Genomic DNA, 56,491 nt, shown 5'->3' with positions numbered 1-56,491 from the left:
CCGGGTCAGGTGGTGATTGCCGGCAATAAAGAAGCCGTTGAGCGTGCCGGTGCCGCCTGTAAGGCTGCCGGCGCCAAACGTGCACTGCCGCTGCCGGTTAGCGTGCCGTCACACTGTGCGCTGATGAAACCCGCCGCCGACAAACTGGCGGAGGCGCTGCTGCAGCTGACCTTTAACGCGCCGCAGTTCCCGGTCGTCAACAACGTTGACGTACAGTGCGAAACCTCTGGCGAGGCGATTCGCAGCGCGCTGGTGCGTCAGCTGTACAGCCCGGTGCGCTGGACGGAGTGCGTAGAATTTATGGCCCGGCAGGGCGTGACATCGCTGCTGGAAGCGGGTCCGGGCAAGGTGTTGACCGGTCTGACAAAACGTATTGTTGACACACTGACGGCGGCGGCGGTAAACGATCCGGCCAGCCTGTCTGCAGCGCTTGAGCAATAAACGAGGAATAACATGAATTTCGAAGGTAAAATTGCGCTGGTAACCGGCGCAAGTCGCGGCATTGGCCGTGCTATCGCGGAAACGCTGGTCGCTAAAGGTGCCAAAGTTGTCGGCACCGCCACCAGCCAGAGCGGCGCTGATGCCATCAGCGAGTATCTGGGTGACAACGGCAAAGGGCTGTTGCTCAACGTCACTGACGCGGCTTCGATTGACAGCGTCTTAGAAAATATTCGCAGCACATTTGGCGAAGTGGATATTTTAGTCAATAATGCAGGCATCACGCGTGACAATCTTCTGATGCGCATGAAAGATGATGAGTGGCAGGATATCCTGGACACCAATCTGACTTCCGTATTCCGTCTGTCAAAAGCGGTAATGCGTGCGATGATGAAGAAACGCGCGGGCCGGATTATTACCATTGGCTCCGTCGTTGGAACAATGGGTAATGCGGGCCAGGCAAACTACGCGGCAGCAAAAGCGGGTTTGATTGGCTTTAGCAAGTCACTGGCGCGTGAAATCGCGTCACGTGGCATTACCGTTAACGTTGTGGCACCTGGTTTCATTGAAACCGACATGACGCGTGCGTTGAGCGAAGATCAGCGTGCGGGCATTCTGGCGGAAGTGCCTGCGGGTCGCCTTGGCGATGCGCAGGAAATCGCCAATGCTGTAGCATTTTTAGCCTCTGACGAGGCGGCGTACATCACAGGTGAGACGCTGCACGTCAATGGCGGAATGTACATGGTTTAATAATCACGAAAATCATTTGCGTTATTTGCGGCAATGGCCGCAAAATAGCGTAAAATCGTGGTTGGAACAGCCGGGATTTAGTTGCATCTTTTTCAACATTTTATACACTACGAAAACCATCGCGAAAGCGAGTTTTGATAGGAAATTTAATAGTATGAGCACTATCGAAGAACGCGTTAAGAAAATCATTGGCGAGCAGCTGGGCGTTAAGCAGGAAGAAGTTGTGAACACTGCCTCTTTTGTTGAAGATCTGGGCGCTGATTCTCTTGATACCGTTGAGCTGGTAATGGCTCTGGAAGAAGAGTTCGATACCGAGATTCCGGACGAAGAAGCTGAGAAAATCACTACTGTTCAGGCTGCTATTGATTACATCAATGGTCACCAGGCATAAGTGAACATCTCCAGGCGGTCATTCGACCGCCTGAGTTTTATCTGAACATCCCACATCCTGTCCTTTTTTCCCTCCCTGGAGGACGAACGTGTCTAAGCGTCGTGTAGTTGTGACCGGTCTTGGCATGTTGTCTCCTGTCGGCAATACCGTAGAGTCCACCTGGAATGCTCTTGTTGCCGGTCAGAGTGGCATCAGCCCGATCGACCATTTTGATACCAGTGCCTATGCAACCCGTTTTGCCGGTCTGGTAAAGGATTTTAACTGTGACGATTTCATCTCGCGTAAAGATCAGCGCAAGATGGACGCCTTTATTCAATATGGCGTCGTTGCAGGCATTCAGGCCATGCAGGATTCCGGCCTGGTCATTACTGACGAGAACGCCGAACGTGTGGGTGCTGCTATTGGCTCCGGAATTGGCGGCCTGGGTCTGATTGAAGAGAATCACGCGTCACTGGTTAACGGTGGCCCGCGTAAAATCAGCCCGTTCTTTGTTCCCTCAACCATCGTTAATATGGTTGCCGGACACCTGACCATCATGTTTGGCATGAAAGGTCCCAGTATTTCTATCGCTACCGCCTGTACGTCTGGCGTGCATAACATCGGCCACGCTGCGCGTATTATCGCCTACAACGATGCCGATGTGATGCTGGCCGGCGGAGCGGAAAAAGCCAGTACGCCGCTTGGCGTGGGTGGCTTTGGCGCGGCGCGCGCACTGTCGACCAATAACGATAATCCGCAGGCGGCCAGCCGCCCGTGGGACAAAGATCGTGACGGCTTCGTGCTGGGTGACGGAGCGGGTCTGCTGGTACTGGAAGAGTACGAGCACGCCAAACAGCGCGGCGCGAAAATCTATGCCGAAATCGTCGGCTTTGGTATGAGCAGCGATTCCTACCATATGACCTCACCGCCTGAAAATGGCGCCGGTGCGGCACTGGCGATGGTCAACGCGCTGAAAGATGCGCAGCTGAAACCTGAACAGATCGGTTATATCAACGCGCACGGTACCTCAACCCCGGCCGGTGATAAAGCGGAAACGCAGGCGGTTAAGTCGGTGTTTGGTGAGTCAGCCAGCACGGTGCTGGTCAGCTCAACCAAGTCGATGACCGGCCACCTGTTAGGGGCGGCGGGCGCGGTAGAGTCGATTTTTACCATTCTGGCCCTGCGCGACCAGATCGTTCCGCCGACCATCAATCTGGACAATCCGGACGAAGGCTGTGACCTCGACTTTGTGCCGCACACCGCGCGTAAAGTTGAAAACATGGAATATGCCCTGTGCAACTCCTTTGGTTTCGGCGGCACTAACGGCTCGCTGATTTTCCGTAAGATTTGATGCTGAAGCAGTAACAACAGTGAGGCCCGCTTTCTAGCGGGCCTTTTTTTTAGCGCAGGCGCACCGGCCGCCCCCTCAGGCAGTTTCAGATGATTCTGTCGGCATTGGCAGGTAATCTGGCTGACATTCGGATAGCGGGAAGCAGGCATAATGTGGATTAACGGTATACGGCAGCAGACGATCGAGGCCAGCGATCGGGCGGTACAGTTTGGCGACGGCTGTTTCACCACCGCGCGCGTCAGGCAGGGGCAGGTAGAGTGGCTGGAGGCGCATCTGCAGCGGCTGCAGCAGGGCTGTGAACGGCTGCTGATCGCCGATGTCGACTGGGCGGCGCTGCGGTCTGAAATGATCGCCGCCAGCGCCACGCTGGCAGACGGCGTGCTAAAGGCAATCGTCACCCGCGGAAGCGGTGGCCGCGGCTACAGCGCCAGCGGCTGCGGCAGCCCGACGCGAATTATTTCGCTGGCCGCCTACCCGGCGCACTACGACGCTTTACGCCACAGCGGTGCCCGGCTGGCGCTCAGCCCGGTGCGGCTGGCGCAAAACCCGCTGCTGGCCGGTATTAAACACCTCAACCGGCTTGAGCAGGTGCTGATCCGCACACGGCTTGAACAGACGGGGGCCGACGAGGCACTGGTGCTTGACACTGATGCTATGCTGGTGGAATGCTGTGCGGCGAATTTATTCTGGCGCACCGGGGATCGGGTCTTTACCCCGGACTTAAGCGAATCAGGGGTCAACGGCATCCAGCGACAGCGGGTGATGCAGCAGATTGTCGCCCATGGCCTGTCACTCAGTGAGGTGCGCGTGGGAATTGATGCGCTGGCCGCTGCCGATGAGGTTTTCATCACCAATGCGCTGATGCCGGTGCTGCCTGTGCGTCAGGTCGAGTCATGGCACTATCCTTCGCGCCAGCTGTTTTCTCTGCTTTGCCCCCATTAGATAACGTGGAATTTTTATGACTACAACACGCAAAATCGTCGTCGGGGTGGTTGCGGCAGCACTGTTAGCCGCCGCATACGGTTACTGGCAGACGCGTCAGTTTGCCGATTCTCCCCTGACCATTAACCAGGAAACGATCTTTACCTTGCCCGCCGGCTCCGGCCGCGTGGTGCTGGAAGCCCAGCTGGAGTCAAAGCACATTATCAAACCCGGCCCGTGGTTTGGACTGTTGTTGAAGCTGGAGCCGGAGCTGGCGGAGTTCAAGGCCGGCACCTATCGCTTCGATGAAAAGATGACCGTGCGCCAGATGCTGGCGCTGCTGGCCTCCGGTCGCGAAGCGCAGTTCCCGCTGCGCTTTGTGGAAGGAACGCGCCTGCAGGAGTGGCTCAGTCAGCTGCGCAGCGCCCCCTATCTGAAACATCAGCTGGCAGACGACCAGCTGACGACCGTTGCCGCCGCGCTGCAGCTGCAGGGTGAAGAGCAGGGTGCCGAAGGCTGGTTCTATCCGGATACCTACCACTACACCGCCAATACCAGCGATGTCGCGCTGCTGAAACGCGCCCATCAGCGGATGGAAAAAGAGGTGGATGAGGCCTGGCAGGGACGGGAAGATAACCTGCCGTATAAATCGAAACTCGAGCTGCTGACCATGGCGTCGATCGTTGAGAAAGAGACGGCGGTCAGCGACGAGCGCGCTAAGGTGGCGTCGGTGTTTATTAACCGCCTGCGCACCGGCATGCGTCTGCAGACCGACCCCACGGTGATTTATGGCCTTGGCAGCGACTACAGCGGCACCCTTACGCGTAAGGATCTGGACACGCCCACGGCGTATAATACCTACACCATTAACGGCCTGCCGCCGGGGCCGATTGCCATGCCGGGCAGCGCCTCGCTGCAGGCTGCCGCCCATCCGCTGAAAACCAGCTATCTCTATTTTGTCGCTGACGGTAAGGGCGGGCACACCTTTACCACCAATCTGGCCAGCCACAATAAAGCCGTTCAGGTCTACCGGCTGGCGATGAAGGAAAAAAATGAACAGTAAATTTATCGTTATTGAGGGCCTGGAAGGGGCGGGTAAAACCACGGCACGGGATGCGGTGGTCGCTGAACTGCAGCGGCACGGAATTAACGATATTGTCTTTACCCGCGAGCCGGGCGGTACGCCTCTGGCGGAAAAGCTGCGCGAGCTGATCAAGCAGGGCATCGAGGGGGAGCGCGTCACCGACCAGGCAGAGCTGCTGATGCTCTATGCCGCCCGCGTACAGCTGGTCGAAAACGTGATTAAGCCGGCGCTGGCACGCGGTGCCTGGGTGGTTGGCGATCGTCACGATCTCTCATCGCAGGCTTACCAGGGCGGCGGCCGCGGCATGGACAGCGCGCTGATGCGCACGCTAAAGCAGGCGGTGCTGGGCGACTTTGCCCCCGATCTGACCCTGTACCTCGACGTGACGCCGGAAATTGGCCTGCAGCGGGCGCGGGCGCGTGGCGAGCTGGATCGGATCGAACAGGAGTCGCTGAACTTCTTTATCCGCACCCGTGACCGCTATCTGGCGCTGGCCGCCGCAGACCCACGCATCCTCACCATCGACGCCACCCGTCCGCTGGCGCAGGTCAGCCAGGATCTGCAGCAAACGCTGGCCGGCTGGTTACAGGACGTCCGATGAACTGGTATCCGTGGCTGAATCCGGCTTACCGACAGATCCTCGGCCTGCATCAGGCCGGGCGCGGGCACCATGCGCTGCTAATCCAGGCGCTGCCGGGCATGGGGGACGATGCGCTGGTATGGGGCATCGGTCGCTGGCTGATGTGCCGCCAGCCTGAAGGTCTGAAAAGCTGCGGTCACTGCCACGCCTGCCAGCTGATGCAGGCGGGTACCCACCCGGACTGGTACCGGCTGGAAGCTGAGAAAGGTAAAACCACGCTGGGCATCGACGCCGTCCGCAACGTGACAGAAAAACTCTACCATCATGCCCAGCAGGGTGGGGCCAAGGTGGTCTGGCTGCCGGATGCCGCCCAGCTGAGCGAGGCGGCGGCTAACGCCCTGCTGAAAACGCTGGAAGAGCCGCCGAAAAACACCTGGTTTATGCTCAGCTGCGAAGAGCCCGCGCGGCTGCTGGCCACGCTGCGCAGCCGCTGCCTGCTGTGGCATCTTCAGGTGCCGGACGAAGCGCAGAGCCTGAACTGGCTGCAGAAACAGTCGACGGCCAGCGCAGAGGAGCGCATGGCGGCGCTGCGGCTGGCGGCCGGGGCACCGGCCGCCGCGCTGGCGCTGCTGGAGCCAAAGGTGTGGCAGCAGCGTCAGGCGTTGTGTCAGGCGCTGCCTGCAGCGCTGCAGGGTGATATGCTGACGTTGCTGCCGGTGCTCAACCATGAGCAGGCGGCGCAGCGTATTGGCTGGCTCTGTTCGCTGCTGATTGACGCTGCCAAATGGCAGCACGGTGCCGGGGCGTACATCACTAACCCTGACCAGCAGGCGGCGGTCAACGGGCTGGCCAGCCTGCTGCCGGCGGCGGCGATCGATCGCAGCCTGCGTCACTGGATGGCCTGCCGCGATCGCCTGCTGCACGTGGTGGCGGTCAATCGCGAATTACTGCTTACCGACCAGCTGTTAGGCTGGGAAGAGACGATCAAACCGGCGGCTGCCGGTATCCACCTTTAAGAGTAGCGAACATGTTTTTAGTTGATTCTCACTGCCATCTGGATGGCCTGAACTACGAAACCCTGCACAAGGATGTGGCCGACGTGGCCGCCAAGGCCGCGGCGCGCGACGTAAAATTTATGCTGGCGGTGGCCACCACGCTGCCGGGCTATAAAGCGATGACCGCGCTGATTGGCGATCGTCCCGATGTGGCTTACTCCTGCGGCGTGCACCCATTGAATCAGGAAGAGGAGTACGACTTCGCTGAACTACGCGCGCTGGCCGCCGAACCACGGGTGGTGGCGATGGGCGAGACCGGGCTGGACTATTTCTATCAGAAAGAGACCAAAGCACGTCAGCAGGCTTCCTTCCGGGAGCATATTCGCGTGGGGTGCGATCTGAACAAACCGGTGATTGTCCACACGCGTGACGCGCGCGAAGACACGCTGGCTATTTTGAAGGAAGAGCAGGCCGATCGCTGCGGGGGCGTGCTCCACTGCTTTACTGAAGATCGGGAAACGGCGGAAAAACTGTTGGATATGGGTTTCTACATCTCTTTCTCCGGCATTGCCACCTTCCGCAATGCTGAGCAGATCCGCATCGCGGCGCGCTATGTGCCGCTGGACCGCATGCTGGTGGAGACGGATTCGCCGTATCTGGCCCCGGTGCCGCACCGTGGTAAAGAGAATCAGCCGGCCTGGACCCGTGATGTGGCGGAGTATATGGCGGTGGTGAAGGGCGTCAGCATTGAAGAGATGGCTCGCGCCACCACGGAAAACTTCTCGCGCCTGTTCCACGTGCCGATGTCGCGCCTGGGCGGTTGAATCCACTGGCTGATTTGTTTTATGCCTCGTAATTAATAGCGAAAAGTCGTAAAGTGCAGCGCCGAAAATTGGCGGCTGCACTTTTTTTTAGCGCAAAATTTAGCGGATTTTGACGATTTTTCCTGGTTATCAGCGGATGGGCAGCGCGAAACGTGATAGCCATCAAACAAATTTTTACCAATTTATTTTACTCTTCGTAATAAATACCGAGAGCGTTAAGACTCTCTGAAAAAAGCAATGGATCCTCCCTCCTTTGCACCGCGTACCACGCGAACGAAAAGCACTCATACTCAGGAGCTTTACACTATGTTCAAAAATGCATTTGCGAACCTGCAAAAGGTCGGTAAATCGCTGATGTTACCCGTTTCGGTGCTGCCGATAGCGGGTATTCTGCTGGGCGTTGGTTCTGCCAACTTCAGCTGGTTACCGCTGGTCGTCTCACAGGTGATGGCGGAAGCCGGTGGTTCAGTCTTTGCCAATATGCCGCTGATTTTTGCCATCGGCGTGGCGCTGGGCTTCACGAATAACGATGGCGTTTCTGCCCTTGCGGCGGTGGTAGCTTACGGCATCATGGTGAAAACCATGGCCGTGGTCGCGCCGCTGGTGCTGCACCTGCCGGCGGAAGAGATCGCCAGCAAGCACCTGGCCGATACCGGCGTGCTCGGCGGGATTATCGCCGGCTCCATCGCCGCGTATATGTTTAACCGCTTCTACCGCATCAGGCTGCCAGAGTATCTTGGCTTCTTCGCCGGTAAGCGCTTTGTACCGATTATCTCCGGCCTGACGGCGATCTTCCTCGGCGTGGTGCTCTCCTTCATCTGGCCACCGATTGGTACGGCTATCCAGACCTTCTCCCAGTGGGCGGCGTACCAGAACCCGGTGGTGGCATTTGGCATCTACGGCGTGGTTGAGCGTTCTCTGGTGCCGTTTGGCCTGCACCATATCTGGAACGTACCGTTCCAGATGCAGATCGGCGAATTCACCAACGCGGCAGGCCAGGTATTCCACGGCGATATCCCGCGCTATATGGCGGGTGACCCGACCGCAGGTAAACTGTCCGGCGGCTTCCTGTTCAAAATGTACGGCCTGCCTGCCGCAGCGATTGCCATCTGGCACTCCGCGAAGCCGGAAAACCGTGCCAAAGTGGGCGGTATCATGATCTCCGCCGCGCTGACCTCGTTCCTGACCGGTATCACCGAACCGATTGAATTTGCCTTTATGTTCGTTGCGCCGATCCTGTATGTGATCCACGCAATTCTGGCCGGTCTGGCGTTCCCAATCGCTATTCTGCTGGGCATGCGCGACGGTACCAGCTTCTCGCACGGCCTGATCGACTTCATCGTGCTGAGCGGTAACGGTAGCAAACTCTGGCTGTTCCCGATTGTCGGTATCATCTACGGCATCATCTACTACACTATCTTCCGTGTACTGATTGCCAAACTGGACCTGAAAACCCCAGGCCGTGAAGAGAGCACCAGCGAGCAGAACAGCGCCTCGGCCAACGAAATGGCGGCCAACCTGGTTGCTGCATTTGGCGGTAAAGAGAACATTACTAACCTCGACGCCTGTATTACCCGTCTGCGCGTCAGCGTGGCGGACGTGGCGAAAGTCGACCAGCCAGGGCTGAAGAAGCTTGGTGCTGCCGGCGTAGTAGTGGCAGGTTCCGGCGTTCAGGCGATTTTCGGCACCAAGTCCGATAACCTGAAAACCGACATGGACGACTACATGCGTAACGCGTAAGCGCTAAGCATCAGTAAAATGAAAAGGGAGCGCAGGCTCCCTTTTTTACGTCTTAAGCAATAGTGTATGATCCTGCCCGCAGGTGAAGAAAAGAAAAACGGCGTTGAAAGTTGATAAAAAACGATTTTCTCGCTCATACTGCGATAATTGAACAGATGCTAAGGATATGCACCATGGCCGAAGAAACCATTTTCAGTAAAATCATCCGCCGCGAAATTCCGGCTGACATCGTCTATCAGGACGAACTGGTCACCGCCTTTCGCGATATCTCTCCGCAGGCACCCACCCATATTCTGGTGATCCCCAACCTGCTGATCCCAACGGCCAACGACGTGCAGGCGGCGCATGAGGCGGCGCTGGGTCGGATGATGACCGTGGCGGCGAAAATTGCCAAAGAAGAGGGCATTGCCGAAGACGGCTATCGTCTGATTATGAACTGCAATAAGCACGGCGGGCAGGAGGTGTACCACATCCACCTGCACCTGGTGGGCGGCCGCCCTCTCGGGCCGATGCTGGTCTCCTGACCCTGAACGGCTACGGAAGTCACCCGATGCGGATCATCATTATCAGCGCGCTGATGCTGCTGGCACTCAGCGGCTGTTCCAGCGACCGCACCGCAATCAACACCGCGCAAACGCTGGTGATGGAGTCGTCGGTGCTGTCGGCCGGCATCACCACCGATGAGCCGACGATCCGCGAGGTCAACGGCCAGCAGCGTGCCTCAACCACCCTGTTTAACCAGCAGGACAAACCGGTCAGCGTCAACTGGCGATTCTACTGGTACGATGAAAAAGGGCTGGAGATCCTGCCTTTTGAACGCCCACAAACCGTGGTCGTTCCTGCCAACGGCAAGGCCGAAGTGGCCTCGCAAAACGGCAACCTGTCGGCGGGCAAAGTTCGTCTCTACCTGTATCTGTGAGGAGTGATAGCGTGCAACATAAATTTAAGCTGGCGGGCGTACTGGCGCTGGCCCTGTTACTGACGGGCTGTATTACCGGTGAACAGCAGCAGGGGCAGCAGCCTGCGCCGGTGGAACCGGTACAGCCGCAGCCGCAACCTGAGCCACAACCGGTACCAGCACAGCCTGCGCCGGTAGAGAACGTGCCGCAACCGCCGAAGATGCAATCCATCAACTGGCAGGCCAGCGTTTCTCCGCTGGTGGCGCAGATGCTGAAGGCGGATGGCGTCACCGCCGGCAGCGTGCTGCTGGTCGACAGCGTGAAAAACAGCACTAACGGCAGCCTGCAGAGCGCTAAGGCGACCGCGGCGCTGCAGGGTGCGCTGGCCAATAACAGCCAGTTTACGCTGGTCAGCCCGCAGCAGCTGGGCGTGGCTAAGCAGACGCTGGGCCTGTCGGCGGAAGACAGCCTGGTCTCGCGCAGTAAAGCGATCGGTCTTGCCCGCTACGTTGGCGCACAGTATGTGCTGTACAGCAATGCCGAAGGCGACATCAAATCGCCGACGCTGCAGATGCAGCTGATGCTGGTGCAGACCGGTGAAATTATCTGGTCAGGCAGCGGTGCCGTTCAGCACTGATCCGGCACTCGGTCAGCTAATCAGGCAGCACTTTCCGGCGGCAGACATTGCCGCCGGATGCTTTACGGCGCAAAGCGGCCTGAGCGGTGGCAGCGTGCGCATCGCGCTGCCGGACGTTACGCTGCTGGCGCGACGGGCGGACGTTACCCCGCTGATGCCTGGCGTCTGCCGCCGTCGTGAGTACCGCATTTTACGCAAGCTGGCCGCCAGCGGTGTGGCACCGCAGGCGGTAGGGCGCAACCCGCACTGGCTGCTGCTGGGCTGGCAGGTGGGGCAGGTGCTGCACCCCGACGCGCTGAATGACTGGCTGGAGCCGCTGGCCGCCACCGTGGCGCGACTGCACCAGCAGCCGCCGTGCGGTTACCGCTTAACCCTGCTGCCGCTGTTGCAATGTTACTGGCAGCGCAGCCAGCCTGCACGGCGCACGCTGACGTGGCTGCGGGCGTTACGGCGGTTAGCGCGTCAGGGTGAGCCGCGTCCGCTGCGGCTGGCACCGCTGCATATGGATATCCACAGCGGCAATCTGATTAACGCCGGCGGCAGGCTCAGGCTGATCGACTGGGAATATGCCAGCGATGGCGATGTGGCGCTGGAACTGGCCGCAATCATTAGCGGTAACGGGCTGGATATCGGGCAGCAGCAGCGGCTGATTACGGCTTACGCCGGACAGCAGCAGCTGCAGCCTGACGCCCTGAGCCAGCAGATTCACCGCTGGCTACCGTGGCTGACGCTGCTTGCCAGCTGCTGGTATGAACTGCGCTGGCAGCAGAGTGGCGAGACGAATTTTCTGGCGCTGGCCGAACAGGGCTGGCGGCAGGTTAAACACAATGTAGCCTGAATCATTCAGGTTGCCTGAAGCAGATGCCTGTGCGACCTGATGAATGACGGATATAGCCTGTAACAGCAGGATAAGAGGTGAACTGTGGGACCCGTAATGTTAGACGTGCACGGCTACGAACTGGATGCCGAAGAGCGCGAAATTTTACAGCATCCGCTGGTGGGCGGGCTTATTCTGTTCACCCGCAACTACCACGATCCGGCGCAGCTGGCCGAACTGGTACGGCAGATCCGCGCCGCCTCACGCCAGCGGCTAGTGATCGCGGTCGACCAGGAAGGCGGACGCGTGCAGCGCTTTCGCGACGGCTTTACCCGGCTGCCCGCGATGCAGGCGTTTGCCGCACTGAATGACGCGGCGGCGGGGGAACAGCTGGCGCAGCAGGCGGGCTGGCTGATGGCCGCCGAGATGATCGCCATGGATATCGACATCAGCTTTGCGCCGGTGCTGGACATTGGCCACGGCAGCGCGGCAATTGGCGAGCGCTCATTCCATCAGGACCCGGCGATCGCGCTGGCGATGGCGCGGCAGTTTATCCGCGGTATGCACGATGCCGGGATGAAGACCACCGGCAAACACTTCCCGGGGCACGGTGCGGTCAGCGCCGACTCGCACAAAGAGACGCCGCGCGATAACCGCAGCGAAGCGGAGATCCGCCAGCAGGATATGCCGATTTTCAAACAGCTGATTGCCGAAGGCGCGCTGGATGCGATCATGCCAGCGCACGTGATCTATACCGAGGTCGACCCTAACCCGGCCAGCGGCTCATCGCACTGGCTGCAGACGGTGCTGCGCAGTGAGCTGGGCTTTAACGGCGTGATCTTCTCTGACGATCTGTCGATGGAAGGGGCGGCGGTAATGGGTAACTATGCCCAGCGTGGGCAGGCGGCGCTGAACGCCGGCTGCGACATGATTCTGGTCTGCAACCACCGTGCAGGCGCGGTGAGCGTGCTGGATAATCTGCCGCCGACCCGCAGCGAACGGGTCAGCCAGCTGTACCACCGTGGTCATTTCAGCCGGCAGCAGCTTATCGACTCGCCGCGCTGGAAAGAGAGCCATAACGCGCTGGAAAAACTGCAGGATCGCTGGCTGACGCAGAAGGCGAATTCTGCCCGCTAATTCAAATCTCCACGTTGTTTTTTATATAAAAATTAACCCGCCAGCCGGCGGGTTAAATACCCCTGTTATTCGTAGTATTCCGCCTTTTATTAATAAAATTGACCAGGATCAATTTTCGTAGAACAGATGAATTCCCCCGTGTTATTCTGCCCTCAGCTCGCGAATTAACATCGCCAACCCTATGTTTGCTAAGGTTATTATTTAACTTTTAGTTAACGATTGGTTCACTTTTATGAGGGTCGTCAGACTGTATCTATGAAGAAAATTGTTATTATCGGCGGAGGCGCCGGAGGACTCGAACTGGCTACTCAGCTGGGCCACAAGCTGGGGCGCAAAAAGAAAGCGCAAATTACGCTGGTGGATCGTAACCAGACTCACCTGTGGAAACCGCTGCTGCATGAAGTGGCCACCGGATCGCTGGATGAGGGCATTGACGGGCTGAGCTACCTGGCTCACGCCCACAAGCACGGCTTTGAGTTTCAGCTCGGTACCCTGACCACCCTGAACCGTGACGATAAGCGCGTGCACCTTGCGGAAATTCGCGATGAAAAGGGCGCTCTGCTGGTTGCAGAACGCGAACTGGAGTACGACACGCTGGTGATGGCGCTGGGAAGTACCTCTAATGATTTCGGTACCCCGGGCGTTAAGGATAACTGCATCTTCCTCGACAACCCGCATCAGGCGCGTCGTTTCCATAATGCGATGCTGAACCTGTTCCTCAAGTTCTCTGCCAGCAACGGTGCCACCGAGAAGGTCAATATCGCCATTGTGGGTGCAGGGGCTACCGGGGTGGAACTCTCAGCCGAGCTGCATAACGCGGTGAAAGAGCTGCACAGCTACGGCGTTAAGGGGCTGAACAGCGAAGCGCTGAACGTCACGCTGGTGGAAGCCGGCGAGCGTATTCTGCCGGCCTTGCCGCCGCGCATCTCCGCCGCGGCTCATCAGGAGCTGAGCAAGCTGGGCGTGCGCGTTCTGACCCAGACCATGGTCACCAGCGCCGATGAGAAGGGCCTGAACACTAAGTCCGGCGAGTTTATTGACGCCGACCTGATGGTGTGGGCCGCAGGTATCAAGGCACCGGACTTTATGAAAGAGATCGGCGGCCTCGAAACCAACCGCATCAACCAGCTGGTGGTGGAGCCGACGCTGCAGACCAGCCGCGACCCGAACATTTACGCGATCGGCGACTGCGCGTCCTGCGCGCTGCCGGCGGGGGGCTTCGTGCCGCCGCGTGCGCAGTCCGCTCACCAGATGGCATCACGCGTGCTGGCGAATATCCTGGCAGAGATTAAAGGGCAGCCGCAGAAGCCTTACGTCTACAAAGACAACGGCTCGCTGGTTTCGCTCTCACGCTTCAGCACCGTCGGCAGCCTGATGGGCAACCTGATGCACGGTTCGATGATGATCGAAGGCCGCATCGCACGTATCGTCTACATCTCGCTGTACCGCATGCATCAGATTGCCCTGCACGGCTACTTCAAAACCGGGCTGATGATGCTGGTGGGCAGTATTAACCGGGTGATCCGCCCGCGTCTGAAGCTGCACTAAGCCGCGCGGTAGTCCGCGTCTGAACCGGTCCTGCATCCTGTTCAGACCCTGAAAGGCCGGGAAGGGCGTCGCGAATGCGGCCCTGACCTGGCCTTTTTTTCTGCTGCAGGTGGGGGCATTACCGGTGCTCGGAACACTCCTAAAACCCCGTATCTTCGGTGCTTTCGCACGTTTTCTTCCCCTATTCTTATTGTCACATTCCCCGTCAGATTGCAAAATTCAGCTCATTACCCTGGTGCGTCGCGCACGCCGGGTAGGCCGTACCTGCCACGGATGTTGCAGCAGGCCAGTATGCGCGGTAACTGTCAGGAGGATTTCCTGTGAATAAATCAATGTTAGCGGGAATTGGAATCGGTGTGGCTGCCGCGCTGGGCGTAGCTGCCGTGGCCAGCATGAACGTGTTTGACCGTGGTCCGCAGTTTGCCCAGGTGCTCTCCGCCACGCCGATTAAACAGACGGTAAAAAACCCGCGTCAGGAGTGCCGTAACGTCACTCTGACCCACCGCCGCCCGGTGCAGGATGAAAACCGCATCGCCGGCTCGGTATTAGGTGCGGTAGCCGGTGGCGTGCTTGGCCACCAGTTCGGCGGCGGACGTGGGCGCGATGTCGCCACGGTCGCGGGTGCGCTGGCCGGCGGCTACGGCGGTAATCAGGTACAGGGAGCGCTGCAGGATCGTGACACCTACACCACTACCGAGCAGCGCTGCAAAACGGTCTATGACAAGCAGGATAAAATGCTGGGTTACGACGTCACCTATAAAATTGGCGACCAGCAGGGTAAAGTCCGCATGGATAACGACCCGGGTACCCGCATTCCGCTGGACAGCAACGGCCAGCTGATGCTGAATAATAAAGCCTGAGCCTGAGCCTGAGCCTGAGCCTGGGCCTGAAAAACGTTGACCGTTGACAGCCGCAAAGCTGTCGACAGTCAACGCGTTAATGATGGCACATCCGTATTACTTCCACTTCAGTCATGACGCCCAACTCAACCGCCTCAGTAAAATTCACGCTGCTGAGTGCCGTTAAACCCGTAATATAGCGGGCATAATTCTGCAACCCTGCAACCCTGCAACCCTGCAACACTCAGACACTGCAGGACATGCCTGCGTAGCGATGGATTATTTCGCCACCAGCTGAAACTGCTTGCCTATCGCGCCGGCCATCGCCAGCAGCGCATCGAGGGTGAATTTTTCGGTTTTCTGATTCACCACGTCAGAGACGCGCGGGCGGGTAACGTGCATGATCTGCGCGGCCTGGTGCTGCTTAATATTGCCCGCTTTGATCCAGTCAGCGATCTCCGCCATCACCTGTTTTTTCATCGCCTGCAGGCGACGGATCTCCTCGTCAGAGTCGCGCAGCAGCGCTGCCGCCTGGGCATCATCAAACCCGAGGTCGCTAAAGATATTATCCTCCGCCCGGGTCAGATGGCGGCTGGCAGTGTCAATTTTATCGCTCATACTTTGCTCCTGGTCCTTTCCGCAATCACTTCGCGATAGCGGGTTTTGATGATAACAACATCTTCGTTACGCGTTTTCTGCGATTTTTTAATAAAGCTGTGCAGCACGTAAAGTCGTTCGGCAAACTTTGCCACATACACCACCCGGCCAGAGTGATGTTCGTCGTTCAACCGGATCTCCACCACTCCCGCCCCCCAGTCTGCAATCACTTTAAAGTCGGCGGGGTCTTCACCAAACTGAACCTTACGCAACTCCCTGCCTGCCAGCGCCCGCAGCGTCAGCGGCAGCTGTTTCAGATCGTCCAGTGAGCTGCCGCGCCAGTCGATCGTCTTCGGTCGCAGGTGTTGTTCCGTTGTGTGCGTCATTAAGCCTCCCTGAGTGTATAAGTTTTTGTACAACACGCAAGTGGGGCCAGCACGTTAAGTTCATTCGTGATGGCCGGCTCCGGCGGTTGACCGAGTGCACAGGGTAAGCCCTGAGCGGATGGCGGTCATCATCGTGGCGCAGGCGCGTGTCAGATCCTGATAGCGTTACGTAAAATTAGCGGGGAAGGGGCACGAAATGAGAATTCTGGCCCCTGCCGCATAAGAATTATCGCGGCAGGGGCCGGGGTGAAAGAACCGGCTGCGCTGAAAGGCGCAGGCCCGGCGGAGCTCAGGCATCAGGTCAGACCGCGTGCTCCTGAAGCTGCTGCATAAACGTCTGTACCCATTTTACGCGCAGCTTGCGCTCGTCAAGATCGCGCATAAACTTCAGGCGGGTCGGGCCGTCCAGCCGCCAGTGCTGCGGCTCCTTCTGCAGCAGACCGATCAGCCACATCGGGTCAACCTTATTCTTCTCGGCGAATTCGATATAGCCGCCTTTCTCGCTGGCCTCCAGCTTGCGAATACCCAACGCTCTGGCGGCCAGCCGCAGCCCGGCGATATCCAGCAGATTGCGGGCGGCATCCGGCAGCAGGCCAAACCGGTCGATCAGCTCCACTTTCAGGTCGTCCAGCTCGCCGGCCTGCTGGGCGCTGGCAATACGCTTATAGAACGACAGTCGGGTGTTGACGTCAGGAATAAAATCATCCGGCAGCAGCGACGGCATCCGCAGCTCAATCTCCGTCTGGTTGCTGGTCAGATCCTCCAGCGACGGCTCGCGCCCCTCTTTCAGCGCATCCACCGCGTTCTCCAGCAGCTCCATATACAGCGAGAAGCCGATGGTTTCCATCTGGCCGCTCTGGCCTTCGCCGAGCAGTTCGCCAGCGCCGCGGATCTCCAGATCGTGGGTGGCCAGCGCGAAACCGGCCCCCAGATCTTCCAGCGAAGCGATGGCCTCAAGGCGCTTATGCGCATCGGTGGTCATCGCTTTCGGGTGGGGCGTCAGCAGCCAGGCGTACGCCTGATGGTGCGAACGACCCACGCGACCGCGCAGCTGGTGCAGCTGTGCCAGGCCGAAGTGATCGGCGCGCTCGATGATAATGGTATTGGCGGTGGGGATATCGATGCCGGTCTCAATGATGGTGGTACACACCAGCACGTTAAAGCGCTGGTGGTGAAAATCGTTCATCACCCGTTCCAGCTCGCGTTCGCGCATCTGACCGTGGCCGATGGCCACCCGGGCCTCCGGCACCAGATCGCTGATGCGCTTCGCCGCTTTCTCGATATTTTCCACATCGTTGTACAGATAATAGACCTGGCCGCCGCGCAGCACTTCGCGCAGCAGCGCTTCGCGCACCACCAGCTCGTCGTACTCGCGGACGAAGGTTTTTACCGCCAGGCGGCGGGCCGGTGGCGTGGCGATAATCGACAGATCGCGCATGCCGCTCATCGCCATATTCAGGGTGCGCGGGATCGGGGTGGCGGTCAGCGTCAGAATATCGACGTCCGAGCGCATCGCCTTGATGCGCTCTTTATGGCGCACGCCAAATCGGTGCTCTTCATCGACGATCAGCAGCCCCAGGTCGCGCCATTTGATCTCGCTCTGCAGCAGTTTATGGGTGCCGATCAGAATATCGACCTTGCCTTCCCGCGCCTCTTCCAGCACCTGCGCCTGCTCCTTTGCGGTACGGAAGCGGGACAGCACCTCGATGCGCACCGGCCAGTTGGCAAAGCGATCGCGGAAGTTGTCGTAGTGCTGCTGCGCCAGCAGGGTGGTCGGTACCAGCACCGCCACCTGCTTGTGGTTCTCTACCGCCAGGAAGGCGGCACGCATCGCCACTTCCGTTTTACCAAAGCCGACGTCACCACATACCAGCCTGTCCATCGCCAGCGGCTGACACATATCGCTGAGCACGGCGTTAATCGCCTGCGCCTGGTCCGGGGTGGTTTCAAACGGGAAGCTTTCACAGAACAGCTGGTACTGCTGCTTATCATGCTTAAAGGCAAAGCCGGTCTTCGCCGCGCGCTGGGCATAAATATCCAGCAGTTCGGCGGCGACGTCGCGCACTTTCTCTGCTGCTTTTTGTCGGGCGCGTGACCAGGCGTCGCTGCCCAGCTTGTGCAGCGGGGCGCTCTCATCGGCACCACCGGCATAGCGGCTAATCAGGTGTAGCGAGGAGACCGGCACGTAGAGTTTGGCGTCGCCGGCGTAGGCCAGCATCAGGTATTCGGCCTTGATACCGCCGGTTTCCAGGGTGGTCAGGCCAATATAGCGCCCGACGCCGTGCTCCAGATGCACCACCGGCTGCCCCGGATGCAGCTCGGCGAGGTTGCGGATCAGTACGTCGGGGTTGATGGTACGGCGACTGTCCTGGCGACGACGGCTGACCCGCTCGCCCAGCAGGTCGCTCTCGCAGATCAGCGCACGGTGGCGCAGGCCGTCGATAAAGCCGTGCTCGCTGGCGCCGATCAGCAGGTAGTGACCCGGTTGGCGGGCATCATGCAGCGCGTCGATCGGCTGCGGTTTCAGCTTAATCCGCGCCAGCAGCTCCTGCAGCGTTTCGCGGCGGCCTTCACTCTCTACCGAGAACACCACCGGGCCGTCAAACTCTTCAAGGAAGCGGCGCAGCGCGTCCAGCGGCGCTTTCGCCTGGGCCTGCACCGCCAGGTCCGGCAGCGGCTGGTACTGCAGGTTACGGTTAGCGGCTTTATCGGCCAGCTGCTCCGTTGCCAGCTGTATCCGCGGCCACTGCTTCAGTTCGCCAAACAGCTCGTCCGCGCGCAGCCACAGTGAAGGGGGCGGCAGTAACGGGCGCATCGGGTCAACGCGGCGATTCTCATAGCGGGCATTGACGTCCTGCCAGAAACGTTCGCTGCTGGCCTCAAGGTCGCCGGTGCTGACCAGCAGAGTTGAGGCGGGCAGATAGCTGAACAACGTCGGCAGTGGGCCGTCAAAAAACAGCGGCTGCCAGTACTCGATACCGGCAGGCAGGGTGCCCTTGCTCACCTGCTGGTAGATGTGTTCCGGTTCGCGCCTGACGTCGAACCGCTCACGCCACTGGCTGCGAAACAGTTCGATCGCATTTTTATCGGTAGGGAACTCATGGGCCGGCAGCAGATTGATCGCCGTCACCTCTTCCAGCGTGCGCTGGCTGTCGGTGTCGAACAGGCGCAGGCTGTCAATTTCATCATCGAAAAAGTCGATGCGGTACGGGCGGTCGCTGCCCATCGGGTAGAGGTCCAGCAGGGCTCCGCGGGTAGCGAATTCACCGTGGGCCATCACCTGATCGACGCTGCGGTAACCCGCCTGCTCCAGCTGGCTGCGCAGCGCGTCTCGCGACAGCTGCTGCCCTTTGCGCATCACCAGCGCATGGCCGTGCAGATAGCCGTGCGGGCAGACGCGCTGCATCAGCGTGTTCACCGGCAGGATCAGCAGGCCGCGGGTCATCGTTGGCAGCTGGTACAGCGTGGAAAGCCGCGAGGAGATAATCTCCTGGTGCGGGGAGAAGCTGTCGTAGGGCAGCGTCTCCCAGTCGGCCAGCGCGATCACCGGGCAGTCGGTAAACTGGCGTATCTCATCCTGCAGGCGCAGGGCATTTTGCATATCCGGCGCGATCAACATCACCGGACCGGCGTGGCGTTCAACAATTTCGGCACACTCTACGGCGCAGGCTGCACCGGTTAACTGCCCCAGTTGGCGCAGGTCGCCCGCCTTTGCCGGCAGGTCATAACGGTAATGTTCAGGCATAATCAGTTCGGCGTTCTCATATCTCAAAGGAGAGCGGGAACCCGGCGGCCGGCCTGCCAGTTGACGGCTCTGTTGCCGCAGGGCTTTCCCATTTCAGCCCGGCGAGTATAACTCTAAATGGTTGAAGTTGCAGTGGCCAGGCGGATTATCCTGGCGTTAAACGCGCGCGGTTGCGCACTCAGACGACGCCGCTATTATCCTCCTCGACCGCCTGCTGGATGCGCTGCAAAATATCCGGGAATGCCGACTGGACACGGCTCCAGCTGGGGATAAAGGGTTTTTCATTAGGGCGCTCGATAAACGACTGACCGGCTTCCAGAATCGACTGGGTGAACATCTCCACCGCCGCCTCCTCAACGTGCTGATCAAATCTCAGGCCGTTCATCATCGCGTCATGGCTGTAAATTTCCATCACGTCCAGCGCGTAGCGGTAGTAGGTGGCTTTCAGCACGCGGAACGAATCGCTGGTGATGTTCACCCCCATGGTGGCCATTTTACGCAGCAGCGACTGTACGATATCGTTGCTCATGCGGCGCAGGCCGCCGCTGCCATCCTCTTCCGACAGCGGCTGGTGTTTATGATCGTAGTTGTCGGCGATCTCCACCTGGCAGCTCTGCCGGGTGGTGTAGTTGCGGTAAATCTCCGACAGGACGCCGATCTCCAGCCCCCAGTCGCCGGGAATTTTGATGCCGTTGAGCACCTGGGTGCGCATGGCAAACTCGCCGGAGAGCGGGTAACGAAAGCTGGCAAGATAGTCGAGGTACTCGGAGTGGCCGTAAACCTTCTGCAGCGCCCGCAGCAGCGGGCCGACCAGCAGGCGGCCCACGCGGCCGTTCAGCTTGCCGTCCGCCACCCGGGCGTAAAAGCCTTTGCAGAATTCGTACTCGAAATTTGGATTAGCCAGCGGATAGAGCAGACGCGCCAGCATGCCGCGCTCATAGGTAACGATATCGCAGTCGTGCAGCGCCACGCAGTGTGAGCGGTCAGAGGCGAGGGTGTAGCCGGTGCAGAACCAGACGTTGCGCCCTTTTCCGGGTTGCGAAGGCGACAGTCCCTCCTTATCCAGCTCGGCGTCCAGCGCTTTCAGCCGCGGCCCGTCGTTCCACAAAATGCGGTGACGCTGTGGCAGGCGGGAGAAGAACTCCCGCGCGTGCAGAAACTGGTCGCGGTCAGCGCGGTCCAGGCCGATCACAATCTCGGCCAGATAAGGCACTTTCGCCAGTTCTTCGACGATATTTCCCAGCGCCGGGCCTTCAAGTTCTGAAAACAGCGAAGGCAGGATCAGCCCCATCTTACGTTTGCGTGAAAAGCGTACCAGATCCTTTTCCAGCTCTTTAAGCGGGCGCTCAGTCAGATTGTGGAAATTGGTAATCACCCCGTTCTGGTAAAAATCGCTCATCGCATTCCCCTGTCAGACTCGTGAACACTCAGGTTTGAGTGATAAAAAAATCCAGCCCTTCGCTCCAGCCCTGCGGGCCGGCGTGCGCGGTGCGATACACCGCCGGATTTGCTGCGCGCTGCAGCAGCAGCGGGTTTTTACTGAAACCTTTAATCACCACGGCAAAATCGACGCTGTCCAGCATCGGGGCATCGTTAGGGCTGTCACCCAGGCCAATGGTCAGCGGGGCCGCAGCGCCAAACGGCGTCTCCTGCAGCAGCCAGCGCAGCGCGCTGCCCTTGTCCCAGCCCTGCGGCATCACGTGCCAGAAACGTCCTCCCTGCACCAGCGCCAGCCCTTCCTCCGCCAGACGTTGCCCGAATAGCGCGAAGCGCGCGTGGTCATCGCGCCAGATCAGGCTTTCTGACGCCTCGCGCATTTTAGCCAGCGCGGCGTCGCCCGGCGACAGGCCGGTCCAGTCGGCGATCTCTTTTTCGGTGACGTCAGAAAAACCGGTGAACTTAAACCCCTCACGCTGCCTGAGCCGCAGCAGGGTATGACACAGGCTGGCGTAATCCGGGCCGGGATGATGACGCAGCGGGCCGCCCGGCGCACCGTCCCACTGCACCAGCGCACCGTTCTCGCTGATAAACGGCGCGCTGCCAAGCCCCAGCGCCCGCTGCAGCGGCACAATCTCAGTGGCGGTTTTACTGGAGCAGATGACGATCGGGATCCGCGCTTCCTGCAGGCGGTCCAGCCAGGCCTGTGCAGGTTGCCAGCTGTAGGTGTGATGATCGAGCAGTGAGCCGTCGAGATCGGTGACGATCGTCAGTGGATCCTGCAGAGTCGGCATAGATACCCCCCGGTTATCAAATCAGCAGGCAGCAGCAGTGCTGCGAAGGTGATGGCGAACGTGTTGCTGGTATTAAGGTAAACATAGCGCGGCAGCTCAGGCGCCGTTAGCAAGTATAGACGCTGTGACAGAAGGGGAATCGCGGGTAAAAAAAAGCCCGCGCTGCGCGGGCAAAATCCTTGTTACTTTTTAGGTTGACCGCACCTTTAGGGGTGATGCAGTGGGAACATTCTACGTTTTTCTGCGGACAGAAGTCTCATCACCAATTGTTAAGAAAACGAAAAAGTCAGCAATTACGCAGCTTTACCCGTCTTTACCGGCAGAACAGGCGATAGTGTCTATACTGGAACAGGTGCTGAGCACAGATAACACTGATAACGGAGAGAATATGGATTTTATTCGAATTGTGATTGCGATTCTTTTACCACCACTGGGCGTCTTTATGCAGGTCGGCTTTGCCGGTGCGTTCTGGCTTAACATCCTGTTGACGCTGTGCGGCTATATTCCGGGTATCGTGCATGCGGTGTGGATCATAGCGCGGCGATAATCTCGCTTATTCGTAAGAAAACCCACGTTAACGCGTGGGTTTTTTTATGGTCAGTAATAAAATCCAGGCAGAGAATTATCAGGTTAAGGGTTAGAAAGCCGTCAATAATTAGCCTTAAAACTATTTTTTTAAGCCGGTATCGTGGAAACACCACCGGGGTTTAAACTGAATTCAGTTCATCATCGTCGGAAACTATCAGATCATAATTATCTTTGTGCCGGAATAAATATCCGTGCCTGACGAGATCCGATCGTTTAAATGAAGCGATTGCGCAAAAAAAAACGGGCGCTCGTCTGCACGAGGCCCGTCAGGGTAATACTTTTTACTTATGACGTTCGTGAATCAGAACGTCTCCCAGTTATCCCCGTCAGCCAGCGCCGGCTTTGCCGTTACCGGCAGCGCTTTTTTACCGCTGACGCTGGCGGTGCGCAGCGGGGCAGCGGCGTAGGTGTTCAGCTTGAAGGTGGCAACCGCCTGGGTCAGGCGGGCCGCCTGTTCTTCCAGTGAGGCGGCGGCGGCAGAGGCTTCCTCCACCAGCGAGGCGTTCTGCTGGGTGACGTTGTCCATCTCGGTTACCGCCTGGCTGACCTGTTCAATGCCCCGGCTCTGCTCGTCTGAGGCGGCAGCGATCTCCGCCATAATATCGGTGACGCGGCGCACCGCGTCGACGATGCCGCTCATGGTATCGCCGGCGTGTGCCACTTCGCTGGAGCCTTTGCCGATCAGATCCACCGACTCGGCAATCAGGCCTTCAATCTCTTTTGCGGCACCGGCGCTGCGCTGCGCCAGGTTACGCACTTCGCTGGCCACTACCGCAAAACCACGGCCCTGCTCGCCGGCGCGCGCCGCTTCCACCGCGGCGTTCAGCGCCAGGATATTGGTCTGGAAGGCGATGCTGTTGATCACCGTGGTGATCTCAGCAATTTTCTTCGAGCTGGCGGAGATGTTGTTCATGGTGGTCACCACGCCGTTGACGATAGCCCCACCGTCGCGCGCGCGGCCGGAGGCTTCTGCCGCCAGCTGGCTGGCATGGTGCGCGTTCTCGGCGTTCTGTTTCACCGTCGAGGTCAGCTGCTCCATGCTGGCGGCCGTCTGCTCCAGCGCGGCAGCCTGCTGTTCGGTACGTGAGGAGAGATCGGTGTTACCCGCGGAGATCTCACCTGACCCCTGGTAAATCGCCACCGCACCTTCACGTACGGTACCCACGGTGGTGACCAGCGACTGCTGCATCAGCTGCAGATGGTGGCCCAGCGTGCCAATTTCACTGCGTCCCCACTGCTGCTGCGGTGCGGTCAGATCGCCGGCGGAAATCTGCTCAATGCGTTCCACCGCGTGGCGCATCGGTGCAATCACCACGCGCTTAAGGAAGATAAAGGTCGCCAGCGTCAGCAACAGCGCCAGTGCAAAGGCCGCAGCCATCATGATAAAGCCAAGGCGGGTTTGCGCGGCCGCTTCAGCATTCATGCTTTCGGCGCGCTCGGTGCGGATCTTCACCGCTTTGAGCAGCACGGCGTTATAGGCGTCATCAAATTTACGGGTGTAGTCGGTTTCCTGGGCAATCACCCCTTCAAAGCTGCCGTCGTTGGCGCTTTTCAACATCGGCAGCAGGCCCTTCTCAAGGTACTCACCGAAGCGGGTCTTCAGCTCGGCGTCCAGCGCGGTGTCGGCCGGCGTTTTCACCCGGCGCTGCTCGTAGCGGGCAAAGCTGTCGCGCGCCTGCTGGATGCGCTTTTCTGTGGTGTCGAGATTGGCCTTAAACTCCTCCATTTCTCCGATGCGCGCCGAAGCACCCGCGTGGATCACCGTCAGGCGTGCCGTACGCAGATTATTAGAGCTGTTCGACAATGCCATACGCACCTGGATCTCTTCGGTGACGTCATTAAGCGACTGATTACTATGGATAAGAAAGTAACTGGCGAGGCCGATACACAAGGCGAAAAGTAACAGAATGCCACCCAGAATGGTGGCAAACAGCGGGACCAGGCGGAGATGCTGCCAAAAACTAACGGTCTGCTGCGCGTCATTTTGTTGTAGTTTCATATCCTATGCTCTCTGATGGGGACGAAGATACGCTCCGGTCGTCCTGTTAACATCGGCATTGGAAAGGAAACGCTTAGCGGGGAAGTGGGAGGTGCTTCACAAAATTGACATTGAGTGCTGAAGCATTCAGACGGGACGTCTCCCGTCTGCGCCGGCGTTATCTCAGATTGACATAGATACCGCTGGTCACATTGTCTGCCAGCCGGACAACATGATAAATAACCTGCTTTTTGTGGGTTTTAATTTTGCGTTTTATATTTCCTTTGTGTGAGGAAACCGTTTTTGCTTTGATTTGCAGTTTGTCAGATATCTGAATCGTATCATGGCCTGACATCCACATTCTCAGCATGCAGGATTCCGTCCTGCTCAGCGTCAGCGGGTGAACGTCTGAACCCGACAGGTAGCGCGAGGCGTGGCCACAGCGCTGCTGGATGTAGGTGCTGAGCAGTTCGTCGAGGGTGCCGGGTTTGATCGACTTAGAGGTAATAATCAGGTTTTTTCGGACATATAAATACTCTTCAAAATGAATGTTCGAGATCGCCATAAATATAAAAAATAACGTATCCGGATGCTGCAGGATGATGTTTCTCAGTAACTGACTGGCATCGGCTTCGTGAATAAAAGAGTCTTCATTGATAAAAACTACGCCTGGCCTGTACTTTTTACAGTAACTTTGTAACTGACTGGTTTCCGTTACCGTAATAATGTTCTTTTTTCTCAGCCCTTTCCCGAGTAGGTAATCATTCAGTCCCAGCCGCGTATAGTTACATGAATCCATAATCATTGTTGGCATAATAGCGACCCTTAGAGAAATGAAGGCACGACCTGAGGGATATTCCTCAAAAGAGATGCAATTTCCGGACCTGTTATTGGGGTAAAACTCAGCCCATCACAGGGCGCGGAACCTAAGTAAAATGCTGGTGTTGGCGAAAAAATAAAATTTAAAACATTGCGATAAGAGGCATCCCTGAGCAGGTTTTTTCAGACATGTCTTAGCGTTTCCATGATTAAAATACGCTAACTGCTCATTAATAAAAATATTTTTCACTGTTAATTTACACTTATCAGAATTTCCTTATGGAAAAGTGTAAAGCTTTGAACCTATTACTGACGTAATACATTTGAATGACTTAAGTTTCCGAAGGGTTAGTCTGACGTTTATCTAGCGTGCCGGCATTTCATTCAGCAACGTTGATAACAGGTCGAAGATCTCGCTAAACAGATGTTCGCAGAACGGCGCCAGCAGCGGCATCATCAGAATGATAAACACCATCCCCAGGGTTAGCGTGATGGGGAAGCCGATAGCAAATACCGAGAGCTGGGGGGCCACACGGTTGAGCAGGCCCAGAGAGAGGTTAAGCGTCAGCAGCAGGGTGATCAGCGGCAGCGCCAGCTTCAGACCGTTAAGGAAAATCAGGCCGGCCGCGTTGGTAAGCGCAAAAAAAGCATGACTGTTCAGGGGTTCACCGCCTACCGGCAGGGTGTGGAAACTGTCGGCAAGCAGCGAAATCAGCCACAGGTGGCCGTTAAAGGTCAGAAACAGCAGCATGGCCAGCATATCGAGAAAACGGGCCAGCACCGGCATATTCAGGCGGCTGCCGGGGTCAAAGAAGGTGGCGAAAGAGAGCCCCATCTGCAGGCCGATTACTTCACCGGCGGTACGCACGGCGGCAAACGCCAGCTGCAGCGTAAACCCGGTGGCTACGCCAATCAGGATCTGCTGGATCAGCAGCCAGAAACCGCCGACGGAGAACAGGGTGACGTTGGTCGGTGGTAAAGAGGGGATCAGCACCCAGGTGATCATCACGCCAAGGCCGAGTTTGACCTTGCGGCTGATCGACTTCTCGCTCAGCAGCGGGGCGGTCATGATCAGCGCCAGCACGCGCGCCAGCGGCCAGAAAAACTGACTGATCCAGAACAGAAGCTGGCTGCTGTCGAACTGAATCATCAGCCGATCATATAAGGCAAATTGCTGAACAGGGTGCGCATATAATCCAGCACCAGGCTCAGCATCCACGGCCCGGCGATCACAATAGTGGCGACCACGGCGAGGATTTTCGGGATAAATGACAGCGTCTGTTCATTGATCTGGGTAGCGGCCTGCAGCAGGCTGATAATCAGCCCGCTGAGCAGGGCGGCCAGCAGCAGCGGAGCGGCCAGCGCCAGCGCCACCTTCAGGGCGTCATGGCCAAGCTGCATTACCGATTCGGGTGTCATGCGTTGCTCCGGTTAGGAATAAAAACTCTGCGCCAGCGAACCCACCAGCAACTGCCAGCCGTCGACCAGCACAAACAGCATCAGCTTGAACGGTAGCGAGATGGTTGCGGGGGGCACCATCATCATCCCCAGCGCCATCAGCACGCTGGCCACCACCAGGTCGATAATCAGGAACGGAATAAATACGGTGAAGCCAATCTGGAACGCGGTTTTCAGCTCGCTGGTGACGTACGCGGGCACCAGAATCCGCATCGGTACCGCTTCCGGCCCGGCCAGCGGCGGCGTGTTGGCCAGCCGGGCGAACAGCGCCAGGTCAGCTTCACGCGTCTGGCGCAGCATAAATTCGCGCAGCGGCTGGGCGCCTTTATCCATCGCTTCCTGCATGCTGATTTTGTCTTCGCTGAACGGCAGATAGGCGTCGGAATAGATCCTGTCGAATACCGGGCCCATAATAAAGAAGGTCAGAAACAGCGCCAGACCGAGCAGCACCTGGTTCGGCGGTGCCGACGGCGTACCGAGGGCGTTGCGCAGCAGGCCAAACACGATAATGATGCGGGTGAAGCTGGTCATCATCAGCAGGATCGCCGGCAGGAAGGTCAGCGAGGTGATAAACACCAGCGTCTGCACCGGCAGCGACCAGCTCTGGCCGCCCCCGGCGAGCGGTTTGCTGATAAGCCCCGGTAACTGGGCATAGACGTTGGGTGCCAGCATCAGCAGCGACAGCACCAGCAGCGGCAGTATGCGTTTCATTTTTGCTTTTGGCCTTTAAGAAGCGACTGGAGGAGCTGACGGAAATCGGCCGGCGCCTGTGGCGGTGTGGATGAGGTCGGTTCAGGGGCCGGGGGCAGGGTGTGCAGATGGGTAATCTGCTGGGCGGTAACGCCCAGCACCAGCCGGGCGCCCTCAACATCCACTACCACGACGCGTTCGCGCTGCCCCAGCTGGCAGCTGGCGCTGACGTTCAGCGTTGCGCCCCGGCCACGTTTCGGTGTCAGGCCCACTCGCTTCGCCAGCCAGGCACAGGCAAGGATCAGCAGAATAATGGCGGCCAGCACGCCGCTGACCTGGGTAAGCACCGATGCGGAAGAGACCGCGGGCTGGCCGACCACCGGCTGTGACGGCTGGGTAGTGTTCACTTAGCGGCTCAGGCGGCGCATGCGTTCGGACGGGGTAATGATGTCGGTAATGCGCACGCCGTACTTATCGGCGACCACCACCACTTCCCCCTGGGCAATCAGATAGCCGTTGATCAGGATATCCAGCGGTTCACCCGCCAGGCCATCCAGCGCCACCACCGAGCCCTGCGTCAGGCGCAGCAGCTCCTTAATGGTCATCTTGGTGCGGCCCAGTTCCACGGTCAGTTTGACCGGAATGTCCATAATCAGGTCGATATCCTGCAGCGATCCGCTGACGTCACCGGCTTCCAGTGATTTGAAAATCCCCGCCGTTGAGGCAGAGGTGGTGCTCGCCTGCTCATTCATCGCATCAGCCCACAGGTCGTCCGCGGAGATGTCGTTGTCGGACGGCTTATTGATGTCACTCATGGGGCTGTTCCTCATTCATCGAGTTCAAAATCGGGTTAATCAGGTGTTCCACGCGCAGCGCATACTGCTTATTCAGCGTGCCGTACTGGCTGGTCAACACCGGTACGCCATCCACATGGGCGATAATGCGGTCCGGTTTTTCAATCGGCAGCACGTCGCCAGGTTTCAGCGCCAGCAGGCGGGAGATACGCATCGAAATGTCGGCGAAGTTAGCCACCAGCTCCAGTTCGGAGTGTTGCACCTGTTTCACCAGCGTATCGCGCCAGTTCTCATCTTCGCGCCGCGAGTTCTCCAGCGGCGGGTTGACCAGCGTTTCACGCAGCGGTTCGATCATGCTGAACGGGATGCAGATGGTGAACTCACCGGTCAGGTTACCCACCTCAACCTGGAACGGCGTGGTGACCACGATATCGTTCGGTGACGTGGTAATGTTGGTGAACTTGACCTGCATTTCGGAACGCACATACTCCACGTCCAGCGGATAGATCGGCTTCCAGGCATCGCTGTAGCCATCCAGCGCCAGCTTCAGCATGCGCTGAATCACGCGCTGTTCGGTATGGGTGAACTCGCGCCCCTCAACCTTAGTCGGGAAGCGGCCGTCGCCGCCGAACAGGTTATCTACCGCGATAAACACCAGACCAGGCGAAAACACCACCAGCGCCGTTCCGCGCAGCGGCTTAAGGTGGATCAGATTGAGGTTAGTCGGTACCGGCAGATTACGGGCAAACTCGTGGTAGGGCTGGATCTTGATCGCCCCCACGGTAATATCCGGACTGCGGCGCAGCAGATTAAACAGCGCCATACGATAAGAACGTGCAAAACGCTCGTTAATAATCTCCAGCGCCTGCAGGCGTTCACGCACCACGCGGCGCTGGGTATTGGGATCGTAAGGGCGAATGCCGTTATCGCTACCCTGACTAACCTGATCGTCTGCTGCGCTGTCGCTGTCGCCATTAAGCAGCGCGTCAATTTCTGCCTGAGAAAGAATGCTATCGCCCATAAATTTACATCACCGCAGTATGAAGGCCGTAAACAGTACGTCGGTCACGACCTGCTGGGGTTGTCCTTGCACCAGCGGAGGTGCCAGTACCTGTTTGATCTGTGTTACTAATTCCTGCTTACCCTGCTCATTGGCTAACGTAGCAGCGTTTTGACGCGATAACAGCAGCAGCAGTCGGCTGCGTACTTCCGGTAAATAATCATTCAGACGACGACGGGTATCTTCATCCGGCAAACGCAGGGTAAAGCCTACGTAGAGCACGCGATCCGGATCGTTGTCAGGATTGATCAAATTGACCGTAAAAGTGTCCAGAGCAAAAAACACCGGCGCCGGCGGTGGTTCCGGCTTAGCAGCCGCAGTGGCGTTAGCCGGAGAGTTCATCGAGCGCCAGACTGTATAGCCCGCCACGCTGCAAGCGACCAGAGTTACTACCAGCAACACCGGTATCAGGAGCTTACGTTTGCCGCTTTTGGCTTTAGCGTTATCAGTCATATTAGCTGTAACTTCCTGTGATTATTTTCGGGGGCGGTGCCACCTAATCCGCTAACCCACGGCGTTGCGGGCAAATTATCCCGCGTCCTGAGCCAAACAATAGGCTGAAAAGACGCGGATAATGCCGTCAGCTTACGCGTTTGTAGCCGTCAGGCGAAAATATCGACAGCGCTGGACCCTGCGGCGCGCGCCTGCAGGGCGGCAGGTACGGCAAGAGGCGTCACATCACTGCTATTTTCCGAAGCAAGACTAAACTGGCTTCCGCTGTTATTACGCTGCTGCTCCTGCTGCCCGGCGAAGGACTGGTTCTGCGGGAACGCATCGCTACTTACATTACTTTGACCCAGGTTGATGCCACTCTCAGCCAGGGCACTGCGCAGCTGTGGAAGCGCGGCTTCCAGCGCGGCACGTACCTGACTGTGGTTCGACACCAGACTCAACTGTGCCTGATCATTATCCAGCTTCAGGCTGATCTGGATACTGCCCAGGTCCTGCGGGTGCAGACGTAGTTCGGCGGTCTGCTGCCCGTTACGGCTGAACATCAGGATCTGCTGTCCCAGTGCCTGCTGCCACTCCGTGCTGCCGAGCTGAGAATTAAGCTGCGGCGTGGCCGTTGCGGTGACCAGCGAGCTACCCGCTGGCGTCAGCGGAGCGGTTGCGGCACTGATGGCATTTGTAGTTATCGTCGCATTAGTAGCAGAACTTGAATTTTCTTTATCGATATCTTTACCAATAGTGCTCATAACCTGCTGAAAAGCCGGGCCAGATGCCGATTCTGCCGCGTCTGTAGCCTGATTACCAGCATCGTTGTGGGCGCTCAGCAGGGGCTGGCCGCTGCTGCGTGGCGTGCCGCTGGTGGTGGTGCTGGTCAGCAGGCCGGCTGCGCGCCCGTTTCCGGCATCGGCTTCATCGGTGGCGAGGCCTTCACCTTTACCTGCGGTCTGCGTCGTGCGCGGCACCAGCGTACTGGCCGGCAGCATCGCCTGCAGGGCTTGCAGGGCCTGTAAATCCATGTCGCTGAGCGCGATCGCCGGTTTGAGCTGGCTGTCGTCGTCGCCGATGGCGGCAGGCAGCGTGCCGCTGGTCTGCGGCTGCAGCAGCGCGTTCAGCGCATCCGGTTTGTCCAGCGCGGAGAGCAGATCGCTGAGACGTGACTTCGCCGCGCTCTTGTCAGAGGCGCTCTGTTCCGTGCTGACGTCAGGCAGGGTAGGTTTACCGGTGCCGCTCTGCTGTGCCAGTGAGAGCAGACGGTTGCCCAGCAGGGTCAAAAATTCTGGCTGCGCGCCGTCGCCAGCGGTGGCGGCATCGGTGGATGCGTTGGTATCCGTCGCGAAGGTGCCGGAACGGCTGCTGGTAATCGGCGTGGCTGTCGCTGTCGTCGTGGACGTAGTAACCGGTGTTGGCAAAGGGATCATTCGCCTTTCCTCAATAGTGCCCGTTGGGCAAATTCATCCATCCGTTTCTGATCGAGACGGTTTTCTTGTAATAACGCGTTCGCGGCCGCGCGGGCCTGCAGCGTCTCATAGGCATGCAGCCGCTGCTGTTTGTCGCGCCACAGGTTAAGTGCGCCTTCAACCCGTTGATTCCACTGCGTCAGCTGCTGGCGATGCTGCTGAATGGCCTTCTCCAGCGTCTCAATAAACTGGTGATAGTTGTACCAGCGGGTGCTGGCAATCCCCTGAGTCATGGTGTTATTGAGATTACTGCGGTACTCATCCTGGTAGTTGAGCAGCATGTTCAGCTGCTCATCTGCCTGTTTCTGTGCGCGCCGCATATCGCCTAACTGGATAGCGGCTTTCTCGACATCTTTCAGCGCCAGGTCGCGCAGGGTGTCAATTGCTGAGGCCTGTTTAGCCATAAACCCTCCGGCGGCGAGCTACCCTGTGCTCAGGGCGCTAGCCGAAAATCGCCTGCAGATGCAGGCAGGCATCATCGAAACTGCTGCGCTCAAACATCCCCTGCTGCAGGAAGGCCTCCAGTTCGGGGTAAAGTCTGATCGCTTTGTCGAGCGTCGGGTCGGTGCCGGCGGCGTAGGCGCCGACGCTGACCAGATCGCGGTTACGCTGGAAGCTGGACAGCAGCTGTTTAAACTGGCGCACCCGCGCGTAATGGGTGTCGTCGATCAGGTGCGCCATCACGCGGCTGATCGAGGCTTCAATATCAATGGCCGGATAGTGGCCGGACTCGGCTAAGCGGCGGGATAACACGATATGGCCATCCAGAATCGCACGCGCCGAATCGGCGATCGGGTCCTGCTGGTCATCGCCTTCGGTTAAAACGGTGTAGAAGGCGGTGATTGAACCGCCGCCGTCAATGCCGTTACCGGCGCGTTCCACCAGCGCCGGCAGTTTGGCAAACACGGAAGGCGGGTAGCCTTTGGTTGCCGGTGGCTCACCGATTGCCAGCGCGATTTCGCGCTGTGCCATGGCGTAGCGGGTCAGCGAGTCCATAATCAGCAGCACGTGCTGGCCGCGATCGCGAAAATCTTCCGCAATCCGCGTGGCGTAAGAGGCACCCTGCATGCGCAGCAGCGGGGAAACGTCCGCCGGCGCGGCGATCACCACCGAGCGCGCGCGGCCCTCGATGCCGAGAATATTTTCAATAAAGTCTTTTACTTCGCGGCCGCGCTCGCCGATTAAGCCCACCACGATCACGTCGGCTTTGGTGTAGCGCGCCATCATCCCCAGCAGCACGCTTTTGCCGACGCCGGAGCCGGCAAACAGCCCCATACGCTGGCCGCGGCCGACGGTGAGCAGGGCGTTGATCGCCCGCACGCCGGTATCCAGTACGTCGGTGATCGGCGTGCGCTGCAGCGGGTTAAACGGCGGCGTGGCCAGCGCGGCACGGTAGCCGGTTTCCGGTGCGGGCAGGCCGTCCAGCGGGCGACCGCTGCCGTCCAGCACCCGGCCAAGCAGCTCCGGCCCGAGCATCATCTGCTTGCCGTTATGACTGCCGTCGCCGCTGACGCGGGCGTAAACGCGCGCGCCGGGCAGAATGCCTTCCACCTCTTCCAGCGGCATCATCAGCAGGCGCTGGCCGTTAAAGCCGACAACTTCGCTCTCCACCTCGCTGATGCCCTGGCCATCGTGACGTTCAATAACGCAGGTGGCACCGAGCGGCAGCTGCAGGCCGGTTGCTTCCAGCACCAGGCCGGTAGCACGGGTCAGGCGGCCGTAACGACGCACCTCCGGCACCGACGCCATGCGCTTTTCAAAATTATCCAGCGTGCCGAGCCAGCGTGACAGTCGCGTGGTCATTACAGCTCTCCCGGCGCGGCCAGGCGGCACAGCTCATGCCAGCGGGTGGCAACGCTGGCGTCGAGATCGCCATCTTCCGCGCTGACCTTGCAGCCGCCGGGATGAATGCCCGGATCGGCCAGCAGCCGCCAGTCGTGCAGATTCAGGGTCGCCCCAAGGCTCTGCTCGATGCGCGGCAGGTCTTCCGGGCTGACCCGCAGCGTCGGCTTGCCGCTGAACATCGGCTCCTGCTGCAGCATGGTCTGGATCTGCCGCAGCAGGGCGGTACCGTCCACCTGCGGTGCCTGGCCAATCACCTGGCGCGCCGCTTCCAGCGCCAGCTGCATCAGCCGGGCGGCGATCACGCTGTCCAGCGCTTCCAGAGTATGGTGAAACTCTGATACCAGCTGCTGCATCCGCGCCTGCAGCGGGGCCTGCTGCTGCTGTGCCTCGCTGAGGCCCTGCTGCATGCCGCTGTCATAACCGGCCTTTTGCCCCTCGGCAAAGCCGCGCTGCTGGCCTTCCGCGTAGCCCTGGGCACGTGCGTCTTCCCGCTCGCGCGTCAGCCATTGCTCATGTTCGAGCTGCTGCTGGTCAACGGCGGGGGCTTCTTCGCCGAACTCCGGTAGCTGCGGGTCATCACTCAGCGTCAGCGGTGGAATAGCCGGCCGCTCGCGCGCCATCAGATCGTCCGGTACCCAGCGCTGCCAGGGCAGGGAAACGTTATCAGACATAGGTCTCTTCGCCCCCGCCAATCACCATCTCGCCGCTTTCGGCCAGACGACGTACGATCAGCAGAATCGCTTTCTGCTCGCCCTCGACGGCAGACATACGCATCGGGCCGCGGTTGGCCAGGTCGTCGCGCAGGATATCGGCCGCACGCTGCGACATATTGCGCAGGAACTTCTCGCGCAGCGGCTGTTCGGAGCCTTTCAGTGCCACCAGCAGCGATTCGGATTCCACTTCCTGCAGCAGGCGCTGAATGCTGCGATCGTCGACCTCGATAAGGTTTTCGAACAGGAACATCTCGTCGACGATTTTCTGTGCCAGCTCGCCATCGAATTCGCGTACCGCGTCGATAACCGCCTCTTCCTGTTGAGACTTCATCAGGTTGATAATCTCGGCCGCCGTGCGCACGCCGCCCATCTTCGCCCGCTTGAGGTTCTGACCATCCAGCAGGCCGTTGAGCACTTCGGTCAGCTCGGCCAGCGCCACCGGCTGTACGCCGCCAAAGGTAGCGATACGCAGCATCACATCGTGGCGTAAACGTTCGTCGAACTGTGCCAGGATATCGGCCGCCTGGCCACGTTTGAGGTGCACCATAATGGTGGCAATAATCTGCGGGTGTTCGTCGCGGATCAGATCTGCAGCCGCCTGCGGCTCCATAAAGTTGAGCGTTTCCATCCCGGTGGCGGTGCCGCGGGTTTCCAGAATATCTTCCAGCAGGCTGGAGGCGCGCTCTTCGCCGAGCGCCTTCACCAGCACGCTGCGCAGGTAGTCATTGGAGTTGATGCTCAGCGCCGCGAACTGTTCGGCGTCGATCTCAAACTCGCGCAGCACGTCGGTCAGCTGCTTGTGCGAGACCTGGCGCATGCTGGCAATCGCCGAGCTCAGATGCTGGACTTCGCGGGTGTCGAGGTGCTTGAACACCTCGGCCGCGCGGTCTTCACCGACCGTCATCATCAGAATGGCGCTTTTTTCAGTTCCGGTGAGACTCATAGCTCGTCCTTCATCCACTGGCGAATAACCAGAGCCACCACCCGTGGGTCATTTTCTGACATCTCACGGATACGCTGGCTCATCACCTCAGCGCTTACGCGGTGCTGAGATTTACGTTCCTGATCGAGCTCATCTTTCGACAGCTTGACCGACACACCTTCATCATCATTACCGCGTGACGTTGCTGCCACTGCGGCCGCTTCGGCGATCGCCTTATCCTGCGCGGCTTTACGCAGCAGCTGTGGGCGAACCAGTTTGCGGTAGAGGATCCAGGCGACAATCAGCACCAGCAGCCAGCGTCCGGCTTCCAGCATCTGATCGATAAAGCGCTGCTGCTTCCAGAACGGCAGGGCATCGCCCAGGTCATCGCTGGCGGTAAACTGCGAATTAACCACGTTCAGGCTGTCGCCGCGCTGGCTGGAGAACCCCATCGCTTCGCGGGTCAAATCTTCAATCTGCTTCAGCTGCGCTTCATTCAGCGCCACCGGCTTACCGGCGGCATCGCTGCGGTAGTTCACGACGACCGCCACCGACAGCCGCTGCACTTCACCGACGTTCATTTTGGTGTGCAGAATGGTGCGGTTGACTTCGTAGTTGGTGGTGTCGTCGTTACGGGTATTGGAGGGCACGGTGCTGGCCGCCGTGCTGGTGGCCGCGTTAGCCGTCGCGTTGTTCGCGGTCGGGTTAGCCCCGGCGGCGTTAGCGTTCGGGGTGGTAATTGGCCCGGAATTGGCCGGCGCTGGCTGGTTGGAGAGGGCGCCTGGCACGCCGCCAGGATACTGCCCGCCCAACTGCTGACTGTTGCTGCTCTGACGCGAACGAACGGCCTGCTGGTCCGGGCTGCTGTTCGGCTTGTACTGCTCATCGGTCTGTTCACGCTTGTTGAAGTCGACCTGCGCGGTCACCTGCGCGTGCACGTTGCCGTTGCCGACAATCGGGCCGAGGATCGCTTCGATGCGCTGCTGATAACGGCTCTCAACGTCGCTGGTGTATTTCAGCTGGGTATCATTCAGATCGCGTCCGCTGGTATCCGACTGGGTCAGCAGGCGTCCACCCTGATCGACTACGGTGACGTTGCCCGGCGGCATGCCGGCGACGCTGCTGGAGACCATATGCACCACGGCATTGATCTGACCTTCATCCAGCGCGCGGCCCGCCTGCAGCGCCAGCGTTACCGACGCGGACGGGGCCTTCTGCTCGCGCACGAACAGCGACGGTTTTGGCATCGCCAGGTGGACGCGCGCGCCTTTCACCGGGCCGAGGGTTTCAATGGTTCGCGCCAGTTCGCCTTCCAGCGCGCGCTGGTAGTTAACCTGTTCGCTGAACTGGCTGATGCCGAACTTCTCTTTATCCAGCAGCTCAAAGCCAACGGAGCCGCCTTTTGGCAGCCCCTGGGACGCCAGACGCAGGCGCAGCTCATGCACTTTATCGGCCGGCACCATCAGTGCCCCGCCCTTATCATCAAACTGATAGGGGATGTTCATCTGGGTCAGCTGGGTGACGATAGCACCGCCGTCTTCATTGCTCAGGTTGCTGTACAGGACGCTGTAGTTCGGCTGTTTTGCCCACAGCACCATGGCCATCACCACGGCGATTAGCGCAGCTACGGCGACGATAATGGGAATACGGGGGTTGGCGCGTAGGCGGGCGAACAGGTCGTTAAGACCCTTCTTTTCTGAGTTAGCCTGCGTGACAGTTGAATTCATGACCCTTTCCTGCCTGATCGTTGACCGGAACTTGTGCTGTTATTGTTATGTGGTAACAAAACTGACTCCCTGATGCGCTGGCTTAAAAAAAAATCCACCTCGATGGACTGCCATTATTTTCTGAAATGAGAAATTTAATGGGTGGATAAGCCGGGTTTTTTGCAGCTATTTAGCGGCTTTGTCTTATTGACACTGTGCTAACTTTGTTCACAACAGCAAAAACCAGGGTGCAGGACAGGGGAAATCATGGCGATTCAGGGTATTGAAAGTGTGGTGCAGGCGCTGCAGTCCACCGCGTTACAGGCCGGCGGTAAGAGCGCTGAGACTGGCAGTCAGGCGGATTTTGGCGCTGAGCTGAAGGCGGCGTTAAATCGCATCAGCGAAACGCAAACCGCGTCGCGTCAGCAGGCGCAGGATTTTGAACTGGGCAAAGAGGGCATCTCGCTGAATGACGTGATGGTGGACATGCAGAAATCGAGCGTGTCGATGCAGATGGGCATTCAGGTGCGTAACAAGCTGGTCAGTGCGTACACAGAAATCATGAATATGACGGTGTAAGTAATTGTTTTAAGGCGATAAAGAAGGCGTTCTTTATCGCCAGTGGGGCGGCAGCGTAACGGGGCAGAGAGCGATCAGATTGTGTCATCCGGCGTACGTTGTACCACCAGCTCCAGCGCATTGCGGTAGATATCCAACTGCACGACGTCGTTTTCCGATTCCAGCTTCTGCAGCAGATAAAAAATCACATCCTTGTTAGTGACAAAGCCTTTTTGCGCGGTGATCTGGGCCATGGCCAGCCGCACGACTTCCGCTTCACTCAGATGAAGGTCGTCTGACATTTTGAAATATTCAGAAATTTGCGACTCGGTTGAAATTTCCTGCTGCATGGTCGTATCTCCAAAAGCTTCCCGTTTACCGCCCGGACAGGGGCAGGCAAAAACGGAGAAGCATGCTAAAATAGGAAGCGATCGTTAAAAAATTACCTCTGCAAGTAGAAATCCGATTACCTGCAGAGGCGATGCAAAGCATCATTCGTTACGCGAAGCCTTCTGGCTTCCCGTTAAATCTATACAATGATCGTAAGCTTGTACAACTTTACCGTAAAATATTTTACTGGTCAGATCTGTTGGCTGAAGTATAGTCCACTATCGCTGACTCATTTCACCCTTTCTGCTGAATATTTCCCCGTTGCTGCCGATAACTGCTGATAGCGCCTGCTGTCACGGCCCCTGTCAATTACAGCCCGAGGATGAAATGGATAATTTCCAGAAAGAGATCGACGAGAGAGCGAACCTCGCCTTATCAAACAAGTTCGAACTGCTGCTGTTCCGCCTCGGGTGTGCTGAAGGGCAGGAAAAACCTGAACTGTTTGGCATCAACGTTTTCAAACTGCGCGAAATCGTGCCGATGACCGCCATCACCCGCGCGGCGGGCATGCACTCTCCGCTGCTCGGCATGGCTAACATTCGCGGCCAGCTGATCCCGGTGATTGACCTGCCGGCGGTGGCGGGCTGTATCCCGGCCACCGGATTAAATCTCCTGCTGGTTACCGAGTATGCCCGCAGTACCCAGGCTTTTGCCGTTGAGTCGGTGGAAGACATCGTGCGGCTCAACTGGAACCAGGTCCACGCCGCCGAGTCAGGCGTCAGCACCCACAACATCACCAGCATTGCCTGCCTGGATGATGCCAACACCATGGCGATGGTGCTGGACGTTGAACAGATCCTGCATGACGTGATCCCCTCCGTGCGTGAAGTGAAAGAGAACGACATCCAGCTGAAAAACTTCAAAATGAAGCCGGGCGCGGTGGCGATCGTCGCGGAAGACTCAAAGGTGGCGCGCTCGATGATCGAGCAGGGGCTGAAGGTAATGGGGATTCCGGCGCTGTCATTTACCACCGGGCTGGAAGCCTGGACGCAGATCAAGATGATGGTGGCAGACGCGCAAAAGGAAGGAGTATCGATTCACGACAAGATTGGCCTGGTGCTGACCGACCTGGAGATGCCGGAAATGGACGGCTTCACCCTGACGCGCAATATCAAAACCGATCTCGGCCTGCAGCAAATTCCGGTGGTGATCCACTCCTCGCTCTCCGGCAGCGCCAATGAAGATCACGTGCGCAAGGTCGGGGCCAACGGTTATGTGGCAAAATTTGAGATTGGCCAGCTCTCCGCGGTGATCCACCAGGTGCTGGAGGACGCGGCGCGCTAAGCCGCGTGGCCAGCCCACGCAGGCGGGGCTGTAACGCTGACTCCGGTCTGGAGGAGGAACTCCGCGCCTACAATACAAACTCCGGACGTACCTGATTACGTCCGCTGTGTTTGGCGATATACAGTTGCTGGTCGGCCTGGTCGATGGCCGCATCCAGACTCTGTACGTGATCGATATCCAGCGCGCTCAGACCGATACTGACGGTAACGCTCAGATTGTTACCGTTGAGCAGAATTTCATTTTTTTCAATGCGGTGGCGCAGCCGGTTGGCCAGCAGGAACGCCCTCGCCGGGTTAATACCCTCAATCAGTACCAGAAATTCTTCGCCACCCATGCGGCAGATAATCGCCGACGGTTGCAGCGACTGACGGATGCACTCCGCGGTGCGGGCAAGTACGTGGTCGCCCGAGGCGTGGCCCCAGGTATCATTAATATTTTTAAAGCGGTCGATGTCCACCAGGAACGCCGCGCCGGTAAAGTTGCGCGTTTTCCCACGCGGCTTCATCAATGTTTCCAGCCGTGAGGAGAGCCCGCTGCGGGTCAACGCGCCGGTCAGCAGATCGAAGTCGGCACGCTGGGTCACCCGCGCTACCAGCTTTTTATTGGCGGTGGTGCTCAGGGCGACGATCAGCGGGCCAATCAGCATGGCCGCCACGCCCACCCGGGCTGACGACAGGCTGTCGATGCGAAACAGGTCATCTTTGCCCTGGATATTCAGCACGTTACTGGCCACGAGGATAATCTCGCTGATGCCGGTGATAAAGGTCAGGCAGCAGGTGACAAACAGCGGATAGCTGATGGCGCACCACAGCAGGGCGGGTAGCGGGAACAGCAGGCTGGCGCCGCCGCCGACCCAGATGCCGGCCACGGTGGTGATAACCAGCGTTACTACCGGCAGCAGCGAACTTTCCTGCCTGACCTTCTTCATCTCTTTCAGCTCATCGCGGCGCGGCAGGCTGATCACCAGCGGCAGCAGCAGTAATGAGGTGGAGAGCTGTTCGGAGAACCATGAAAACAGCGCCTTAAACAGCTCATCGTGGAAGTAACGCTCGCTGACGATAGCACCCAACACTGCACATGCGGCGGCGCCGATCATCGACGCCGGGAACACCCTGACCAGCGCCTGCAGGCGGCGCGGCTGGGCGCCGGTGAAGCGATCGGTCAGCAGCACCCAGCGGGCGCAGGCCACAAAAGCCATATTGGCGATATTCAGGCCGACGGAAATCAGCAGCGGCGTGCCCCACAGCAGGTCCACCGTCAGCATCCCGCAGAACATGATCAGCAGCGTTACCGGATGATCCAGCCGTGGAAAACGTATCAGCAGCCCGACCAGCAGGGCGTTGCCGGGCCAGAAGATCGACAGGGATTCGAAGCTGCGCAGGCTTAACCCGGTCAGGGAGAGCACCATGGCAAGCGAAAAGAGCAAAGCAAGCTGTTTCAGGCTGAATGGTTGATATTGCATGGCTTAGCTCAGGGCAGTTGTTATGGCCGCTCATGCGATCGGTGCGTTAAGCTTTGCCCTGCGGCGAACAACAGACCTGATTCGAATGGGTGAGTTAAAATTACGCGCCCACACGATACGTGACAAGCCGGATTAACGCAATTTATTAAACTATCCTCATGAAAGGGATTAAAAAAACGGCATGGATTACGTTTTTTTGCGCTATCCGTGCCGGGACATTGTCCGAATGTTTCAGACATTGACAAAACAATCAGCGCTTCATGGGCTTAGTGGTTCCATAACGCCGTGCTAACCTTTATCATCCCCGCTATTCAACGCTGCCGTTGCGGCCACCTTAAAGACGGATTTTATGTATCGACCTGTCGCCCTGTTTATTGGTCTGCGCTACATGCGCGGACGTGCTTCTGACCGCTTCGGGCGGTTTGTCTCCTGGCTGTCGGCCATCGGCATTACGCTTGGCGTGATGGCGCTGGTCACCGTACTGTCGGTGATGAACGGCCTTGAGCACGAGCTGGAGAAAAACACCCTCGGGCTGATGCCGCAGGCGGTGCTCTCAGGCACGTCCGGCTCCATCAACCCACAGCAGATCCCAGCCAGCCAGCTGCACCTGCGTGGCGTCGATCGGATAACGCCGCTGACCACCGGTGAGGTGGTGATGCAGAGCGCCGCCAGCGTCGGCGTTGGTGTGATGCTCGGCGTCAACCCTGACGAAGCCGATCCGCTGACCCCCTACCTGATTAACGTGCAGCAGCAACAGCTGCAGCCGGGCCAGTATCACCTGATCCTTGGCGAGCAGCTGGCGACCCAGCTGGGCGTCAAGCGCGGCGACAGCCTGCGGCTGATGGTGCCGTCTGCCAGCCAGTTCACGCCGATGGGGCGCATCCCCAGCCAGCGTCTGTTTACGGTGATCGGTACCTTTGCTTCTAACAGCGACGTCGACGGCTATCAGATTATGGTTAACCAGCAGGACGCCTCGCGCCTGATGCGCTACCCGGCGGGCAACATTACCGGCTGGCGTCTGTGGCTGGACAAACCGCTACAGGTGGACAGCCTCAGCCAGCAGGCGCTGCCGGCCGGGCTGGTGTGGAGCGACTGGCGCGATCGCAAAGGCGAGCTGTTCCAGGCGGTGAAGATGGAGAAAAATATGATGGGGCTGCTGCTCAGCCTGATCGTCGCCGTTGCCGCCTTTAACATCATCACTTCTCTTGGCCTGCTGATTATGGAAAAGCAGGGTGAAGTGGCGATCCTGCAAACCCAGGGGCTGACCCGCCGCCAGGTGGTGGCGGTGTTTATGGTGCAGGGCGCCACCGCCGGCATCGTCGGCGCGCTGTTCGGTGCGCTGCTGGGCGTGCTGCTGGCCAGCCAGCTGAACAATTTAATGCCGGTGATTGGCGCGTTCCTCGACGGCGCGGCGCTGCCGGTCGAGATTTCCATGACCCAGGTGGCCACCATTACCCTAACGGCGATGGTGGTGGCGCTGTTGTCCACGCTCTACCCTTCCTGGCGCGCCGCCGCCGTTCAACCCGCTGAGGCTTTACGTTATGAGTAACACCATCCTGTTGCAGTGCGACAACCTGTGCAAACGCTATCAGGAGGGCAGCGTGCAGACCGATGTCCTGCGCAACGTCTCCTTCAGCATGGGCAGCGGCGAGATGACGGCGATTGTCGGCAGCTCCGGTTCCGGTAAAAGTACCCTGATGCACCTGCTCGGTGGGCTGGATACGCCGACCTCCGGCGAAGTGGTGTTTGACGGCCGATCGCTGAACGGCATGTCTTCCGCCGCCAAGGCCGAGCTGCGCAACCGCGAGCTGGGTTTTATCTATCAGTTCCACCACCTGCTGCCGGACTTCAGCGCGCTGGAGAACGTGGCGATGCCGCTGCTGATCGGCAAAACCAGCAAAGCGGAGGCGCAGAGCCGTGCGCTGGCGATGCTCAAAGCGGTGGGGCTGGAGCACCGCGCCGCACACCGCCCGGCGGAGCTCTCCGGCGGTGAGCGCCAGCGCGTGGCGATCGCCCGTGCGCTGGTCAATAAACCGCGGCTGGTGCTGGCCGATGAACCGACCGGTAACCTGGACGCGCGCAACACCGATGCCATCTTTGGCCTGCTCGGTGAACTGAACCGCAGCCAGGGTACCGCCTTCCTGGTGGTCACCCACGATCTGCAGCTGGCGAAACGCATGGGCCGCCAGATGGAGATGCGTGACGGGCAGCTCAGCGAACAGCCGACGCTGACGGGTAGCCTGTGATGGGGCAGCTCTCTCTTCTGCTGGCGCTGCGCTTCAGCCGCGGCCGTCGTCGGGGCGGCATGGTGTCGCTGATCTCGGTGATCTCCACCGTCGGCATTGCGCTGGGGGTGATGGTACTGATTATCGGCCTCAGCGCGATGAACGGCTTCGAACGCGAGCTGAACAACCGCATTCTGGCGGTGGTGCCGCACGGCGAGATCGAAGCGGTTAACCAGCCGTTTACCGGCTGGCAGAGCCTGCTGCCAAAAATCGAACAGGTGCCCGGCGTGGCCGCCGCCGCCCCCTACATTAACTTCACCGGCCTGATCGAGAGCGGCAGCAAGCTGCAGGCGGTGCAGGTGAAGGGCGTGGATCCGGCGCAGGAAGGGCGCCTGAGCGCGCTGCCGTCCTACGTACAGAACGGTGCCTGGCAGAGCTTTGCCGCCGGCAGGCAGCAGATCCTGCTGGGGCAGGGGGTGGCCAACAGCCTGAAGCTGAAGCAGGGCGACTGGCTGACCATCATGATCCCCAACAGCGATCCTGAACATAAGCTGCTGCAGCCGAAGCGGGTGCGCCTGCAGGTCAGCGGCATCCTGAAGCTCAGCGGCATGCTCGATCACAGCCTGGCGCTGGTGCCGCTGGCCGACGCGCAAAGCCTGCTGGGCATGGGCGACAACGTCACCGGCATCGCGCTGAAGGCGAAAGATCCGTTTGACGCGCAGAAGCTGGTGCGCGCCGCCGGGGAAGTGACCCACAGCTACGTCTATATCCGCAGCTGGATTGGCACCTACGGCTATATGTACCGCGATATCCAGATGATCCGCGCCATTATGTACCTGGCGATGGTGCTGGTGATCGGCGTGGCCTGCTTCAACATCGTCTCCACGCTGGTGATGGCGGTAAAGGACAAGAGCGGGGATATCGCCGTGCTGCGTACCCTCGGCGCGAAAGACGGCCTGATCCGGGCGATCTTCGTCTGGTACGGCCTGCTGGCCGGGCTGGTGGGCAGCGTTAGCGGCGTGGTGCTGGGGGTGCTGGCCGCGCTGAACCTGACGCCGATCGTTCACGCGCTTGAAACCTTGACCGGCTACCATTTCCTGTCCGGCGATATCTACTTTATTGATTTCCTGCCGACCGAGCTGCACTGGCGGGATGTGATCACGGTGCTCGCCACCTCGCTGCTGTTAAGCCTGATCGCCAGCTGGTATCCGGCGCGGCGCGCCAGCCGCATCGATCCGGCGCGGGTGCTGAGTGGGCAGTAAGGTCGGGAGACGCGATGTACTACGGATTTGACGTCGGCGGCAGCAAAATTGCCCTCGGCGTGTATAACGAGCAACGCCAGCAAGTATGGAGCCGGCGCGTGCCGACCCCGGCAGATGACTATGCGCAACTGCTGGATACGCTGTGTGAACTGACCGCTGAAGCGGATGCGCACTGCGGTCAGCGGGGTAGCGTTGGCATCGGCGTGCCCGGCCTGCCGGTGCCGGACGACGGCACGCTGTTTACCGCCAATATCCCGGCGGCGCGCGGCCGCACGCTGCAGGCAGATCTCAGCCAGCGCCTCGGGCGCGCGGTGCGCATCGATAACGATGCCAACTGTTTTGCCCTGTCGGAAGCCTGGGACGATGAGTTTCAGGCCTACCCGGTGGTGCTGGGGATCATTCTCGGCACCGGCGTCGGCGGCGGGCTGATCGTCGAGGGTAAACCGGTCACCGGCCGCAACTACGTGGTCGGCGAGCTGGGGCATATGCGGCTGCCGGTGGATGCGCTGGAGATCCTCGGGCGCGACGTGCCGCTGCTGCCCTGCGGCTGTGGCAAACGCGGCTGTATTGAGGGCTATCTCTCAGGAAACGGTTTTGCCTGGCTGTGGCAGCACGTTTATAAGCAGAGTCTCAGTGCACCGGAGATAATCACCCGGTATTATCAGGGAGATGCTGACGCACGGCAGCACACCGAGCGCTACCGTGACCTGCTGGCGGTGTGCCTCGGTAACTGGCTGACGCTGCTCGACCCGCACCTGGTGGTGTTCGGCGGCGGATTATCCAATTTTGACGCGCTGTATGAGGGGCTGGCGGAGCGGGTGGCACCTTTGCTGCTACCGGTGGCCCGGCCACCGCGGTTTGCCAAAGCCCGTCATGGAGACGCAGGCGGAATGCGCGGTGCCGCATTTCTGCATATTAAAAGCCTGTCCCGGTAAAATAACCTGATGGGATGGCTCAAAGGATTAAGGAGAGGTTATGATGCGTACACCCCGCCGCCGTCTGCGGCTGGCCCGCGACAAGAAGAACCGCCGCAAGGTTCAGCAGCGTTTTCGTCAGCGCATCTTCGAGCGCGACCGTAACCTTGAAATCGCCATGCATCCGCTGCCGCGCGTGGTGGTGCTGACCGGGGCCGGTATCTCCGCCGAGTCCGGCATCCAGACCTTTCGCGCCGCCGACGGCCTGTGGGAATCCCACCGCGTTGAGGACGTTGCCACGCCGGAAGGCTTTCAGCGTAACCCGGAACGGGTGCAGGAATTCTACAACGCCCGCCGCCAGCAGCTGCAACAGCCTGAGATCCAGCCTAACGCCGCGCACCTGGCGCTGGCCGAACTGGAGTCCGCACTGGGCGACCGTCTCCTGCTGGTGACGCAGAATATCGACAACCTGCACGAACGTGCCGGCAACCGCAACGTGATCCACATGCACGGTGAACTGCTCAAGGTGCGCTGCGTCTCCAGCGGCCAGGTGCTGCACTGGAACGACGACGTGAAACCGGACGACCGCTGCCACTGCTGCCAGTTCCCGTCGCGGCTGCGCCCGCACGTGGTGTGGTTTGGCGAAATGCCGTTGCATATGGAGGAGATCTACCAGGCGCTGGCCGAGGCCGATTACTTTGTGGCGATCGGCACCTCAGGCCACGTCTATCCGGCGGCCGGGTTCGTCAGCGAAGCTAAACTGCAGGGCGCGCACACGCTGGAGCTGAACCTGGAACCAAGCCAGGTCGGCAGCGAATTCGCCGAAGCGCAGTACGGCCTCGCCAGCGAAGTGGTCCCGGCCTGGGTGCGCGGACTGCTGGACGGGCTGAAGCGCTAAGCGGGCTGAAACAGCCGACAGAGGATTTCCGCTGCCACTGTTGCTGCTCCCACACCGGCCTGAAAACACCCCGCTAATGCTGCTCTTGTTTAAAAGATCCCTGTCACTGATGTGACAGGAGAACGGTTAGATCTCATCACGTATGTTGCCTTACTGATTGCTGTCACGCTTGCCTGTCGGCAGCGAAAAAATCAAATGTGCCACCACGCCGCCAACCAGCCCCCAGAACGCCGCCCCGACGCCAAACAGGCTGACGCCGGAGGCGGTAATCAGAAAGGTAATCACCGCCGCGTCACGCTGCTTCCCATCGCCCAGCGCGCGCTGCAGGCTGCCGGCAATGGTGCCCAGCAGCGCCAGCCCGGCGATGGTGTGGATCAGCGGCAGCGGGAGTGCGTTAAGCAGGCCGCCGATCGCGCCGCCGAAAATACCTGCCAGAAGATAGAACAGCCCGGCCATTGCCGCCGCCCAGTAGCGCCGCTGCGGATCGGGGTGGACGTCCGGCCCCATGCAGATCGCCGCGGTAATCGCCGCAATGCACATGGTAAAGCCGCCAAACGGCGCCAGCAGCAGCGCGGTCAGCCCGGTCCAGGCGATCAGCGGCGACACCGGCAGCGTATAACCGGCGGCCTTCAGCGTGGCGATGCCCGGCGCGTTTTGCGAAGCCATGGTGACCACAAAAAACGGAATGCCGATGCTCAGCAGGCTGGCGGGGTTAAAGTGCGGCATCACGAACTGCGGGGCCACCACGCTCGGCCCACCACTGAAGTGGATCGCGCCCTGGCCCCAGGCCACCGCCAGCCCGCACAGCAGCGTCAGCACGATGGCGTAACGCGGCAGCAGGCGGCGCGCCAGCAGATACGTCAGCAGCATGCTGCCGCTGAGGGAAAAATTGACCTGCAGCGCGCCAAAGGCGTCAATGCCGAAGCGCAGCAGGATGCCGGCCAGCATCGCGCTGGAGATGGCCAGCGGAATATAGTTCATCAGTCGGGCGAACAGCCCGGTCACGCCGCAGAAAACGATCAGCGCCGAGGCGAAAATAAACACGCCGATGGCGTCGTTGATCGAGGTACCGGGCAGGGTGGTGACCAGCAGCGCCGCGCCGGGCGTTGACCACGCGGTCAGCACCGGCGTGCGGTACCACAGCGACAGCCCCAGCGAGGTTATGCCCATCCCCAGCCCGAGCATACTCAGCCAGCCGTTGATCTGCAGCGGCGTGGCTCCGGCCGCCGCTGCGGCCTGGAAGATAATCGCCGCCGAACTGGTATAACCGACCAGCACGGCAACAAAACCGGCCACCACGGCAGGGAAGGTGAGATGACTGAGGGACAGCGGCGGTCGCATGGCTAACTCCATATAAATCGTGCGTTATAGCGCACAAGCTAGCACCGTGCGTTATAGCGCACAAGCGGTTATACTGCGTTTTTTACCGGATTTACCGGAGGTTTTATGCAGGCGCTGCAACACCATCTTGCCGACACCCTGAAGCGTGAACGCAGCCAGCGCGGCTGGAGCCTGACCCAGGCCGCCGACGCCACCGGCGTCAGCAAGGCGATGCTCGGCCAGATCGAGCGCGGCGAGTCCAGCCCGACCATCGCCACGCTGTGGAAGATTGCTACCGGCTTTAACCTCTCCTTCTCGGCGTTTATCAGCGCAGAGGCTGCGCCGCCGGATCCCGCCAATACGGCGCTATCCGCAGCGCAACAGGCCGCTGCGGCTCAACAGACAGAGGGTGATCCCGATCCTCGTCCGCCGCATTCTGGCGAGGGTGATCAGGTTTCCCGCCCATCCCGTCAAAACCGCGCCTCAGCCGCCGCGCCCGTTGAGCACCCCCAGCGCAGTCATCCGACCCCGGTCGCCTATCAGCAGTCCGATCGCGGTATGCAGGCCACGCTGCTGTTTCCCTTCGATGCTGAAACCGGCTTTGAGCTGCTGGTGATTGAGCTGGCCGCCGGGGCGCTGAGTGAATCCAGCGCCCACGAAGCCGGCATGATCGAGCACGTGATTGTGCTGGAGGGTGAGCTGGAGATCTGCCTCGACGGTGAATGGCAGCGGCTGGCCTGCGGCGAAGGCGTTCGCTTTCGCGCCGACCGGCCACATGCTTACCGCAATCCTGGAGCGCAGCCGGTGAGGTTTCATGATGTGATCCACTATCCGCGCCGTTAATTGCGTCTTTACCCGCTTCACTGATCTGTGACAGGATTTTGTCTGAGTCGCAGCACCATAATCATACCAGGCACTCCAGAGGGATCACTGATGAACAATCTGCTAGACCGCTTCTTAAGCTATGTCGCTATCGACACCCAGTCCAGACCCGGCGCGCGGCAGACGCCGAGCAGCGAAGGGCAGTGGACGCTGTTGCGCCAGCTGCAGGATGAATTGAAGGCGCTGGGGCTGACCGATATTACCTGCAGCGAACACGGGATCGTGATGGCCACGCTGCCGTCTAATGTCGCCTGGCCGGTGCCGACCATCGGCTTTATCTCACATGTGGATACCGCGCCGGATATGACCGGCAAAAACGTCAATCCGCAGATTATTGAGAACTATCGCGGCGGCGATATTGCGCTGGGGCACGGCGAAGAGATCCTCTCGCCGGTGACCTTTCCGGTGCTGCACCAGCTGCACGGCCATACGCTGATCGCTACCGACGGCAAAACCCTGCTCGGTGCGGATGACAAAGCCGGGGTAGCGGAGATTATGACCGCGCTGGCGCGGCTGGTGGGTGAGGGCAAACCGCACGGCCCGATCCGCGTTGCTTTCACGCCGGATGAAGAGATTGGTAAAGGAGTGCGCCACTTTGACGTCGCCGCCTTTGCCGCCGACTGGGCCTACACCGTCGACGGCAGCGGCATTGGTGAATTCGAATACGAGAACTTCAACGCCGCCTCGGTGACGGTGAATATCACCGGTAATAACGTCCATCCGGGCAGCGCCAAAGGGGTGATGGTCAACGCGCTGGATCTGGCCATGCGCTTCCACCAGGCGGTGCCGGCGGAAGAGGTGCCGGAGAAAACCGCCGGCTACCAAGGCTTCTGGCATCTGCACGGCAGCAAGGGCAGCGTCGAGCACGCCGAGCTGCACTATATCGTGCGTGATTTTGATCGCGACAGCTTTGCCGCCCGCAAACAGACCCTGCAGGCCATCGCCGACCGGCTGAACCAGACCCTGCCGGAGTCGGCCAGCATCCGCCTGCAAATCGAAGATACCTATTTCAATATGCGCGAGAAGGTGGAAGCCTGCCCGCAGAGCATTGAGCTGGCGCTGCAGGCGATCCGCGACTGCGGCATCACGCCTGACGTGAAGCCAATTCGCGGCGGCACCGACGGCGCGCAGCTCTCCTTTATGGGGCTGCCGTGCCCGAACATCTTTACCGGCGGCTACAACTACCACGGCAAGCACGAGTTCGCTTCGCTGGACTATATGGAGAAAGCGGTGCAGGTAATCGCCCGCCTCGCCGCGCTGGCGGCAGAGCAGGCAAAGCCGCGCTAAGCGAATTACCGTTAAACGCCCGCCAGCGTATCGCCTCTGGCGCATCAGCCGGCGGTGCGCAGCGTAGTTTCCGGCTGTGCGCTACTATTAACTGTCTTATTTCCCCATTCAGCGATCGCGACCGGTGCTGTGATAAACAGCGCCGGGCCGCCTGCGCTATAGGATCGAAAATGAACAAAACCGTTATGTCGTTGCTGTCTGTCATGCTGCTGGCCAGCCCGCTGGTGCAGGCATCAAGTGAAGCCGCCTGGCAGCAGAGCAACAAGGATATGCAGGGGGCTTGTCTTAAGGCCAGCCAGCTCAGTAAGGTAAAAGTGGTGGGTAAGGCCATTGAGTATGACGACAGCGTGGGTTACAGCGCGCTGCTGCTGGAAGGGCGCTACCCGCAGAAGCACATGAACAACCAGCGCGGACGTGAGCTGTGCCTGTTCCAGCGCAGCAGCGGTAAAGCGGTGGTCAGTGAAGCCGACCAGCTGAGCGCCAAAAAATAACCCACCGCGCCGGCGTTGTTCTGAGGACGCAGGCGCGAATCTTGTCCGTTTGGCAGCGTATCCCTCTCTCACACACCGGTCAGTTCGGACGTTGTCGCTTCGCCTTGCACGGTTCTCTGTTCTGCCGCGATCCGACCAGCCCACCCGCTGGTATTCCCTGACTGTACCGCCTCATCTCACACTCAATGTAAAACCACCGTCTTTCTCTCACTGCGCACCGTTCCTGCATCAGGGGCAGTAAGCCGTAGCCCAATACCCCCTCTCCTGATCTTTCCTCCACCCGCCGTCATTTCACAAACGTCATCTGCCGTTAACCGGCCTGTCACACAGCGCGGGCAAAGTAGGGCGCATCCGCAGCTACGGAATCGTTTTCTCTGTGCTGCAACGGAAATGACGTTGTGGAGATTTTTTTTATGCTGAACATGTCCAGACATCCGACCACTTTATACCAGGCGATTGCCAGCCAGCTGGAGCAGGAGCTGCATCGCTACCGCTGTGGCGACTATCTGCCGCCGGAGAAACAGCTGGCGGCGCAGTATGCGGTTAACCGCCATACGCTTCGTCGGGCGGTGGACCAGCTGGTGGAGAAGGGGCTGGTGCAGCGCCGCCAGGGAGTGGGGATTCTGGTGCTGATGCGCCCGTACAACTACCCGCTGCATGCTCAGGCACGTTTCAGTCAGAACCTGCTTGAGCAGGGCAGCCATCCGACCAGCGAACGCCTGCTGGCGGTGCTGCGCCCGTGCAACAGCGACGTGGCGACGGCGCTGGGCTGTCAGGAAGGTGACACGGTGATCCATCTGCGCACCCTGCGCCGGGTCAACGGCGTGCCGGTGTGCGTGATCAATCACTGGCTGCCGGAGCTGAGCTGGTGGCCGCAGTTGCAAACGTTCACCAGCGGATCGCTGCATGACTTTATGCAGCAGCATCTGACCTCCGGCCTCAGCCGCAGGCAGACGCGGATCACCGCGCGCCGCGCGCAGGCGAAAGAGAGCCAGCTGCTGGAGGTGGCGCTGCACGCGCCGCTGCTCTGCGTGCGCACCCTGAACACCGAAACCGACGGCGGCAGGATGGCGGAATACTCCGTCAGCCTGACCCGCGCCGATATGATTGAACTGACGCTGGAGCACTAAATGGAAGCACAGAGAATCCGCCAGCACTGGCTGTCGGTGCTGGCCCACAGCACGCCGCAACAGCTGCTGGCGCACTGGCCCGCACAGCTGCAGCCGGAGTACCAGCTGCTGCGCGCACCTGAAACCGGCCTGACCCGCCTGCAGGCGCGGATGGGCGGCACCGGTAAACGTTTTATCCTCGGTGACACCACCGTCACCCGCGCGGTGGTCAGGCTGAACAACGGCTTATGCGGCTACAGCTACGTGCTGGGCCGTGACCATCAGCACGCCGAACGCTGCGCGCTGCTGGATGCGCTGCTGCAGGGGGAACAGTTCAAGGCCCTGCAGCAGCAGATCATTGCGCCGCTGGCGGCCCTGCGTCAGGAGCAGCTGACGCTGCGCTCGCGCGAGGTGGCCAGCAGCCGCGTCGACTTCTTTACCCTGGTCCGGGGAGATAACTAAATGACCTTACTTGCCAGCTTCAGCCATCCGGTTGCCGACGCGCAACGCGCCTTCCGTCGTATTCTCAAAGCCATGAGCGAGCCGGGGGTGATGGTCTCGCTGCCGGTACTGCCGGCGTGGGGGCAGACCTCCACCGCCGCCACGGCGGTGATGATGACCCTCGTCGACGGTGAAACGCCGCTGTGGATCGACGCCCGGCTGGATAACGAGGCCCTGCGCAACAATCTGCGCTTCCACACCGGTGCGCCGGTGACCGACAGCACCCGGGCACCGTTTGCGCTGTTGCACGCGGAATCTGAGGCCGATATCGCCGGTTTCTCCGCCGGGGACAACCTCTCGCCGGAGAAGAGCAGCACGCTGATCATTGAGGTGCCATCGCTGAGCGGTGGCCTGACCCTGCGTCTGCGCGGTCCGGGGCTGATGGAAACCCGCGCCATTGCGCCCAAACTGCCGGCCAACGTGCTGCGCTATCTGCGCGACCGCTCGCATCGCTTCCCGCAGGGGATCGACCTGATCTTTACCTGCGGGGAAAATATGATGGCGCTGCCGCGCACCACCGACGTGGAGGTGTGCTGATGTACGTCGCGGTAAAAGGGGGCGAGAAGGCGATCGCCGCCGCCCATCAGCTGCAGGAGAGCCTGCGCCGCGGCGATCCGCAGCAGCCGGAGTTGCAGTGTGAACAGATTGAGCAGCAGCTGGGGCTGGCGGTGGATCGGGTAATGACCGAAGGCGGCATTCACGACCGCGAGCTGGCGGCGCTGGCGATCAAACAGGCCAGCGGCGACCTGGTGGAAGCGATCTTCCTGCTGCGCGCCTACCGCACCACGCTGCCCAGACTGGCGGACAGCGTGCCGCTGGACACCGCGCAGATGCGCGTCGAGCGCCGTATCTCGGCGGTGTACAAGGATCTGCCCGGCGGGCAGCTGCTCGGCCCGACCTACGACTACACCCACCGGCTGCTGGATTTCACCCTGCTGGCGGAGGGTAAAGCGCCCGCCGCGCCGCGTGCGGACCAGCCGCTGGAGCCGCGCTGCCCGCATATGTTCGACCTGATGACCCGCGAAGGGCTGGCGCTGCGCGAAGAGGATGACGGCAGCGAGCCGCCGGATATCACCCGTGAGCCGCCGTCCTACCCGCAGCCGCGCGCGGCACGCCTGCAGCAGCTGGTGCGCGGCGACGAAGGCTTTCTGCTGGCGCTGGGCTACTCCGGCCAGCGCGGCTATGGCCGCACCCATCCGTTTGCCGGCGAGATCCGCACCGGCTACGTCACCGTCGAGATCGTACCGGAGGAACTGGGCTTCCCGCTGGAGATCGGCGAGCTGCTGCTTACCGAATGCGAAATGGTCAACGGTTTCACCGCCCCGGAAGAGCGTGCGCCGCACTTTACCCGCGGCTACGGACTGGTGTTTGGCCGCGCCGAGCGCAAAGCGATGGCGATGGCGCTGGTCGATCGCGCGCTGCAAACCGCTGAGCACGGTGAGCGGGTCACCAGCCCGGCGCAGGATGAGGAGTTTGTGCTCGCCCATGCGGATAACGTCGAAGCCTCCGGCTTTGTTTCGCACCTGAAGCTACCCCACTACGTTGATTTCCAGGCCGAGCTGGTGCTGCTGAAGCGCCTGCGCGCCGAATACGAGGAGCAGCACCGTGAGTGAACTGAACGGCTATAACCCCGGCTACCTCGACGAACAGAGCAAACGCACCCTCCGGCGGGCGATCCTCAAGGCGGTGGCGATCCCCGGCTACCAGGTGCCGTTCGGCGGCCGCGAAATGCCGATGCCGTACGGCTGGGGCACCGGCGGCATCCAGCTGACCGCCAGCGTGATCGGCGAGCACGACGTGCTGAAGGTGATTGACCAGGGCGCGGACGACACCACCAACGCGGTGTCGATCCGCCGCTTCTTCCAGCGGGTCAGCGGTGCGGCCACCACCGAACGCACCGTCGACGCCACGCTGATCCAGACCCGTCACCGCATTCCGGAAACGCCGCTGGCGGAGGATCAGATCCTGATTTATCAGGTGCCGATCCCGGAGCCGCTGCGCTTTATTGAGCCGCGTGAAACCGAAACCCGCACCATGCACGCGCTGGAAGAGTACGGCATCATGCAGGTCAAACTGTATGAGGATATCGCCCGCTACGGCCATATCGCCACCACCTACGCCTACCCGGTGAAGGTTAACGATCGCTACGTGATGGACCCGTCGCCGATCCCGAAATTTGATAACCCGAAGATGAATATGATGCCGGCTCTGCAGCTGTTTGGCGCCGGGCGCGAGAAGCGCATCTACGCGCTGCCGCCCTATACCCGGGTCGAGAGCCTCGACTTTGACGATCACCCGTTCAGCGTGCAGCGCTGGGAGCAGCCCTGTGCGCTGTGCGGCTCACGCGACAGCTACCTGGATGAAGTGGTGCTGGACGACGCAGGTAACCGCCTGTTTGTCTGCTCCGACACCGACTACTGCGGGGAACAGCAGCAGCTGCAGGGCCAGCGCCCGTCGCCGCTGTCGGCACAGCAACCGCAGTGGCAGGCAGATCAGACTCCACCGTCTCAATCCCGGGAGCCGCAACCGTCCCCGGAATGGCAGCAGGACCCACAACAGCCGCAGGAGCCATCCCTATGATCGCAGAGTCACCGCTGCTGGCGGTTAACCAGCTGACCCACCTCTACGCGCCGGGCAAGGGCTTTAGCGACGTCTCCTTTGAGCTCTATCCGGGTGAGGTATTAGGCATCGTCGGCGAGTCCGGCTCCGGCAAAACCACGCTGCTGAAGGCGATCTCCGCCCGGCTGACGCCGCAGCAGGGCTCGATTATCTATCAGGGCGAAGACCTCTACGCCCGCAGCGAAAGCGATCGTCGCCGCCTGCTGCGCACCGAGTGGGGCGTGGTACACCAGTATCCGATGGACGGGCTGCGGGCGCAGGTCTCCGCCGGCGGCAATATCGGCGAACGGCTGATGGCGGTGGGGGAACGCCACTACGGCCAGATCCGCGCCACCGCCGGCCAGTGGCTGCAGGACGTGGAGATCCCGCTGGCGCGCATTGACGACCTGCCGGGCACCTTCTCCGGCGGCATGCAGCAGCGCCTGCAGATTGCCCGTAACCTGGTCACCCGGCCGAAGCTGGTGTTTATGGATGAACCCACCGGCGGTCTGGACGTTTCGGTGCAGGCGCGGCTGCTGGATCTGCTGCGCACGCTGGTGCGCGATCTCAACCTGGCGGTGGTGATCGTCACCCACGATCTCGGCGTGGCGCGGCTGCTGGCCCACCGGCTGCTGGTGATGAAGCAGGGCGCGGTGGTGGAGAGCGGGCTGACCGACCGGGTGCTGGATGACCCGCATCATCCCTATACCCAGCTGCTGGTTTCATCGGTGCTGAGCTGACGCGTTATGCGGTCATCAGTCCCCGGTGCGGGCGGCGGCACCAGGCGGGTTACCGCCCGTCAGGCGCTGAGTGGGGCAGTGAAACGTTGACTACTATTATCTGACGGTGATAACCCTCATGAGCTTAAAACTACGCGTTGAAAATCTGTCGAAAACGTTTGTGATGCACAACCAGCAGGGCGCACGCCTGCCGGTGCTGGAAAATGCCACGCTGCAGGTGGTGGCGGGGGAGTGCGTGGTGCTGCACGGCCACTCCGGCAGCGGCAAGTCCACGCTGCTGCGCTCGCTGTACGCTAACTATCTGCCGGACAGCGGCCATATCTGGCTTGATCATCACGGCGAATGGGTCGATCTGGTCAGTGCCCCGGCGCGACAAATCCTCAGCATCCGCCGTGATACGCTGGGCTGGGTCAGCCAGTTTCTGCGGGTGATCCCGCGTATTACCACGCTGGAGGTGGTGATGCAGCCGCTGCTGGAGCGCGGCGTGGCGCGTGCCGAGAGTGAAGAGCGCGCCAAAGCGCTGCTTGGCCACCTTAACGTGCCCGAGCGGTTATGGTCGCTGGCACCGTCCACCTTCTCCGGCGGTGAGCAGCAGCGGGTCAATATCGCCCGCGGGTTTATCGCCGAGTCGCCGATTCTGCTGCTCGACGAGCCGACCGCCTCGCTGGACGCCACCAACAGCGCCGCGGTGGTGGCGCTGATTGAGCAGGCGCGCCAGCGCGGCGCGGCCATCGTCGGTATTTTTCATGACCACGCGGTGCGCGAACGCGTCGCGGACCGTCTGCATGTGATGCAACCTGTTGCCGTGGAGCACGCCCTGTGATTATCAACAACGTTAAACTGATTCTGGAAAAGGAAGTGGTGGCCGGATCGCTGGCCTGCGAGAACGGCGTCATCACCGCTTACGCCGACACGCCCAGCCAGCTGCCGGAGGCGATCGACGGCGAAGGCGGCTGGCTGATGCCGGGCATGATCGAACTGCATACCGATAACCTCGACAGGTTCTTTGCGCCACGACCAAAGGTGGACTGGCCGGCCCACTCGGCGATGAGCAGCCACGATGCGCTGATTATTGCCAGCGGCATCACCACGGTGCTGGACGCGATCGGCGTCGGCGACGTGCGCGACGGCGGCCACCGCATGGATAATCTGCAGAAGATGATTAAGGCGATCCGTCACAGCCAGAAGCACGGGCTGAACCGTGCCGAACACCGTCTGCACCTGCGCTGCGAGCTGCCAAATGATTCGACGCTGCCGCTGTTTGAACAGCTGATGTGCATTCCCGAACTGTCGCTGGTGTCGCTGATGGATCACTCGCCGGGCCAGCGCCAGTACGTGTCGCTGGCGGCGTGGCGCACCTACTTTGGCGGCAAGTATCAGATGAGCGACGCGCAGCTGGACGCCTACCAGGCCGACCAGCTGCGGCTGGCCGCCCGCTGGTCCGCACCGAACCGCGAGGCGATCGCCGCCTGGTGCCGCCAGTACCGGATCCCGCTGGCCAGCCACGATGATGCCACCCATGCTCACGTGCAGGAGTCGCAGGCGATCGGCAGCACCATCGCCGAATTCCCGACCACCGCCGAAGCCGCACGCGCCTCACGGGAACTGGGGCTGCAGGTGCTGATGGGGGCACCGAATATCGTGCGCGGCGGCTCACACTCCGGCAACGTAGCGGCCGCTGACCTGGCCGCGGCGGGTCAGCTGGATATCCTGTCATCCGATTACTATCCCGCCAGCCTGCTGGATGCGGCGTTCCGGCTGGCGCACGACGAACGCAACGCCTTCGACCTGCCTGCCGCCATCGCGCTGGTGACCCGTAATCCGGCACGTGCCATTAACCTGCACGATCGCGGGACGATCGCCGAAGGGCTGCGTGCCGATCTGGTGCTGGTGCACGAGCATCAGCAGCAGCCGTACGTCAGAAGCGTCTGGGCGCAGGGCAGGATGGTGTTCTGATGGCGCGGCTGATCTGGCTGATTGGGCCGTCCGGTGCCGGCAAGGACAGCCTGCTGCAGGCGCTGGGCGAATGCCCGCCGCCGCAGCTGCTGATTGCCCACCGCTATATCACCCGCAGCGCCGGGGCGGGCGGCGAGAACCACGTGGCGCTCAGCGAGCAGGAGTTTTTACGCCGCAGCGAGCTGGGGCTGTTTGCCATCGAGTGGCAGGCGCACCAGTGCTTTTACGGGCTGGGTTGCGAAACA

59 protein-coding genes and 1 pseudogene (1 of these 60 only partly in view) are annotated in these 56,491 nt (G+C 60.1%); 37 read left to right on the top strand and 23 right to left on the bottom strand.

Features of this window, described 5'->3' with window-relative positions:
- The 17 genes from fabD to NV64_RS09945 form a co-directional block, all read left to right on the top strand.
- On the top strand, window positions 1-441 hold the 3' portion of the coding sequence (fabD, locus tag NV64_RS10025) for an ACP S-malonyltransferase (RefSeq protein WP_056236594.1). The gene continues 489 nt to the left of window position 1, outside the view; 441 of the gene's 930 nt are visible here — the last part of the coding sequence; its start codon lies beyond the left edge, outside the window; the stop codon is at window positions 439-441.
- 12 nt (window positions 442-453) lie between these two features.
- The gene (fabG, locus tag NV64_RS10020) at window positions 454-1,188 is read left to right on the top strand and encodes a 3-oxoacyl-ACP reductase FabG (RefSeq protein ID WP_056236592.1); all 735 of its coding nucleotides are present in this window, start codon (window positions 454-456) and stop codon (window positions 1,186-1,188) included.
- A gap of 154 nt (window positions 1,189-1,342) precedes the next feature.
- Window positions 1,343-1,579, top strand: coding sequence for an acyl carrier protein (gene acpP / locus NV64_RS10015; RefSeq protein ID WP_004157115.1), 237 nt, complete (start codon window positions 1,343-1,345; stop codon window positions 1,577-1,579).
- Between the two features lie 88 nt (window positions 1,580-1,667).
- Entirely contained in the window at window positions 1,668-2,909 is a 1,242-nt protein-coding gene (fabF, locus tag NV64_RS10010) for a beta-ketoacyl-ACP synthase II (protein WP_101505843.1), read from the top strand.
- Window positions 2,910-3,056: 147 nt separating this feature from the next.
- Window positions 3,057-3,851, top strand: coding sequence for an aminodeoxychorismate lyase (pabC, locus tag NV64_RS10005; RefSeq protein WP_056236588.1), 795 nt, complete (start codon window positions 3,057-3,059; stop codon window positions 3,849-3,851).
- A gap of 16 nt (window positions 3,852-3,867) precedes the next feature.
- Window positions 3,868-4,893: an endolytic transglycosylase MltG gene (gene mltG, locus NV64_RS10000; RefSeq protein WP_056236585.1), complete on the top strand. Its 1,026-nt coding sequence runs from the start codon at window positions 3,868-3,870 to the stop codon at window positions 4,891-4,893.
- Complete coding sequence (tmk, locus tag NV64_RS09995; protein WP_056236583.1) at window positions 4,883-5,515, top strand: dTMP kinase; 633 nt, start codon at window positions 4,883-4,885, stop codon at window positions 5,513-5,515. Before mltG ends, tmk begins: the two co-directional genes overlap by 11 nt.
- Window positions 5,512-6,510 (top strand): DNA polymerase III subunit delta', encoded by a 999-nt coding sequence (gene holB / locus NV64_RS09990; RefSeq protein WP_056236581.1) that lies wholly within the window; start codon window positions 5,512-5,514, stop codon window positions 6,508-6,510. The genes tmk and holB overlap by 4 nt, the downstream gene beginning before the upstream one ends.
- Before the next feature lie 11 nt (window positions 6,511-6,521).
- A complete protein-coding gene (locus NV64_RS09985; RefSeq protein ID WP_056236579.1) occupies window positions 6,522-7,313 on the top strand; it encodes a metal-dependent hydrolase in 792 nt (263 codons plus the stop codon).
- A gap of 306 nt (window positions 7,314-7,619) precedes the next feature.
- The gene (gene ptsG, locus NV64_RS09980; protein ID WP_101505842.1) at window positions 7,620-9,053 is read left to right on the top strand and encodes a PTS glucose transporter subunit IIBC; all 1,434 of its coding nucleotides are present in this window, start codon (window positions 7,620-7,622) and stop codon (window positions 9,051-9,053) included.
- A gap of 173 nt (window positions 9,054-9,226) precedes the next feature.
- Window positions 9,227-9,577, top strand: a complete 351-nt coding sequence (gene hinT / locus NV64_RS09975) for a purine nucleoside phosphoramidase (RefSeq protein WP_056236576.1) — start codon at window positions 9,227-9,229, stop codon at window positions 9,575-9,577.
- 26 nt (window positions 9,578-9,603) lie between these two features.
- On the top strand, window positions 9,604-9,972 hold the full coding sequence (locus NV64_RS09970; protein WP_056236574.1) for a YcfL family protein: 369 nt from the start codon (window positions 9,604-9,606) through the stop codon (window positions 9,970-9,972).
- An 11-nt stretch (window positions 9,973-9,983) separates the two neighbouring features.
- On the top strand, window positions 9,984-10,589 hold the full coding sequence (lpoB, locus tag NV64_RS09965) for a penicillin-binding protein activator LpoB (RefSeq protein ID WP_056236572.1): 606 nt from the start codon (window positions 9,984-9,986) through the stop codon (window positions 10,587-10,589).
- Window positions 10,549-11,427 (top strand): thiamine kinase, encoded by an 879-nt coding sequence (gene thiK / locus NV64_RS09960; RefSeq protein WP_233208961.1) that lies wholly within the window; start codon window positions 10,549-10,551, stop codon window positions 11,425-11,427. Before lpoB ends, thiK begins: the two co-directional genes overlap by 41 nt.
- A gap of 96 nt (window positions 11,428-11,523) precedes the next feature.
- Complete coding sequence (gene nagZ, locus NV64_RS09955; protein ID WP_056236568.1) at window positions 11,524-12,543, top strand: beta-N-acetylhexosaminidase; 1,020 nt, start codon at window positions 11,524-11,526, stop codon at window positions 12,541-12,543.
- Between the two features lie 255 nt (window positions 12,544-12,798).
- Window positions 12,799-14,091, top strand: a complete 1,293-nt coding sequence (locus NV64_RS09950) for an NAD(P)/FAD-dependent oxidoreductase (protein ID WP_101505840.1) — start codon at window positions 12,799-12,801, stop codon at window positions 14,089-14,091.
- 320 nt (window positions 14,092-14,411) lie between these two features.
- Window positions 14,412-14,951 carry a glycine zipper 2TM domain-containing protein gene (locus tag NV64_RS09945; RefSeq protein ID WP_056236565.1) on the top strand — a complete coding sequence of 180 codons (540 nt, stop codon included), beginning with the start codon at window positions 14,412-14,414 and terminating at the stop codon, window positions 14,949-14,951.
- A gap of 258 nt (window positions 14,952-15,209) precedes the next feature.
- On the opposite strand, the gene NV64_RS09940 is transcribed toward NV64_RS09945, so the two are convergent.
- From NV64_RS09940 to NV64_RS09920, 5 genes are all read right to left on the bottom strand, one after another.
- On the bottom strand, window positions 15,210-15,548 hold the full coding sequence (locus NV64_RS09940; protein WP_056236563.1) for a helix-turn-helix domain-containing protein: 339 nt from the start codon (window positions 15,546-15,548) through the stop codon (window positions 15,210-15,212).
- A complete protein-coding gene (locus NV64_RS09935) occupies window positions 15,545-15,913 on the bottom strand; it encodes a type II toxin-antitoxin system RelE/ParE family toxin (RefSeq protein ID WP_056236561.1) in 369 nt (122 codons plus the stop codon). The genes NV64_RS09940 and NV64_RS09935 overlap by 4 nt, the downstream gene beginning before the upstream one ends.
- Window positions 15,914-16,214: 301 nt before the next feature.
- Window positions 16,215-19,658 carry a transcription-repair coupling factor gene (gene mfd, locus NV64_RS09930; protein WP_101505848.1) on the bottom strand — a complete coding sequence of 1,148 codons (3,444 nt, stop codon included), beginning with the start codon at window positions 19,656-19,658 and terminating at the stop codon, window positions 16,215-16,217.
- A 178-nt stretch (window positions 19,659-19,836) separates the two neighbouring features.
- The gene (locus NV64_RS09925) at window positions 19,837-21,057 is read right to left on the bottom strand and encodes a glycosyl transferase (protein WP_101505839.1); all 1,221 of its coding nucleotides are present in this window, start codon (window positions 21,055-21,057) and stop codon (window positions 19,837-19,839) included.
- A gap of 28 nt (window positions 21,058-21,085) precedes the next feature.
- On the bottom strand, window positions 21,086-21,889 hold the full coding sequence (locus NV64_RS09920) for a mannosyl-3-phosphoglycerate phosphatase-related protein (RefSeq protein ID WP_056236557.1): 804 nt from the start codon (window positions 21,887-21,889) through the stop codon (window positions 21,086-21,088).
- A gap of 388 nt (window positions 21,890-22,277) precedes the next feature.
- On the opposite strand from NV64_RS09920, the gene NV64_RS09915 reads away from it, so the two are divergent.
- Window positions 22,278-22,436 carry a YqaE/Pmp3 family membrane protein gene (locus NV64_RS09915; protein ID WP_072166368.1) on the top strand — a complete coding sequence of 53 codons (159 nt, stop codon included), beginning with the start codon at window positions 22,278-22,280 and terminating at the stop codon, window positions 22,434-22,436.
- A 342-nt stretch (window positions 22,437-22,778) separates the two neighbouring features.
- On the opposite strand, the gene NV64_RS09910 is transcribed toward NV64_RS09915, so the two are convergent.
- From NV64_RS09910 to fliF, 15 genes are all read right to left on the bottom strand, one after another.
- On the bottom strand, window positions 22,779-24,476 hold the full coding sequence (locus NV64_RS09910) for a methyl-accepting chemotaxis protein (RefSeq protein ID WP_101505838.1): 1,698 nt from the start codon (window positions 24,474-24,476) through the stop codon (window positions 22,779-22,781).
- 157 nt (window positions 24,477-24,633) lie between these two features.
- Window positions 24,634-25,269: a transcriptional regulator RcsA gene (rcsA, locus tag NV64_RS09905; protein WP_056236553.1), complete on the bottom strand. Its 636-nt coding sequence runs from the start codon at window positions 25,267-25,269 to the stop codon at window positions 24,634-24,636.
- A 369-nt stretch (window positions 25,270-25,638) separates the two neighbouring features.
- Complete coding sequence (gene fliR, locus NV64_RS09900) at window positions 25,639-26,424, bottom strand: flagellar biosynthetic protein FliR (protein ID WP_056236552.1); 786 nt, start codon at window positions 26,422-26,424, stop codon at window positions 25,639-25,641.
- On the bottom strand, window positions 26,424-26,693 hold the full coding sequence (fliQ, locus tag NV64_RS09895; protein ID WP_056236550.1) for a flagellar biosynthesis protein FliQ: 270 nt from the start codon (window positions 26,691-26,693) through the stop codon (window positions 26,424-26,426). Before fliQ ends, fliR begins: the two co-directional genes overlap by 1 nt.
- A gap of 12 nt (window positions 26,694-26,705) precedes the next feature.
- Entirely contained in the window at window positions 26,706-27,443 is a 738-nt protein-coding gene (gene fliP, locus NV64_RS09890; RefSeq protein ID WP_056236547.1) for a flagellar type III secretion system pore protein FliP, read from the bottom strand.
- The gene (gene fliO, locus NV64_RS09885; RefSeq protein ID WP_056236545.1) at window positions 27,440-27,829 is read right to left on the bottom strand and encodes a flagellar biosynthetic protein FliO; all 390 of its coding nucleotides are present in this window, start codon (window positions 27,827-27,829) and stop codon (window positions 27,440-27,442) included. The genes fliP and fliO overlap by 4 nt, the downstream gene beginning before the upstream one ends.
- The gene (fliN, locus tag NV64_RS09880; RefSeq protein ID WP_056236542.1) at window positions 27,830-28,237 is read right to left on the bottom strand and encodes a flagellar motor switch protein FliN; all 408 of its coding nucleotides are present in this window, start codon (window positions 28,235-28,237) and stop codon (window positions 27,830-27,832) included.
- Window positions 28,230-29,237, bottom strand: a complete 1,008-nt coding sequence (gene fliM / locus NV64_RS09875) for a flagellar motor switch protein FliM (RefSeq protein ID WP_056236540.1) — start codon at window positions 29,235-29,237, stop codon at window positions 28,230-28,232. The genes fliN and fliM overlap by 8 nt, the downstream gene beginning before the upstream one ends.
- A gap of 9 nt (window positions 29,238-29,246) precedes the next feature.
- Window positions 29,247-29,729: a flagellar basal body-associated protein FliL gene (fliL, locus tag NV64_RS09870; protein ID WP_056236539.1), complete on the bottom strand. Its 483-nt coding sequence runs from the start codon at window positions 29,727-29,729 to the stop codon at window positions 29,247-29,249.
- Window positions 29,730-29,878: 149 nt separating this feature from the next.
- A complete protein-coding gene (locus tag NV64_RS09865; protein ID WP_101505837.1) occupies window positions 29,879-31,144 on the bottom strand; it encodes a flagellar hook-length control protein FliK in 1,266 nt (421 codons plus the stop codon).
- Window positions 31,141-31,587, bottom strand: a complete 447-nt coding sequence (gene fliJ, locus NV64_RS09860; RefSeq protein ID WP_056236535.1) for a flagellar export protein FliJ — start codon at window positions 31,585-31,587, stop codon at window positions 31,141-31,143. Before fliJ ends, NV64_RS09865 begins: the two co-directional genes overlap by 4 nt.
- Window positions 31,588-31,624: 37 nt before the next feature.
- Entirely contained in the window at window positions 31,625-32,986 is a 1,362-nt protein-coding gene (gene fliI / locus NV64_RS09855; protein WP_056236533.1) for a flagellar protein export ATPase FliI, read from the bottom strand.
- Window positions 32,986-33,699, bottom strand: a complete 714-nt coding sequence (gene fliH, locus NV64_RS09850) for a flagellar assembly protein FliH (protein ID WP_101505836.1) — start codon at window positions 33,697-33,699, stop codon at window positions 32,986-32,988. Before fliH ends, fliI begins: the two co-directional genes overlap by 1 nt.
- Complete coding sequence (gene fliG, locus NV64_RS09845) at window positions 33,692-34,684, bottom strand: flagellar motor switch protein FliG (RefSeq protein ID WP_056236529.1); 993 nt, start codon at window positions 34,682-34,684, stop codon at window positions 33,692-33,694. Before fliG ends, fliH begins: the two co-directional genes overlap by 8 nt.
- The gene (gene fliF, locus NV64_RS09840; RefSeq protein WP_056236527.1) at window positions 34,681-36,390 is read right to left on the bottom strand and encodes a flagellar basal-body MS-ring/collar protein FliF; all 1,710 of its coding nucleotides are present in this window, start codon (window positions 36,388-36,390) and stop codon (window positions 34,681-34,683) included. The genes fliG and fliF overlap by 4 nt, the downstream gene beginning before the upstream one ends.
- A 246-nt stretch (window positions 36,391-36,636) precedes the next feature.
- On the opposite strand from fliF, the gene fliE reads away from it, so the two are divergent.
- A complete protein-coding gene (gene fliE / locus NV64_RS09835; RefSeq protein ID WP_101505835.1) occupies window positions 36,637-36,948 on the top strand; it encodes a flagellar hook-basal body complex protein FliE in 312 nt (103 codons plus the stop codon).
- A 74-nt stretch (window positions 36,949-37,022) separates the two neighbouring features.
- Here the strand turns inward: fliE and NV64_RS09830 are convergent, their stop codons facing one another.
- Window positions 37,023-37,277, bottom strand: coding sequence for a biofilm/acid-resistance regulator YmgB/AriR (locus NV64_RS09830; RefSeq protein ID WP_101505834.1), 255 nt, complete (start codon window positions 37,275-37,277; stop codon window positions 37,023-37,025).
- Between the two features lie 367 nt (window positions 37,278-37,644).
- On the opposite strand from NV64_RS09830, the gene NV64_RS09825 reads away from it, so the two are divergent.
- The gene (locus NV64_RS09825) at window positions 37,645-38,601 is read left to right on the top strand and encodes a chemotaxis protein (RefSeq protein WP_056236522.1); all 957 of its coding nucleotides are present in this window, start codon (window positions 37,645-37,647) and stop codon (window positions 38,599-38,601) included.
- A gap of 67 nt (window positions 38,602-38,668) precedes the next feature.
- Here NV64_RS09825 and NV64_RS09820 read toward each other — a convergent pair whose 3' ends face one another.
- Window positions 38,669-40,063: a GGDEF domain-containing protein gene (locus NV64_RS09820; RefSeq protein ID WP_101505833.1), complete on the bottom strand. Its 1,395-nt coding sequence runs from the start codon at window positions 40,061-40,063 to the stop codon at window positions 38,669-38,671.
- A gap of 349 nt (window positions 40,064-40,412) precedes the next feature.
- On the opposite strand from NV64_RS09820, the gene lolC reads away from it, so the two are divergent.
- From lolC to cobB, 5 genes are read left to right on the top strand one after another with little or no spacing between them, the layout of a single operon-like run.
- The gene (gene lolC / locus NV64_RS09815) at window positions 40,413-41,612 is read left to right on the top strand and encodes a lipoprotein-releasing ABC transporter permease subunit LolC (protein ID WP_056236519.1); all 1,200 of its coding nucleotides are present in this window, start codon (window positions 40,413-40,415) and stop codon (window positions 41,610-41,612) included.
- Window positions 41,605-42,309 (top strand): lipoprotein-releasing ABC transporter ATP-binding protein LolD, encoded by a 705-nt coding sequence (lolD, locus tag NV64_RS09810; protein ID WP_056236517.1) that lies wholly within the window; start codon window positions 41,605-41,607, stop codon window positions 42,307-42,309. The genes lolC and lolD overlap by 8 nt, the downstream gene beginning before the upstream one ends.
- Complete coding sequence (gene lolE, locus NV64_RS09805) at window positions 42,306-43,550, top strand: lipoprotein-releasing ABC transporter permease subunit LolE (protein ID WP_101505832.1); 1,245 nt, start codon at window positions 42,306-42,308, stop codon at window positions 43,548-43,550. Before lolD ends, lolE begins: the two co-directional genes overlap by 4 nt.
- A 14-nt stretch (window positions 43,551-43,564) precedes the next feature.
- Window positions 43,565-44,485 carry an N-acetylglucosamine kinase gene (gene nagK, locus NV64_RS09800; protein WP_101505831.1) on the top strand — a complete coding sequence of 307 codons (921 nt, stop codon included), beginning with the start codon at window positions 43,565-43,567 and terminating at the stop codon, window positions 44,483-44,485.
- Window positions 44,486-44,528: 43 nt separating this feature from the next.
- Complete coding sequence (gene cobB, locus NV64_RS09795; RefSeq protein WP_056237155.1) at window positions 44,529-45,362, top strand: Sir2 family NAD+-dependent deacetylase; 834 nt, start codon at window positions 44,529-44,531, stop codon at window positions 45,360-45,362.
- 150 nt (window positions 45,363-45,512) lie between these two features.
- Here the strand turns inward: cobB and NV64_RS09790 are convergent, their stop codons facing one another.
- A complete protein-coding gene (locus NV64_RS09790) occupies window positions 45,513-46,703 on the bottom strand; it encodes a benzoate/H(+) symporter BenE family transporter (protein WP_101505830.1) in 1,191 nt (396 codons plus the stop codon).
- A gap of 105 nt (window positions 46,704-46,808) precedes the next feature.
- Here NV64_RS09790 and NV64_RS24500 point away from each other — a divergent pair, with 105 nt between their 5' ends.
- From NV64_RS24500 to NV64_RS09725, 12 genes and pseudogenes are all read left to right on the top strand, one after another.
- Window positions 46,809-47,525: a helix-turn-helix domain-containing protein gene (locus NV64_RS24500; RefSeq protein WP_369878872.1), complete on the top strand. Its 717-nt coding sequence runs from the start codon at window positions 46,809-46,811 to the stop codon at window positions 47,523-47,525.
- Between the two features lie 90 nt (window positions 47,526-47,615).
- Window positions 47,616-48,851: a peptidase T gene (gene pepT, locus NV64_RS09775; RefSeq protein WP_101505829.1), complete on the top strand. Its 1,236-nt coding sequence runs from the start codon at window positions 47,616-47,618 to the stop codon at window positions 48,849-48,851.
- Window positions 48,852-49,021: 170 nt separating this feature from the next.
- The gene (locus tag NV64_RS09770) at window positions 49,022-49,342 is read left to right on the top strand and encodes a hypothetical protein (RefSeq protein WP_101505828.1); all 321 of its coding nucleotides are present in this window, start codon (window positions 49,022-49,024) and stop codon (window positions 49,340-49,342) included.
- Window positions 49,343-49,755: 413 nt separating this feature from the next.
- A complete protein-coding gene (phnF, locus tag NV64_RS09765) occupies window positions 49,756-50,472 on the top strand; it encodes a phosphonate metabolism transcriptional regulator PhnF (protein WP_056237153.1) in 717 nt (238 codons plus the stop codon).
- Window positions 50,473-50,913 carry a phosphonate C-P lyase system protein PhnG gene (gene phnG, locus NV64_RS09760; protein WP_056236506.1) on the top strand — a complete coding sequence of 147 codons (441 nt, stop codon included), beginning with the start codon at window positions 50,473-50,475 and terminating at the stop codon, window positions 50,911-50,913.
- On the top strand, window positions 50,914-51,489 hold the full coding sequence (gene phnH, locus NV64_RS09755) for a phosphonate C-P lyase system protein PhnH (RefSeq protein WP_101505827.1): 576 nt from the start codon (window positions 50,914-50,916) through the stop codon (window positions 51,487-51,489). It abuts the gene before it with no gap.
- Window positions 51,489-52,565 (top strand): carbon-phosphorus lyase complex subunit PhnI, encoded by a 1,077-nt coding sequence (locus NV64_RS09750; RefSeq protein WP_101505826.1) that lies wholly within the window; start codon window positions 51,489-51,491, stop codon window positions 52,563-52,565. The genes phnH and NV64_RS09750 overlap by 1 nt, the downstream gene beginning before the upstream one ends.
- Entirely contained in the window at window positions 52,558-53,532 is a 975-nt protein-coding gene (locus tag NV64_RS09745) for an alpha-D-ribose 1-methylphosphonate 5-phosphate C-P-lyase PhnJ (RefSeq protein ID WP_233208960.1), read from the top strand. Before NV64_RS09750 ends, NV64_RS09745 begins: the two co-directional genes overlap by 8 nt.
- Entirely contained in the window at window positions 53,529-54,290 is a 762-nt protein-coding gene (phnK, locus tag NV64_RS09740; protein ID WP_101505825.1) for a phosphonate C-P lyase system protein PhnK, read from the top strand. The genes NV64_RS09745 and phnK overlap by 4 nt, the downstream gene beginning before the upstream one ends.
- Window positions 54,291-54,408: 118 nt before the next feature.
- Entirely contained in the window at window positions 54,409-55,113 is a 705-nt protein-coding gene (gene phnL / locus NV64_RS09735) for a phosphonate C-P lyase system protein PhnL (RefSeq protein ID WP_101505824.1), read from the top strand.
- Window positions 55,110-56,246, top strand: a complete 1,137-nt coding sequence (gene phnM / locus NV64_RS09730; RefSeq protein WP_056236493.1) for an alpha-D-ribose 1-methylphosphonate 5-triphosphate diphosphatase — start codon at window positions 55,110-55,112, stop codon at window positions 56,244-56,246. Before phnL ends, phnM begins: the two co-directional genes overlap by 4 nt.
- A pseudogene (locus tag NV64_RS09725) lies at window positions 56,246-56,491 on the top strand (ribose 1,5-bisphosphate phosphokinase PhnN); the annotation flags it as partial. The gene phnM and the pseudogene NV64_RS09725, both read left to right, overlap by 1 nt.

It is taken from the genome of Erwinia sp. B116 (genome assembly GCF_002865965.1).
Lineage (GTDB): Bacteria > Pseudomonadota > Gammaproteobacteria > Enterobacterales > Enterobacteriaceae > Erwinia.
The sequence above is the reverse complement of the archived record's forward strand: the minus strand, read 5'-3'. Positions and strand labels throughout refer to the sequence as shown.

Bases quoted from the DNA above. Each gene is read 5' to 3' on its own strand.
- fabG (WP_056236592.1), top strand. From the start codon at position 454: ATGAATTTCGAAGGTAAAATTGCGCTGGTAACCGGCGCAAGTCGCGGC.
- acpP (WP_004157115.1), top strand. From the start codon at position 1,343: ATGAGCACTATCGAAGAACGCGTTAAGAAAATCATTGGCGAGCAGCTG.
- mltG (WP_056236585.1), top strand. From the start codon at position 3,868: ATGACTACAACACGCAAAATCGTCGTCGGGGTGGTTGCGGCAGCACTG.
- tmk (WP_056236583.1), top strand. From the start codon at position 4,883: ATGAACAGTAAATTTATCGTTATTGAGGGCCTGGAAGGGGCGGGTAAA.
- holB (WP_056236581.1), top strand. From the start codon at position 5,512: ATGAACTGGTATCCGTGGCTGAATCCGGCTTACCGACAGATCCTCGGC.
- NV64_RS09985 (WP_056236579.1), top strand. From the start codon at position 6,522: ATGTTTTTAGTTGATTCTCACTGCCATCTGGATGGCCTGAACTACGAA.
- ptsG (WP_101505842.1), top strand. From the start codon at position 7,620: ATGTTCAAAAATGCATTTGCGAACCTGCAAAAGGTCGGTAAATCGCTG.
- hinT (WP_056236576.1), top strand. From the start codon at position 9,227: ATGGCCGAAGAAACCATTTTCAGTAAAATCATCCGCCGCGAAATTCCG.
- NV64_RS09970 (WP_056236574.1), top strand. From the start codon at position 9,604: ATGCGGATCATCATTATCAGCGCGCTGATGCTGCTGGCACTCAGCGGC.
- nagZ (WP_056236568.1), top strand. From the start codon at position 11,524: ATGTTAGACGTGCACGGCTACGAACTGGATGCCGAAGAGCGCGAAATT.
- NV64_RS09950 (WP_101505840.1), top strand. From the start codon at position 12,799: ATGAAGAAAATTGTTATTATCGGCGGAGGCGCCGGAGGACTCGAACTG.
- NV64_RS09940 (WP_056236563.1), bottom strand. From the start codon at position 15,548: ATGAGCGATAAAATTGACACTGCCAGCCGCCATCTGACCCGGGCGGAG.
- NV64_RS09935 (WP_056236561.1), bottom strand. From the start codon at position 15,913: ATGACGCACACAACGGAACAACACCTGCGACCGAAGACGATCGACTGG.
- mfd (WP_101505848.1), bottom strand. From the start codon at position 19,658: ATGCCTGAACATTACCGTTATGACCTGCCGGCAAAGGCGGGCGACCTG.
- NV64_RS09925 (WP_101505839.1), bottom strand. From the start codon at position 21,057: ATGAGCGATTTTTACCAGAACGGGGTGATTACCAATTTCCACAATCTG.
- NV64_RS09920 (WP_056236557.1), bottom strand. From the start codon at position 21,889: ATGCCGACTCTGCAGGATCCACTGACGATCGTCACCGATCTCGACGGC.
- NV64_RS09915 (WP_072166368.1), top strand. From the start codon at position 22,278: ATGGATTTTATTCGAATTGTGATTGCGATTCTTTTACCACCACTGGGC.
- NV64_RS09910 (WP_101505838.1), bottom strand. From the start codon at position 24,476: ATGAAACTACAACAAAATGACGCGCAGCAGACCGTTAGTTTTTGGCAG.
- rcsA (WP_056236553.1), bottom strand. From the start codon at position 25,269: ATGCCAACAATGATTATGGATTCATGTAACTATACGCGGCTGGGACTG.
- fliR (WP_056236552.1), bottom strand. From the start codon at position 26,424: ATGATTCAGTTCGACAGCAGCCAGCTTCTGTTCTGGATCAGTCAGTTT.
- fliQ (WP_056236550.1), bottom strand. From the start codon at position 26,693: ATGACACCCGAATCGGTAATGCAGCTTGGCCATGACGCCCTGAAGGTG.
- fliP (WP_056236547.1), bottom strand. From the start codon at position 27,443: ATGAAACGCATACTGCCGCTGCTGGTGCTGTCGCTGCTGATGCTGGCA.
- fliN (WP_056236542.1), bottom strand. From the start codon at position 28,237: ATGAGTGACATCAATAAGCCGTCCGACAACGACATCTCCGCGGACGAC.
- fliM (WP_056236540.1), bottom strand. From the start codon at position 29,237: ATGGGCGATAGCATTCTTTCTCAGGCAGAAATTGACGCGCTGCTTAAT.
- fliL (WP_056236539.1), bottom strand. From the start codon at position 29,729: ATGACTGATAACGCTAAAGCCAAAAGCGGCAAACGTAAGCTCCTGATA.
- NV64_RS09865 (WP_101505837.1), bottom strand. From the start codon at position 31,144: ATGATCCCTTTGCCAACACCGGTTACTACGTCCACGACGACAGCGACA.
- fliJ (WP_056236535.1), bottom strand. From the start codon at position 31,587: ATGGCTAAACAGGCCTCAGCAATTGACACCCTGCGCGACCTGGCGCTG.
- fliI (WP_056236533.1), bottom strand. From the start codon at position 32,986: ATGACCACGCGACTGTCACGCTGGCTCGGCACGCTGGATAATTTTGAA.
- fliH (WP_101505836.1), bottom strand. From the start codon at position 33,699: ATGTCTGATAACGTTTCCCTGCCCTGGCAGCGCTGGGTACCGGACGAT.
- fliG (WP_056236529.1), bottom strand. From the start codon at position 34,684: ATGAGTCTCACCGGAACTGAAAAAAGCGCCATTCTGATGATGACGGTC.
- fliF (WP_056236527.1), bottom strand. From the start codon at position 36,390: ATGAATTCAACTGTCACGCAGGCTAACTCAGAAAAGAAGGGTCTTAAC.
- fliE (WP_101505835.1), top strand. From the start codon at position 36,637: ATGGCGATTCAGGGTATTGAAAGTGTGGTGCAGGCGCTGCAGTCCACC.
- NV64_RS09830 (WP_101505834.1), bottom strand. From the start codon at position 37,277: ATGCAGCAGGAAATTTCAACCGAGTCGCAAATTTCTGAATATTTCAAA.
- NV64_RS09825 (WP_056236522.1), top strand. From the start codon at position 37,645: ATGGATAATTTCCAGAAAGAGATCGACGAGAGAGCGAACCTCGCCTTA.
- NV64_RS09820 (WP_101505833.1), bottom strand. From the start codon at position 40,063: ATGCAATATCAACCATTCAGCCTGAAACAGCTTGCTTTGCTCTTTTCG.
- lolC (WP_056236519.1), top strand. From the start codon at position 40,413: ATGTATCGACCTGTCGCCCTGTTTATTGGTCTGCGCTACATGCGCGGA.
- lolD (WP_056236517.1), top strand. From the start codon at position 41,605: ATGAGTAACACCATCCTGTTGCAGTGCGACAACCTGTGCAAACGCTAT.
- nagK (WP_101505831.1), top strand. From the start codon at position 43,565: ATGTACTACGGATTTGACGTCGGCGGCAGCAAAATTGCCCTCGGCGTG.
- cobB (WP_056237155.1), top strand. From the start codon at position 44,529: ATGCGTACACCCCGCCGCCGTCTGCGGCTGGCCCGCGACAAGAAGAAC.
- NV64_RS09790 (WP_101505830.1), bottom strand. From the start codon at position 46,703: ATGCGACCGCCGCTGTCCCTCAGTCATCTCACCTTCCCTGCCGTGGTG.
- NV64_RS24500 (WP_369878872.1), top strand. From the start codon at position 46,809: ATGCAGGCGCTGCAACACCATCTTGCCGACACCCTGAAGCGTGAACGC.
- pepT (WP_101505829.1), top strand. From the start codon at position 47,616: ATGAACAATCTGCTAGACCGCTTCTTAAGCTATGTCGCTATCGACACC.
- NV64_RS09770 (WP_101505828.1), top strand. From the start codon at position 49,022: ATGAACAAAACCGTTATGTCGTTGCTGTCTGTCATGCTGCTGGCCAGC.
- phnF (WP_056237153.1), top strand. From the start codon at position 49,756: ATGCTGAACATGTCCAGACATCCGACCACTTTATACCAGGCGATTGCC.
- phnG (WP_056236506.1), top strand. From the start codon at position 50,473: ATGGAAGCACAGAGAATCCGCCAGCACTGGCTGTCGGTGCTGGCCCAC.
- phnH (WP_101505827.1), top strand. From the start codon at position 50,914: ATGACCTTACTTGCCAGCTTCAGCCATCCGGTTGCCGACGCGCAACGC.
- NV64_RS09750 (WP_101505826.1), top strand. From the start codon at position 51,489: ATGTACGTCGCGGTAAAAGGGGGCGAGAAGGCGATCGCCGCCGCCCAT.
- phnK (WP_101505825.1), top strand. From the start codon at position 53,529: ATGATCGCAGAGTCACCGCTGCTGGCGGTTAACCAGCTGACCCACCTC.
- phnL (WP_101505824.1), top strand. From the start codon at position 54,409: ATGAGCTTAAAACTACGCGTTGAAAATCTGTCGAAAACGTTTGTGATG.